We start from the raw sequence: 57,671 nt of genomic DNA, 5'->3' as shown, positions 1-57,671 counted from the left end.
GATGTCGTAATGGGTGGTTAAGTGATTCATCACCTTAGCCGTTTCTCCTGGGAAGTGAATGATTAAAGGGACTTGTGTTTGATATTTAGAAAAGTTCCCATTGTGCCCCCAGTAATTTTTATGATTCTCATTAAACTCTTGACCATGATCTCCCGTAATGATAACAATGGTGTTTTCGAGAAGGTTATTCTCTTTGATAATATCAAATACCCCTTTTATTAGATGATCGACATAATGGACACTATTTTTGTATAGATTAAAGAAAGGTATTGGATCCAGATTGTTTGATAATAATTCATATTTTGGATACTCCCACTCTGGTTGAAAAGGTCCTTTGTAATCCTTTGGGTGGTTGATTGCATGAGCCGAATCGTAGAATACAAAACTAAAGAACGGAGAGGTCGTATCTTTTCTTGTTTTTATATATTGAATGAAATTCTTTGTAATATTCGCATCCTTGACATTCGGATTTTCTCCTTGGGTCGATAGGTTTGGATCTTTGAGTGAACTAAATACATTTAGATTTAAAGATGGATTTCTTAGCGTTGCACTGGGGAATAGTTGAATGTCATAATTATGTTTCTTTAGGACATCGAATAGCACTGGAGCTGTTTGATTAGCAATCATGTCTTCCCAGTATAGAGCAGGAATACCATAGAAAAAACTAAATACACCGCCTTTGGTCATATTACTACCGCTAAAATGCTTCAGGAATAATTGATTCTCTTTAGCAAAAGAGTTTATATTGGGCGTGATCTGAGGTGTCATACATTGATAATTCCAGGCATCAATCATCAGTACAAGTATGTTCATCTTAGACGACTGGGTTGTCAACTTCTGTTTTGGGTAGTTTAAACTTTTGTTCTCCTGAATAGTGATTTTTGGACTGGTGTTAATTGTCGTCTCATCCACAATGTACTTATAGATAAAAGACTTTGCCGTGAGAGGAAAAGATAATGGATAAACAACTTTAAGTTTTAATACAGGTCGGAACACAACAGCATCTGAATAGGCATATATTCCATTGTATAATAGGCATATCAGTAATCCACTAAGTGTTATCGTTTTTACCTTTCTGATACTAAATATATGTAACCATTTTTTTGATAAGAACACAAAAAGTGATTCTAGAGCTATGATGAGGGATATGGATAGAAGCCCTAAAAGATATGTATTAGTCCCAATTTGAAATATGTCTCCTGCCCCTTCACCGAGTATAAGTCCGATGATAAAGTTATTAATATGAAACCGATATAGTTGGAAAACAAATGTATCTACAATAAGCAGTGTGGTTAAGGACGAAAAAAGTATTATAAGTATACTGTTTAGTAGTTTGGGAAGTTTGTAGAGTAGGCTTAAAGGGATGTAGACAATGGTATATAGTAGGAGTATTATCCCAAAATAATGACCAATGGTTGATATGATTAAATAGATTGAAGTTGAGAGACTCGAAATGTCAGTATTTATTAGATATCTTGTAGATATCAATAGACATAGAATTGAGTTTAAAAGAAAGAAAATAAATCCTCTTTTAAGGGTTGATTTCCAGCTCATTTTAGTTTATACCTTTGTTTTAGTTTTTAATAAATATTATACGCCATAATTTGCCTTCTGGGTAATTGTGATTGGACCGTATATGGTTCAAATTATATTCTAGTCTTAAGTTATTGTGTGAATTTCAATTATGAGTAGAAGGTTGTTTATATAATATTGGTGTAAATGTACTTTATTTTTCATAATAATAAACTTGCTGCCTAATAATATCATGCCAAACAGTTTTGAATATGTGATAAAATGGTAGGAAATTAGATTTCTGAAAGGTGGATTGGTAGTTTTATTGTTTTATTAGTATCTTATTGTTATATTTATTATGTGTTATTTTTAAATAAACCGAGATCTAACTATGAAGAATTATCTTAAAACTTATGTTTTATTCTTACTCTTAATGTGCCAGCTGTTACCCTCTTATGCTGCATCTAATTGTAAAATATCAGGGAAAGTCGTTTTTAAAAATCAACCTGTGCTGTATGCTACTGTGGCAGTTTATAGTGCACAAAAGGAGTCCCTGATTGGAGGAACTATTACGGATAATGAAGGGGCCTTTGAGCTCAATGCACCAAGAGAAAATTCTTATGTTCTGGTGGTTAGTGCTATTGGGTTTGAGACACAAGAGATCTCATTGTCAGGAGATCGACAAGCAATATATCAAACGGTAGAGATGAGACAGTCTGTTACCGAGCTTAATGAGGTGAAGGTGGAGGGGGCTGCCATTATAAATAAGATTGATCGAGATGTGGTTTTGGTCACCAAAGAGATGCAAAAGAGATCTCCTTCTACCATTTGGTTGTTGAGAGATACTCCTGGGGTGGAAGTGGATGATCTAAAAAACAGTATTGAAGTGGATGGAGATAATAATGTATTGCTTCTTGTGGATGGAGTAAAGAAACCTTCTCAATATATTAAGAACCTGAATTCACAACGTATCGAGAAGATGGAGATCTTGCGTGATGTAAATGGACGTTATGCGATGGAAGGCTATTCGGCAGTAATAAATGTAATCACTCGTAAGAACTATCAAGGTTTCGCAGTCTATTTGAATGATACGGAGATGTTTCAGACGGAGGTGAATAGAGGTGAAAATATTGATTATAATACACGTCAGAAAGTAAATTTAGATTATAGCTGTAATCAGTGGCAATGGTATGGTACTTTTCAGCATCATCAAGCGAGATATTATTCTCAGACTGATGATCAGATCGTAATGGACAATCAAAATATTATGATGCGTAACGTGGCTGGTCGCGAATATAATATCTCGGGGTTAAGTAAGGATCTTGATCTTCAGGTAGGAACGGACTTTCAATTGCACAAAAATCATAAGATTGGGGTTCAATATGGCTATAGGACATTGCCCGATGAGAAGAATGATTACGATAAAGAGTTTGTTCGTGAAGTTTATTCTATCGATAGCCCAACAAATCCGGTGCAATACTATAACTACCTGAATAAAAACAGTCGTTCTTCAGAGGTGAGTTCTGGACAACTGACTTATCATGGTAAGTTATCCGATAAAACAACATTACAAATAGAAACATATTACAATCAGAGTAACGACAAAGAGAGAGATCGTTTATGGACAAGAGTAAATCCATTGAGTCAAAACTATAAACAAAATGGTAAATACCTGAAAAGTGTGGTTTCTATCTCTAGGTCTATTGGGGATAAACATACCTTGGGGCTAGACTATAGTTATATTTGGAGACATAATAGAGATACGGTATACTCTAGAGGTCTAGTAGGTTCTTCACTACTGGTGGAGCCACCACAAGCTTATGAGAGGACAGATCGTTTTCAAAGACTCAATGGTTATTTTAATTCCACGTTATCTAAAAAAATTACTGCAAGTTTAGGGCTTGGAACACAATGGGATAAACTAGGAGTTGCAGATAGTTATCAAATGCAGATGCTCTATTTTGGTAAGATCATGTATAAGCCGAATAGAGGGATGAGCTTTACGTTGTCTTATAAATCTGAAAGTGAGAATCCATATCGTACTCAAACAAGAGATTATATCACTAATATTAATGAATATGATGTGACGAAAGGGAATCCTAAGTTAGCCTCTTATGTTTCTCAAAAAGCTTCGCTTTCCATGACTTTCTTTAAGAATAAACTGCGTGTGACTCCTTACTACTCATGGTCTAATAATCAAATTACTTCATGGGGTTTAGGTGTTCAAAACATAGAAGGAGAACGTCGATATGTGTATAGTTTTATTAATGCGGATCAATTTACAGATATGGGGGTTGATTTCTATACAAAGATAAAGTTGAGTAAGAGTTTTGGAATTAAGGTCACAGGAAGTTACAAGAATATGGAGATGACTTATCAAGATATTTCGAATAGGGAAAATCAGTTACTCGTGCGTGCTTCACTAGACTATAATCTCTTTACCAAGGGGTGGTATGCAAGTCTTGCTTATCGTAACCAACTGTATCATACTCCTACTTTAATGGGGTATACCACGGAGGGTAATGATAACCTATCTGTTTCGGTGATGAAGAGCATGATGAAGCGTAAACTAAATGTATTTGTATATTATAGCTTGCCTTTTGCTCCGAATAACTTCTCGTTCTCTTTTGATGAGTCATGGAGTGATGATCGAGGAAGTAATGTCTATAAGAAGGTTTCACAGTATGATCTAAGTCACTTAAAAGGGATGTTGATGATTAGTTTGACCTATAATTTCCGTAAAGGGAGACAGAATAAGAAAATAGAGAAAGGGGATTTGTATGAAAAGAGAGGCGTGGAGAAGCCTATCGGTCTTTAGTTTCCTTAATTTTAGACCATCATGATATAAATGGTTTTGGTGTTTACAGCAATAGAGCATCTCTTTATAATGATTGGAGATGCTCTTTTGTTTAAATGAAGGGGTTATAATTCCCTATTTTCTTCTCTACCATCAGAGTACGTCGCAAATCGTTTTTTGTCTCTTCCGTGTGTCATCTCAGAACTAGGCCAAGGCCATCCTCCATATTGTGTCTCTTTATATTCTCTAAAAGCATCTTGAATCTCTTGTTCGGTATTCATCACAAAAGGACCGTATTGAGCGACAGGTTCACCTATTGGGTTCCCTTCAAGTAGTAGCATACTTACTTTCGTATCTTCGGTTTTTAAATTCTATATGAGCATCGGGCACCAGTTGAGCATATTGTGAATTTGATATGATATCATTGTTATCTACAGTCACATTTTTACCTCGGTAGAGATATATTCTTCGGCTTGTTCCTTCGTCCGTCTTAGGGAGAGTCCATGATGTATCTTTATCCATATGGATTAGAAGAATTCGCACTTTATTTTTGGGGTCTGCTGCCCATGAATTCGGAGTGGGATCAATTGCTACTATACCATCGTATTCACCCGCAATAACTTTAACCGTCACAGTTCTGTCATCGTCATATCTTTTTGTCTCAATAGGGATGTCTTCTCTCCACAACATTTTATAGTCAGGATCTACATTTTTTGAAGAGGCAGGAAGGTTGAGCCATATTTGAAAGGACTCTTTTCGGTTTCGTCTATCCATATTCATTAGTGCTCCCATCTCAGAGTGCTGTACGCCAGAACCTGCAGTCATCCATTGGACATCTCCTGCACCAAATCTACCACCATTACCAAGAGAGTCTGAGTGGTCAAGATATCCCTCTTCAATAATTGAAATTGTTTCGAATCCTTTGTGTGGATGATGCGGGAATCCCGGGATATGACTGCCATGGTACATATTCCATCCATCAATATCTGCAAAATCCTCTCCAATTCTTCTGCCTTCTAATGATGCTTTGGGACTAAAGTCATAATTTCCTGCCGGGTAATTGTTCACGTGATACATGCAAAAAAGATATGGATCTTCTGTTTGCCATGGTAATGTTAGTGCCTCTTTTTTTATGATATTTGAACTCATGATATATCCCTTCTTGATGTTAATTTAAGCTTTATAAAATCTTATCGGTACTAGAGGCGTAACGATTATGTAGACTATTTGAACTCCTCTTTTCCATCCTTATACACTGCAAATCTCAGCTGCTCCTTTGGATGAATGACTTCATCATTATCCCATATCCATCCACCAAATTCAGTCTCATTGTACTCCTCAAAGGTTTGACGAATTTCAGCCTCACTATTCATTACAAATGGTCCATATTTAGCTACAGGTTCTTTGATAGAAACCCCCTGTAATAAGAGGAGGTGACACATACTATCTCCAGCTTTTATTTTTATATCATGTTCTCGATGTAGACAGAGACAGCAATGTTCGTTGATTACATCTCTATGGATAAACATTTGATCACCTCGATAAAAATAGAGATTAGAAAATTGATCCATATTTTCCATTCTTGGTATTGTGACTTCTGCATAAGGTTCAATTACAATGTCTAATATGGATACTTCATTCTTTGGGTCAGCTGCCCATGAATCGGGTGGAGGGGCTAAACCTTCTTCCCCTTCATATTTTCCAGCTACCACACGTACAAATGCTCTTTCTCCCTCCTTGTTACCTGTTATAACTTTAGGAATGTCCTCTTTCCACATCATCTTATAGTATGGAGGTACATTTTTTCTATTCGCAGGTAGGTTTAACCATATTTGAAAAAGTTCCAATTTGTTCTCTTTATCGTGATGAATTAAAGGGAACATCTCACAATGTTGAACACCTGCTCCTGCTGTCATCCATTGTACATCCCCAGTAGAGTATCTACCATATGCCCCCATAGAGTCACTATGGTCGACATAACCATCTAGTACAATTGTAATGGTTTCGAATCCTTTGTGTGGGTGCCTTGGGAATCCAGGTGTATGTACTCCATGATACATTCTGAAACCATCTATAGTTTGGAAGTCATTACCTCGAGTGTGTCCTCTTAAATATTTTGGATCAACACCTAGTTTGCTGTTTCCTGGGGGAAAGTGGTCAAGATGGTGTACACACAATAAAAATGGATCAGATGTTTGCCAAGGGAATCCTAATGGTTCTTTGCATATTATAACTCGATCTTTCATAATACTTTAGCTATTATTTCTTTGAGGAACAATGATGATGTACTTTTGGTTCATATTTGAAAATATAGCGAGGTTATTGTTTTCATTTTGAATAAAATATTCATGTATATTTTCATGTAGGTATAGACTATGATTTGACTAACCTGCCTATTGGGACGATAATCGTTTTTTTATTAAAATATATATCGATCACCATATTATCAGTAGTTGTTTTCTTATTGCAGTATTTATGCTCCATTCGATGGGAGTGTTTTTAGTATATAAATTTTATAAATAGATGGTAGTAGATGTTATCTTATAGATAGTTAGCATAAGATGTGTAAACATATATTTACAATAAAGTCGTTGATTTGTAATTATTGTAGTTGTCAATTATTGTTTTTTAACTATGTTTGCTGTCTAAATATTATGTTTATCACAACCCTTTAATTAACATTTTATGAGTAAATTCTACTGTTTGACCCTTTTAATGATGGTGTTCAGCCTCTATGTAAATGGTCAAAATCGATTCCTTCCGTTTTCGAAGGATCAAAGAGAGGCTGAAGTCTCTAAAGAGTCTCTTGTTCCACGCAAAGAGATGAAAGATTTAGGTGATGGCTCCATTGAGGTGACTTACTATTTTCAAGGAGCAGAGGTTATCGATAAAGAATCACAAGATGACCGATATAATTTTTTACAGATTGAAGGATTTGGACAGCTTGGTCAAGTTGGTGCACCTGCTTTACCAATGAGAAACGATCAGTTCGTTTTATCAAAAGGAACGACTCCTCAGTTGAGGCTAGTGGATGCTACTTATGTAGATTATCCTGATTTTATGGTTCATCCAGCCTTAGAACCTGCGAGAGATACACAAGGAGCACCTGATCCTGTATTTCAAAAAGATGAGAATATTTATAACAAAGATGCATTCTTTCCTGAAGAGCAAGTGAAGATCTCGATGAATCAGGTGATGAGAGATATTCGCATCTCAGCTGTTCGTATTTGTCCAGTTCAATTTAACCCTGTTCAAAGAACCCTTAGGGTATATTCTAAACTTGTTTACCGTTTTTATAAAGGAGAAGGAAATACAGAATCTACTTTAGGTCAACGAACCTTGGATGTATTGAAGTCAGAAGTAATGAATCCATCTCAACTTACAGAAAGTGCTGGTTCGTTAACAGATGAAGTGGATCCAGAAGCAAAAGATTATATTATTATTACGCATGAAGACTTTAATGAAGCAGCAAATAAGTTGGCTGCATGGAAAGGAAGTCTAGGGTATAAAGTGGATGTTGTTTCACAAGATAATTGGACTTCAGATGAAGTTAGAGAGGCAATAGCTGAGCGTTATCGTACATGGAATCCTAAACCTAAGTATTATGTGATCATAGGAGATGTCGAATTTGTTCCATCTATGCCTTTTACCGCACTAAATGCAGGAGAGGAATTTTTTAGTGATCTATATTATGCGTGTATGGATGGTGCAGATGATTTTACTCCAGATATGGCGAGAGGTCGACTTTCTGTAGAGAATGTAGAACAGGCAAATACTGTGGTTGATAAGATCATCAAATATGAGAAGAACCCTGTTGAGGATGCTGATTTTTATCAAAATGGGGTAAATTGTGCACAATTCCAAGATGTACAAGCTGGAAATCCAAGAGATGGATTTGCTGCTCGCCGTTTTTGTCATACTAGTGAGGATATTAGAGACTATATTACTGGACAAGGTTATAATGTAGATCGTATCTACTATTCAGATCCGCGTAATAATCCAACAAATTTTAATAATGGTTACTACTCTAATGGAGAAGCTATAGCCCCAGAATTATTAAGAGCGAATGGTTTTCAATGGGATGGTGATGCTGATGATATTGCACGAGAGATAAATGAAGGTAAATTCTATGTGTTTCATAGGGACCATGGTTATGCAGGAGGATCAGGATGGGCACATCCAGGTTTCGTAACAAATCAAATGGATCGTCTGCATAATGGAGATAAGTTACCTGTTGTCTTTTCAATCAATTGCCACACAGGAGAGTTTTCATTAGATGAATGTTTCGCAGAGAAATTTCTACGTCTAGAGGATGCAGGTGCAGTAGCTGTTTTTGCTGCCTCATATTATTCTCTTTCAGGACCTAATGATGGATTGTCTGCAGGTTTAGTGGAAGCTATATGGCCTAATCCTGGAATGCTTCCATCTTTTGGTGCTGGAAGTCGTGCAGTGAATGCTCCAGCCCAAGGGTTTGCTGAAGCTACAACCACTTTGGGAGATGTGCTAAATTTAGGTCTTCTAAGAATGAATCAAACTTGGGCACCGAACGATAGGTATCTTCTTTATACTTACCGTTTATTCCATCTCTTTGGAGACCCTGCGATGAAAATGTGGACCCAACAGCCAACAGTAATTGAAGCTCAAATGCCTGCAGATATCTCTACTGGTGATAATACTATTCAAGTAAATGGTGTTAGTGAAGAGGGGGCCTTAGTGACGATTACCGTTGATGGAGTATTGGTTGCAAAAAGTACGATTGTAGGAGGTCGTGCAACATTAAATTTCGATCCTATTGAAAGTAAAAAAGAGGCGGTTGTAACTATTAGTAATACCAATTGTCGTCCTACTTATAAGACATACTCTCTTGAGAGGGTTGCACCTAAAGCTTGTTTTTCTATCAAAGAGACAAACCCAATTAAAGGGTCAAGTGCGACGGTTCACTTTATTTCTGAATGCACAGGGAAGTTATCTGGTTACATATGGGATTTCGGAAGTACTAATATTGAAATGCTTGAAGGTACAACAAATACTTCTGAGAATCCAGTAGTTAGGTACATTACTCCAGGAAATTATAGTGTCTCTCTTGTGGCATCAAACGACTATGGAAGTCATCGATGTGTGATTGAAAATGCTGTTGAGTTTGTTGAAGGATTACCTAAGGCTTCATGTCAAAACAATACAATCTATTTAGATGATACATATGATTTTGGTATTTATAATGTAGAGATTGGAGATTTATCCATTAGCTCAAGTGGCAGTTTTGGTGATAATGGATATTTAGACCAAACGGATAAGGGTGTTTTTAAAGTGTCAGATGCTACGGTGGATGTGTCCATCACATTTGGTACTAAAATGTATCAGAATGTAGGTGTCTTTATAGATAAAAATAATGATGGAAACTTGTCTGATGATGAGTTGGTTGCAGTTTCTAATGATGTCATCGGAACTCGAGTATTATCATTTAACGTGGATGATACATATGAGAAAGAGGCCAAGGTAAGAATGCGTGTTGTAACGGATTACAGTCGGTATGATATTACTACAGCTTGCCAAGAGTTACACTACGGTCAAGCTGAAGATTATTCGATCATATTTACCTCAAGTAAACCATCTATAAAACCTTCTATTAAGTTCTCTTCAGTTCCTACGGTGAAGGATAATGAAGTGGTCGTTTATTTAGAAGCGAGTGATGTGAATACTACAGCGATATTAGAACAAGGTGTTGTTCTCTCAGAGGTCTCAAACCCTACTATTTCTGATGTGAAATATACTGTAGAGAATCCAGCAAGTTTGACATCTTCGATTAATATAACAGGTCTTAAGTATAGTACTACTTACTATGCTAAGGCATATATTAAGGATAAATCAGATGTTGTATACAGTGATGAGTTTGTCTTTATCACAGGAGAAAAAAGTTTATTGCCAGCAATCTCTTGTACCAATAAAACAACCAATCAGGTTGGTGATTATGGGTTTGGTATTTATCAGGTTAAGATTGGAGATAAGCAGATTAATTCTGAAGGAAGTTTTGTTGATAAAGGATATGTTGATCAAACGGATAAAGGGATTTTTGAGATAAATAGTTCATCTGTTGATTGTGATGTTACAGTTGGAACAGGCTATAGTGAAAATATTGCAATATTTATCGATAAGAATAATGATGGGATTTTATCAGAACATGAGTTGGTTGTAGCCTTTGATAATACCAAAGGGGAAAATACATTGACTTTTACTGTGGATGATAGTTATCTGCTGAATACCATTCTAAGAATGCGTGTTATGTCTGATTATAGTCGTGATAAGATTACGTCACCTTGTCAAGATTTAGGTTATGGGCAAGCAGAGGATTTTGCTGTAAGATTTACTAGTGTTAGTCCTACTGTTAAGACATTATCTGATCCTATTGTTTATAATGATTATGTTGAAGTTGGGATAGAGGTAAGTGGAGTGAAAGTATCTAATATCATAGAACAAGGTGTTGTCGTTTCAAATGATGAAGCCCCAACAGTCGATGATCTTAAATATGAAGCTTCGAAGCCATATGATCTTAACTGTAAAGTGTCATTAAGAGATCTAGAGTCAAACACTTCCTACCATGCCAGAGCTTTTGTGATAAATGGATCCGGTGTGACTTATGGAAATGATATTACATTTAAGACAAAAGCGAAGATTCAGACAGCAATAGCTTCGTGTACGAACTCATTGAATTACACTACAAATGACTATGATTTTGGAATTTACAATGTACAATTTGATGGTAAGCAGATAACTTCAGAAGGAAGTTATGAAGAAGGTGGTTATATCGACCATTCTTTAAAGGCTATTTGGGATGTAAATCGTTCTAATGTTGAGCTGAATATTACTGTTGGTAGTAGTTATAGTGAAAATGTTGCTATCTATATTGATAAAGATAATAATGGAGAACTAACTGCAGAGGAGTTGGTTACAAAAGCGGATAATATTACAGGAATGAATCTCTTATCTTTTGATGTTTCTGATGACTTTGTACGTAATCATCCATTGAGAATGAGAATCATCTCAGAATATAGTCGATATGAGATTACCTCACCTTGTCAGGAACTTAACTATGGTCAAGCGGAAGATTTTAGTGTAATGTTCACCTCCAATATTGTAGAGGTGAAGATATTAACAGCACCTAAAGTTTATCAAGATCATGTAGAAGTAGATATGCATGTTAATGGCATCACTTCTAACCAAATTATAGAGCAAGGCGTTGTTATTTCAGATTTCCCATTGCCTACGTTAGTAAATAGTACATATAATGCACCGAAGCCCTATATGTCAAACTCTAAAGTGATATTAAATGGATTGAAATACCAAACTTTATTTTATGCTAGGGCATTTGTGAAAACTCCTTATGGTGTAACTTATGGAGAGCAGATAACTTTTACTACAAAAAAACAGCAAAAGCTTGCCCCTGTTTCTCATGCGATTGATTTCCAAGCTACCTCTGTTGGAGAGAGTGTTATATCATTAAATTGGGAGAAAGATCAATATGAAACTCCTGATGGGTTTATGATTCAATGGGCTAGATCATCAGAAGCCTTGACTCAACCTGTAAATGGTGTTCAATATAGTGATAATGTTCGATATGTATCTGATATGCAGCGAACTATTGAAATAGAAGGCTTGGATGCAGGGACAATGTATAGTTTTAGAATCTTTGCATTTAATAATAGAGGTGAAGAAGTTGCTTATTACACTGGTGGAACCATACCAGAGGTGACGGCTAGAACTCAGATTGCTGCTGCCTATAATGAAATAAAAGGACGTGGTATTCAGGCAGTGAAAAGGGTTATTTTTAATACTATTGATAATGGAGATGTTAGAGCGGAAGGCTATAATGACTTTACATCAATGAGTACTGCAATTCAGAAGAATAATACCTATGCTTTACAAGTTCGAGTTAATAATCCATATGGTGAGACATTCTGGACGTATGCATGGTTTGATTGGAATAATAATGGTGTTTTTGAGGACAGTGAAAAGTATCATATTGGTTCTGTGTCGAGTGAAGATAAACTATTAAGTCATAATATCAAAGTTCCAAGTGGGGCTCATTCAGGAAGTTGTAGATTACGTATTGTATATGCATGGGATACTAATGAGGTCAATCCTTCGGGAGAACGATTTAACTATTTCCAGGCCGATGATTATACAATGACCGTTGGTGCGATGAATGACAATCAGGATATTGATGTCGACATAATGGATGCAAATTTGACCTCTAGTAATAATGTTAGGATTTTCCCTAACCCAGTTGTTTCAAAGATGCATATTGTTTTACCATCTATGCCAAAGAAACCGATCAAAGTCAATATTATTGATGTTTCTGGGCAAGTTGTCGCACATGCTTATCTTGATCGTATGGACAATATCGTTTCAATAAATATCTCAAGTGGTATCTACTTTGTTCGAATACCTCTACAAGATAAAATGATATTGAAAAAGATCGTGGTTAAATAATGCTTTCATAAATTGTTAGCTTTTTAACAAAATGTTTCGAATCAAAATAACAGGAGTCTACATCGTTTTGTAGGCTCCTGTTTTTGGTGTGCCATGCATGTAAATTAACTAATCGGTGCAAGTCCGTAGTGGAGGTTTGTAGAGCCAACCACCTAGCAGAAGGCAAGGGTGCTTATCGTGAGGTATAACCTGAAGGAAGCCGTATGCAAAACTCTGATCCGAGGTATACGAATCTCATTAGGCGGTATATAACTGGATAAGCTTGCCAAACAAAGTGAAGTCCGAATTCTACACGGAGTTTATACCGTAGATGTGGCGGATAGATGGAGTGAAAGTTAATTTCCTTACCATGGGAGGTCTCACAGATGGATACAGTGTATTTTTTTTCCTGTCCATTCACAAAAAGTTAACTGTGAGAAGTCAGCCGAGGTCATAGTACTGTATCCACTTTACAGGAAGGACTGAATCTTAAATTGTTCATAATACAGACTGTTACCTAATGAAGGGATCAATGCAGAAAATATCGGAAGATAGCTACTTGAGTGAAGGTAGAGCGGAACTCGATAATAACTCAAGAGCGCACACTTTCAATGGGATAACTGAAGCCATTATGAAAACGACCATTACAACAGATAATTTATTAGAACGAGTCCTAGAATCAGATAACCTAAATAAGGCTTATTTACAGGTTTATCGAAATAAAGGGAGTCATGGAGTTGATGAGATGCAGGTGGAATCCTTAAAAGATTATCTCAGATTTCATCGAAAAGTTTTAATAACAGAACTACGAAAAGGTAAGTGTTAACCCGATGGCGAATTATCATTATTTCATGCGGCATATTTGATCGGAGTTTTGAAGAGCAAAGCGTATGAATATGCTAATACGAGGAAAAAGTATTGGCGCATTTCATTTCAAAGAGTCCAATTCTACAAACGACTATAACGAATAAGAATTTGGAGAAGGCAGGCTATATTACGCTAAGTGATTATTATCAGAAAGTAAAGTCGTGATTTAGGGAGTCGCCGTATACGAGACCCGTACGTACGGTGGTGTGGGAGGTGTACTGGAAGATTAAATATCTTCCAGCCATCTACCCGATTGAAAGAGGTGTAGACGTGTCTCAAAAAATATAGAGTCAAATGATACTCCACTAACATATGTATTACCGTTTAAAGAAAGTTTAATTGTTGCGCAAGTCAAATGTTGTGATGTAAAACATATCTTATTATATCTAAATATTTATTTATGTTTAATATCATTGTACTTTAATTAATTTAAATAATTAACTAACGAAACAATTAGATGAAAGTATTTAAACACGTAAAATTAATGTTAGTTTTAGGGGGAATTATCTTATTTAATTCATGTTCTGATAATTTAAATGAAGCCAGTTTGCATGAGTTGTCTACCATGTCTTCAGTTGTAAGCCCTGTCATTGATGTCTCAACAGTGGCCGAAGTGAATAATGCTGTAATGACACTTTCTTCAGGGCAGACTCTTTCATTGGCTCCAGGTGAGTATAAAGACCTACAACTTGTTGTGACAAATTCAGGAACAGCAGATAATCCAATCGTAATTAAGTCTTCGTTAATAGGGCAGGCTGCTATTACAGGAAACTGTAAAGTAGAGTTGAAAGGAGAACATATTATTTTAGAAGGTTTTCTTTTTAGAGATGGTGCTCGTCTGAATGGTGAGTGGTCGTCTCACGGTCCTGGGCTAATTGCAATTTATGGTAGTCACAATAGAGTTACACAATGTGTAATCGATAATTTTAACGATGTAACCTCAGCTTACCTTACAACGTCATTAGCAGCAGATGGATCTGTTCCACAGTATTGTCGTATTGACCACTGTTCGTTTATGAACAAAACAACTAATGATCAGGTTGTAAATCTTAACAACACAGCCAAGAAGAGTACTGTCGGTGATCCAGGAATCCCAATGTATCATAGGTTAGATCACTGTTACTTCTATAATCCGTTTAAGAAGAGTGGAAATGCTGGTGGGGGAGTCCGTATTGGCTATTGGAGAAAAGATTATGGTCGTTGCCTTGTGGATTCAAACTTATTTGTTGCACAAAATTCAGAACCTGAAATCATCACTAGTAAGTCAATGGAGAATGTGATTTATGGAAACACTTTTAATAACTGTGAAGGAACAATGAACTTCCGTCATGGGGACCACCAAGTGATGATTCATAACTTCTTTATTAGTTATGACAGCTCAAAAGATTGTGGAGGTGCATTTATTTGGGGTAGTGGACATCTTATTGCAGGTAACTATTTTCAATTAGCTAAGACGATGAAGTCAAGAGGTTATGCAGCATTGTATCTAAATTCAGGAGCAAAAGCTTCTGAGCATGCTTTAGCTTATGATATGACTATTGCAAATAATTATTTTGCAAATAACAATGGCTATGCAGTCGAACTACAGGGGCTAAAAGATCGTCGTGTGCTATGGTGTGCGGATAATGGGTTAACCTATGAAGATCCATATGACCTAAGGTTTACAGGGAATGTTTTTGCGAATAAAAGCTTTAGCTATGATTTCTTCCATACGGATACTTCTACAGGAAGTATTGGAACTTTTAATAACGATCGTTTTACTGGAGCTAACTTAGGAATAACTGAAAGAACAGGTATGGATCAAACACCGTTTACAGTAGCGAAAGATCCTACCACTGGATATTATTCACTTCCTACTGGATATGCTCCTTCTACTGTATCCTACCCGAATATTACAGGTATTGATCTAGATTTATCACTACTTGCTTCTCAAGGAATCGTGAGTCGTCCTGTAAAACAATCTGATACAGGTGCATCATGGTATAGTAAGTAAAATATACTATAAAATTGAATCATAATTTCAGTACTCATATGCCTTTTGCATCTTTAGATCATAAGCATATGAGTATTTTATTTATTATCACTTCCATAATCGTATTTAAAGTATCATGTTTTTGCTTTTTATGTATTGGTATAGAAGTCCCCACACCTATCGTTTTTTTATTCTCTTTTCAATAATGTAATTTCTTGTGATTTTAAGTTAGTTAGAGTGTTGCTTGTTGTTTTGTTTTATACTTTTATACTCAGCAATTGGTTCTTTCTATTTGTGATTATATGAATTGCAAAGAATAATTGCGAAATAAACTAAACACACATATGGATATAATTATATCCGAATTTTAAAATTAAGTTGATATGATGAGATTAAGTTATTTAATTCTGCTGACATTAACGATTGCAATGTTCTCTTCTTGTAATACAAAAACTTCGTCAGAGGATCATTCATTTAAGGTAATGACATGGAACATATGGCACGGTGGGGTTCATGGGACTAAATTGAATAAATTTAAAAAAGACCGATCTAATACGATCAATATTCAGAAAGTTTTAGAACAAAATGAAGCTGATGTGCTCTTTATGCAAGAGACATATTGTTGTGGAATGGAGATTGCTAAAAAAGCTGGTTATGTCTACTCTTCAAGAGGAAATAGTAATCTATCAATCCATTCTAAATTTCCTATTGTAGAAGAGGTAAAGTATCTAAAAGGCAGAAACTCTCAAGGTGTGGTGGTGAAGATTCAAGGCAAGAGGGTATTATGTGTTAACATTTGGCTTAATTGGCTTCCCGATTATCTGACTTATGTTGATACACTTAGTGTTGACTCTATTATTGCTGGAGAGCATAGTACAAGAGCAAAAGAGATGAGCGATATTCTTGCACGAATTGATAGTGTTAATATGAGATTAAAACTTCCTGTTGTAATGGGAGGTGATTTTAACTCTAGCTCCCATCTTGATTGGAATGAAAAAAACAAACAGTGGCATTTTAATAAGATATTAAAATGGCCTACAAGTATCATGACAATGGAAAAAGGATTCAAGGACTCATATCGTACGATATATCCTACTCCAAATGTTAAAGAGGAAATTACTTGGGGATTTCATGGTGAAGCTGGGTATGTAATGTCTGATAGGATTGACTTTATCTATTACACTCCTTCAATGCTTGATGTTCTATCATCAATGATTGTTAAAGATGATCCAAAGGGAGCTTTTTTTAGTTCAGATCATCGTGCCATCTTATCCTCTTTTAGATTTAAATAATGTAACAGACTGACTGAGACTGGTGTAACGTATATGTTTCTCTTCTGGGAGTAGTGTGTGCGGTTAAAAATAGAAGAAGGAGAGAATAGGATCAGATCCTTTCTTTCCTTCTTCTATTTTATGTTTGGCCAACACTATTAAACCAAGTAAAAACAAAACAAACTTTTAGTTCTTTTGTTAAGGTAAGATTCTATTGTACAAAATAATTATCTAGTTTTTTTAATCAAGGAAAAGGAATCTACTATCTTTGTCTAAATGGAGAGATGATTTCTCATTAAAATAGCAAGTTATGGAAAAACCATTAATACTGATCACGAATGATGATGGGGTGGATGCCAAGGGGATCCAATGCCTTACGAATTTTGTTCAAGACTTAGCGGATGTCATCGTGGTGGCACCAAATGGTCCTCGAAGTGGACAATCTTCTGCTATTACTGTGGATCGACCTTTACGTTTGCGAGTGGAGGCAGAAGAAGAAGGATTAACGGTCTATAGTTGTTCAGGAACACCTGTTGATTGTGTGAAGTTGGCACTAAATAAGGTGATGGATCGTTATCCCGATTTAGTATTGAGTGGCATCAATCATGGGCTTAATACATCGGTCTCTGTGATCTACTCTGGAACGATGGGTGGAGCGATGGAAGGAGCTATTCATGGTATCCCTTCGATTGGCTTTTCTTTAGATAATTATAGTAAAGATGCAGATTTTGAGTTGATGCGTCCAGTCGTTCGTACTATGGTTAACAATGTTCTTTCGCAAGGACTTCCTGCAGGTGTTTGTTTAAATGTAAATGCACCAAATGGAGAGATAAAAGGTATTGAAGTGTGCCGACAAGCTAGGGGGAAATGGAGTGAGGAGTTCGAAACGAGAGTTGATCCTCATAATCGAGAATACTACTGGTTGTCTGGCTATTTTGATAATGCAGAAGTGCATGCACAAGATACTGATGAACATTTGATTAAAAGAGGCTATGTATCTGTTGTTCCTACTTCAGTAGATACAACAGATTATACGATGCTTGATGAGTTGAAAAATTGGAATTTATAATGAATAGAATAAGCAATAAAAAAGTGCAACAAGAGACGTTCATAAACTCTATATCTACAGGGTTTATTACAGGATTGCTAGTGCCCGCAATCTTCTTCTTTATGACCTATTTCACAAAATATTCAGAGATTGCATTTCCTGAATATATTAAAATAGCGATGGAAAAAGGTGCGATGGTGTATCTATTGTCTATCTCTGCATTTCCCAATTTGATTATTTTCTTTCTAGCGAACCAGTTCAATAAGAATCTATTTCAACAAGGATTGGTGCGTGTGAGTATTGTTTGGATTGTAATCATATTTGCATTAAAAGGGTATTTCTGGATGACCTTGTAATAATTAAATTAGAATAAAACATGAAATACTTTATTATTGCAGGAGAAGCTTCAGGAGACCTTCATGGTGCAAATCTTATGCGTGGAATTAAAGCATCTGATGCACAAGCATCCTTTCGGTTTTTTGGTGGTGAAGAGATGTCGGCTGTATCTGATGGATTGATCAAGCACTATAAGAAGATGGCCTTTATGGGTTTTAAGAGTGTATTGATGAACCTTGGAGAGATCAAACGTAACTTTAAATTGGCCGAGGCTGAGATACAATCATTTGATCCTGATGTGGTGATATTTATTGATTATCCTGGGTTTAATTTGCGGGTGGCAAAAATAGCGAAGTCATTAGGTTATAAGACTTTTTATTATATCTCTCCTAAGATATGGGCTTGGAAAGAGGGGCGTGTAAAACAGATTAAACAGCATGTGGATAAGATGTTTACAATTTTGCCTTTTGAAACAGAATTCTATAAAAAGCATAACTATCCTGTAACTTTTGTTGGTAATCCAACGGTGGATGAACTTCTATATCAGAAACAGTGGGATCGAACTACAGCTTCTTTTTGTAAGGATAATGGGTTAGATGATCGACCTATTATAGCACTTCTTGCAGGAAGTCGAAAACAAGAGATTCAACGTTTGCTTCCAATTATGGCTAAAGTGTCTGATCATTTTAAAGCATTTCAATTTGTTGTAGGTGGCGCACCATCTATATCAAAAGAGCTTTATGATCAATGTAGAGACGGGGCAGATATTACAGTGGTTTATGGTCAGACACACGAGCTTTTGAAACATGCACATTCCGCAGTGGTAGCTTCCGGTACAGCAGCTTTAGAAGCGGGTGTGATTGGTACACCACAGGTGGTCTGTTATAAAGTGGAATGGGGACGATTTGCTTCACTATTGCGTAAATTGTTTTTAAAAATACCATATTTTTCTTTGGTCAACCTTATCCTAGGACGCGAGGCTGTGAAAGAGATCTTTCAAGAAAAATGTACGGTTGATAATGTACGTAAGGAACTGGAACTATTAATTTATGATAAAAAATATCGTAACAATATAGAAGAGAGTTATCAAGAGATGTTGAATATGTTAGATGGAGAGAATGCGGGAGAAAGAGCCGCAAAAGCCATTATTAAAAATCTATCATAAAAAAGGAGAAAGGACCCTATGTTGCCAATTTTTCGTCGAGAGATACAATCATTTTTTAGCTCTTTATCGGGCTATCTAGTGATCTCAATTTTTCTTTTTGCCACTTCTATCCTTTTATGGGTTTTTCCGTCGGAGTATAATCTGTTGTCCACAGGATATGCTAATTTGGATGGGCTATTTGATTTAGGTCCTTGGGTGTTACTCTTTTTAGCACCAGCGATTACCATGAAGATGTTTGCAGAAGAGCGAAGGCAGAGAACATTGGAATTGTTGTTAACACGTCCAGTATCACGATTTCAAGTGGTATTAGGTAAATTTCTTGCTGCGTGCTTTTTGGTTTTCCTTGCAATGGTTCCTACGTTAATCTACTACTTTACGGTGTATTATTTAGGAGATCCTATTGGTTGCATTGATAGTGGGGCTGTTGGGGGATCGTATTTAGGGATGTTTCTTTTGGCAACAGTCTATTTAGCTGTCGGGATCTTTTGTTCTGTTATCACCGAAAGTCAAGTGATCTCTTTTCTTTTGGCAGTGGTCATCAATATGTTTTTATATAATGCTTTCGGGGTTGGATCACAACTTTATCCGATGAGTCAATTTTGGGGTGGTGTAGCATCGCTTGGTTTAGATGAACACTATCACTCTATTGCAAGAGGTGTTGTTTTAGCCAAGGACATTATATATTTCTTAGTCATGGTGGCTTTCTTCATTTGTGCTGCTACGATGAGTTTATCATGGAATGCTATTCATAGGGATCAGAAGCGCAAAAGCATTGTATTAAACACTGTTTTTACTGCACTATTATTGTGGGGAGGTACTTTTGTTGATTTTCAATTGGATCTCACTGAAGAAGGTCGATATTCATTATCTGATGTGTCAGAAGAAGTTATTTCTGATGTTGATTTTCCCATTCAAGTAGATCTATATTTAGCAGGAGAGATGCCTGCAAAGTTTCGTGTGTTTCAAGAGAATATTACACAGAAAATAAGTGTTTTAGATTCTTATAGCTCATCTCCTATTCATTATGATCTAATTGATCCCTATAAAGAAGTGGATCCCAATAAGAGGCAAAAATATTTCACTTATCTATCTCAGAAAGGCCTTACTCCTACTGATATAAGAATAAAGAAGTCTGAAGGAACAACAACACAACTTCTTTTTCCTGCAATGGTTGTTAAGGGAAATGGGAAGGAGATTGTTGTTAATCTTTTGAAACGGAATAGCCTATTCTCGTCAGATCAAAATCTGAATAATTCTACGGAATTGTTGGAGTATGAAATGGTTCGTGCGATCTATAAATTGAAGCAGAAGAGACGAGATCGTATTGCTTTCTTGACTGATGGAAACCCATTAGATCCTAAAGAGACTTTTATTCTTCGTAAAGAGCTTTCCGAAGATTTTGATTTTGTCGATTTATCAGCAGAGGGATTACGAGCACAACAGAGCGATATAGCTGCCGTTATCATAGCTGATCCGAAAAAAGATTTGAGTGAGAGGACTAAATTTATTGTGGATCAATATGTAATGAATGGAGGACGTTTGGCTGTATTTATTGATCCTATATCGGTGAGTTTAGATAGTCTAGAACATGGCATGACTACGATTGCGATTGGGCGTGAGTTCAGTTTAAGAGACCAACTTTTTCAGTATGGAGTTCGAATAAACTCTGATCTCGTGCAAGATGTCGATTGTATGCGACTTCCTGTGAATACCGCATTACCTGGTCAGAAGCCTAAATATACCCCTGCACCGTGGTACTTCTCTCCACTGTTAATGCCAAATCAGAGCCATCCAATTGGAAAAGGTTTAGACCGTGTGAAGAGTGATTTTGTGAGTTCAATTACACCAACCAAGAGGCATGAAGGGGTCTCAATCACTCCTGTATTAACGACATCACCCTATGCCCTTTTAACTAATACTCCATTGGAAATATCTTTGGCGCTAATCAATCAAGCTCCAAAGCGTGAGCTGTTTAACAAGAGCCGCGTTCCAGTAGGTGTGGTGATGGAAGGGAGTTTTCATTCCTCGTTTGAACATCGTATGCCAAAAGCGTTTGGTTTTGATTCATCCACTAAAGTGAAGGGTAGAAGCGAGAAGACTAAAATGCTTGTTGTGGCTGATGGTCGTATTTTATCGAATGAAGTGAAGGTGGTTAAAGGCAGACCACGATATGCGCCTATGGGATATGATCGTTTCTCTAAACAGACATTTGGTAATAAAGAGTTTGTTACAAATGCTTTGAGGTATTTGACTGATAGGGCTGGGATCTCATCGTTGTCAGGACGTGTTTTAAAGATGAGACTCTTGGACAAGGTCAAGCTACAATCACATCGCTTTATGATACAGTTTTTAAATGTGCTTCTTCCACAACTGTTTTTAATTATAGTAGGAACAGCTTTTTATTTTGTGCGAAGATCTAGATACCGTTGATATGAGCGATGGGACTGTGAGATAAAAAGATGGTCGGATTAAAACTTTTATTCTTTACTTTCTTTCTTCATTACGATTAGAGAATAATGTGACGAGAACAAAAATATTCGATCAATTCGAACTTATTTAGGGATAAGTTTGTATATTCGTACAGAGTAGATTGTTTTTTATTTATGATATAAAGAATCTGCTAAGCATTTGATTCTTAAAAAATAATCAACATCGAGGATGCCTTTGTGGTAGATCGATAGGGAGTAGATAATGATTAAAAAGAGATAATATGAAGTTTGTTGTTTCAAGTACGGAACTATTGAAGCATTTAAATGCGATAAGTAAAGTGATTAGTAATAAAAACACTTTGCCTATTTTGGATAATTTCTTATTCCATTTATCCGAGAACAAAATTACGATTACTGCTTCGGATCTAGAAACAACTTTGATCAGTTCTGTAATTCCGGAACGTGTCGAAGGGGAAGGGTACATTGCGATTCCTTCAAAGATCTTGACAGATACGTTAAAAGAGTTTGCGGAGCAGCCTTTGACTTTTCAAGTGGATTTAGAAACTTGTGCTATTGAGATTCTTTCAGAGACTGGAAAATTCTCTATCGTAGGGCAAGATGGACAAGATTATCCTGAGTTGCCACAGTTGCAAGAGTCGCAGCGTTTAGTTCAGATCGGACATGATGTATTGCTTCAAGGTATCGAAAAAACGATCTATGCTACGGCTGATGATGAGTTAAGACCTGTGATGAATGGTATTTTTGTGGAATTTTCAACAAACAATGTAAACTTTGTTGCTACAGATGCACACAAATTGGTACGTTATCAACGTAAAGATATTTCATGTGATTTTGAAGCATCGTTTGTTCTTCCGAAGAAACCTGCCTCTTTATTGAAAGCGATTCTTCCTAAAGAGGAGTTCGATGTGACCATGAAATTTGATGATTATAATGCCGTTTTCGCAATGACCGACTACTATATGGTTTGTCGTTTGGTTGAGGGTAAGTATCCTCCATATAATTCAGTTATACCAAAGAACAATCCTAATATTGTTACTGTGGACCGCCTTGATTTTTACAACACATTGAAGCGTGTTTCTGTATTTGCAAACCAAGCTAGTAACTTAGTGAAGTTGGATATACGTAAATCAGAGATGGTCATTTCAGCACAAGATGTGGATTATGCTATTTCAGGAGTGGAGCGTGTTGCTTGTAACAATGAAGGGGCAGAGATTGAGATCGGATTCAAGTCTACCTTCTTGTTAGAGATATTGAATAATATCAATGCACCAGAGATACGTTTAGAATTGTGTGATCCTTCTCGTGCAGGACTTATTCTACCTAGTGCGGATGAGTTTGAGCATGAAAATATATTGACATTATTGATGCCAATGATGGTGGGTGTTTAACACTATCATTGCAGAAACAAATAATAATTCGAACTAATGGAGACAAAGCTCACTATTAGTTCGTTTTTGTATGTAAGCCCAATTTATTTGAAGTGGTGTTATAAATGAATATTCTTCCATATTATTCCAATATAAGTATCGTATGAATTTAAATTTAAAGAATCCTATTGTCTTTCTTGATTTGGAGACTACAGGTATAGATATAGTAAATGATCGCATTATTGAGTTTGCTTTTTTGAAGATCCATGTGGATGGACGAGAAGAGGAGTTTGAGATGCGTATTAACCCAGAGATGAAAATCTCTAAAGAAGCAATTAGAGTACATCATATCACTGATGAAGATGTCGCAAATTGCCCTACTTTCAAAGAGAAAGCAAAAGATATTGCACGTTTTATCGAGGGATGTGATCTGGCTGGTTTTAATTCAAACCGTTTTGATATCCCACTACTTTCAGAAGAGTTCCTACGAGCGGGAGTGGACATTGATATGAGAAAACGTAAGTTTGTTGATGTACAAACTATTTTCCATAAAATGGAAAAGCGTACTCTTGCTGCGGCATATAAGATGTATTGCAATGAGAGTTTGGAAAATGCTCATGCTGCCATGGCTGATACTCGTGCTACTTTTGAAGTACTGAAAGCACAACTTGATCGTTATGAGGAGACTGAAGTCGAAGAAAATGGTAAGAGTTTTGTACCTGTAAAGAATGATATTAAGGCATTGTCAGAGTTCTCTTGTTATGATCGCAATGTAGACTTTGCAGGTCGTATTGTTTACAATGAAGATGATGTGCCAGTATTTAATTTTGGAAAGAATAAAGGTCGTCCAGTAACAGAGGTGTTAGAAGAGCAACCTGGCTACTATGGCTGGATGATTGGTGGTGATTTTCCTCTATACACCAAGAAGGTGTTGACACAGATTCGTTTGGGTGAAAAAATGAAGAAATAGTGAGATGAAGATAATTTGTATTGGAAGAAATTATGCGAAACATATTGCAGAGTTAAAGAATGACGTTCCTCAAGAACCAGTATTCTTTTTAAAACCTGATTCTGCAATTTTACAAAAAAATAAGCCATTCTACATTCCAGATTTTACGAATGAAGTTCACTATGAAGTGGAGGTTCTTTTTCGTATAGGTAGGCTAGGGAAGAATATTTCCACCAAATTTGCTCCACGCTATTATGCTGAGGTTGGTTTGGGAATTGACTTTACTGCAAGAGATATACAACAAGATCTGAAGCAAAAAGGTTTGCCATGGGAGAAGGCCAAAGCATTTGATTCTTCGGCAGTATTAGGAGCATTCCTGCCAATAGAACAGTTTGAAGATATAAATAGTATTCCTTTCTCACTGTATAAAAATGGAGAGGTTGTACAAGAAGGTAATACTAAGGATATGATATTTAATATCGATCAGTTAGTGGCACATACCTCAAAGTATATGACATTAAAAATTGGTGATATTATCTTTTCTGGAACTCCAGAAGGAGTTGGAAAAGTAGAGATCGGAGATCGTTTACAAGGATATATTGGTGAACAGATAATGTTCGATTTTATGGTCAAGTAGATCATCTCATGATTCATTTTTTTTAAAAAAGGACTAGTACTCATTGTGCTAGTCCTTTTTTATTATAACAAATCAGATATTGTAGATGTAAAATATTATTTATTCTGCACATAGAGTGCATGGTTATATATTTTCTTTGTGAAACTATCATCTATGGTGTAGAGAATGTTGATAGCTGTAAAATGTTTTTGTCACAAATAATTGTTGAAGATTATTATAATTGAGTAATTTTAACAACTCATTGTTATGTTGATTAGTGTTAAGTCTTCTCGAGACGAGAGGTTTGATCTGAATGTAATCAATATAGTGTGTGTGTTTATAAATAAACTATAAGTATCTACTATGAAAAATCGATTTTCAGTGAACCGAATACTGATGTGTTTGGCTTTGGTTGTATCTTTATTTGCTACTTCTTGTTCTACGGGTCCAAACCCTACGGATGTAATCCCTTCTACAGCCGCATTTGTTGCATCCGTTGATATTACTTCATTGGCTAGAAAAGGAGAACTTCAAGATTTGAAGTCAATGAACTGTTATAAGATGATTGAATCTGGTGTAGAGCAACAACCAGAGGAGGTTAGAGAGTTCCTTAACCTTATTTTGAAAGACCCTACTGTCACAGGTATATCATTCAAAGATAATATCTATGGATATATGGTGAATAAAGATGTTGATGCACAATATTTTAATGTGGCCATGGTGCTTGGTGATGCAGAGAAGTTTACTCAGTTTATGTCGAAGACGATTGAGATGGAAGGTGCAACTTTTCAGATGGAGACTGAGGGGGGCTTTAAAAGAATTAAACTTAGGCATAATGGTGTATTAATATGGGATAACCAATATTTGGTTCTTTCGATAGCATCTAACTATCCATCAAGAAAAGGTTTATTGGAAAGTGCAACAGCATTATTCTCTTTACAGCAGACAGAACGTATTACTGCTCTTGAAAGTTATAATACTTTATCAGGAGATGATAAAGATATGAATTATTGGATGTCTGCTGATCTACTAATTGATTATGTTGCATCAAATAATAGAATGATGTCTCCAATGATGGAACCCTTCAAAGGTTGTGCCGGAATGGTTCATGTTGACTTTAAAGATGGAGAGATCGTCTCAGATTCAAAGGTTTACCTTACTGAGGCAGTAAAAGAGAAATATGTCTCTTCTAAGAAGATGAAATTCAACACGGAACTTTACGATTATTTTCCAAAGAATAATGTAGCAATTATAGCAAGTGCTATTGACAAGGATATGATTAAGAAGCGTCTTGAAGAAGAGAAAGACGTTGATCAGATGGATAAAATGTTCCAAAAACAGGCTGGAGTAGATATTCAGACTGCTTTAGCTACACTTGGAAATTCAATGATGATCTCTTTCTCTGATTTGCAGATCACAGAAGGAAGATATGGTAGATCAAACTATATTCCAGAGCTTAATTTGGCTGTGGCATTAAATAAAGATCAAGAGAATAAATGGATTCTTGATCTTTTGGCAAAAGCAACTCGTTATGATCAAGATGGGTATTTTGTATTAAAAGTTACAAATGATATTAATGCATATTTTGCTATTACAGATGAACTGTTTTATGTGACAAATAATCAAAAGAATGTGCGTACAACTGTAGGTTTATCGACACCTGAAGAGACTTTCGCTTCTTCTGAAATAGCATCTCGTTTTGAGGATACTATGGCATTTATATATTTGGACCTAGAGTATGACCACCTTCCTAAGTCTATTAAAAAGATGGCTTTAGAAGCTTTTACTACATCACAAATGTCTTTCGTGGATGGTGAGTATGCATTATTAGAAGATATGCAAATGAGATCAACATCACCTACTACTGGGAGTTATACCATTCATTTCAAAAATAAAGAGGAGAATAGCTTCAAACAAATTATTAATTTAGTCGACAATAATTTTGTTAACTTTATGAGATGATTATAACGTTAGATCAAGTAAAACCCATATATATGTCAGAACAGGAGATCTCCTGTTCTGACATTTATATGAATAGACATTTAGTTTTCAATACGGAAGAGAAGGTGCTAATTAAGGCACAGTCTGGAAGAGGTAAGAGTTCATTACTGAATTTCATATATGGAATAAAAAGTAGTTTTGACGGAGAGATAATGGTCAATGGTCATAGTGTTCGGAAAGAGGTGCAAAGCAATTATATATCTTATGTATTTCAAGACTTAAAGCTCTTTGAAGCATTAACTGTTAAGGAGAATATTTTACTTAAGAATGACCTCACAAAACATAAGAGAGATGCAGAGATAGAGCAGATGTTATCTCAATTAGGACTGTCTGAGAAGAGAGATGAACCTGTAAAACATCTCTCTATTGGACAACAACAACGTGTTGCTATCATTCGTGCCTTATGTCAACCATTTCAGTTTCTCTTTTTGGATGAGCCTTTCAGTCACTTAGATCAACATAATGTGAAGGTTGCGGTAGACTTAATAAACAGAGAGTTGACATCACAAAAGGCAGGACTTCTTTTAACGACACTTGATCCATGTGATGCGTTTGAATATGATAAGACACTACAATTGTAAGATATGCTAAAGAAACTTCAACGAAAGACCCTATCCGTTGCTCAATTAGTGTGGTATAGTTTGACACTATTGGTGGGAGCCACTTTGACATTACTTATCTTCCAATTGTCAATAGATATCGGGCCTATATTCAAACAAGAAGCTGGAGTATTGTCTAAGCAAGCTGTTGTGATTAGTAAGAAGATATCTCTATTTCAAACTTTGGATAAAGATCGTATCTATTTTAGCCCTGAAGAGGTGCAATCGATAAGCCAAGAGTCGTTTGTGAAGAGTGTTGCTCGTTTTCGTAGTGCTTCATTCAAGGTAAGAGGGTATACTGACGCTTCGGCCAATATCCCTGCTTTTTATACCGAGCTGTTTTTTGAGAGTGTACCGGATTCTTGTTTGGACATACACGTAGAAGAGTGGAAAAGCTCCAAACGAACAGATTTTATTCCTGTGATTATTCCTGAATCTTATATCAAACTCTATAACTTTGGTTTTGCCGAAAGTCAAGGTTTACCTGTATTATCTAAAGGGATGATTTCACAATTCCCCTTTCATATCACCGTATCTGGTAATGGTATACAGCACACTTATGATAGTCGTATTGTGGGCTTTTCAAATAAAATTAATTCGATCTTGGTTCCTGATCATTTCCTAAAGAAGGCGAATGAGATATATGGCAAAACAGTTGCTACAAGAGTAAGTAGACTATTGGTAACTTTTCATGACCCTTCGGATAGTGCCATATTGGCCTACTTTAATGATAAGAGTTACTCAATTAATCAAGAAGGTCTACGCGCAGGTAAATGGAAGTTGATGATAACTATTGCCTTAGGAATCATGATGTCTATAGGGGTAATTATTACAGCGATGTCTCTCTTCTTAATACTGTTAAGTGTCCATTTGATCATCCAGAAGAATAGAACATTGATACTTAACTTATTTAGTATTGGATATAGGCAAGAGCATATCGCACGATTCTATCGCTGGACGATCTCTTTGATCACCACTATTACACTACTACTATCTTGGGGAATATCTGTCTATGTAAGGGGAGTATATGTTGATCGTTTTGCAACATATTTCAGGATAGAGAATAGTGTCTCTCATCTCTGGGTTCTTGTCTTAATATTATGGGGGATAGTTCTGTTGATTTACAACTTATTATTGACAAGACAGATTAAAGGTGTATTGAAATCATTATAGCGTAGGAGATATCTTTTTTCTGTCTACAGATGAGTTTTTAGTCGTTTTAAGCCATTAATTCCCGATTCACGTAGTAGTTGTTGTTTGAGTGGAGAATATGCCCTTAAAAGAGATGTATGAACGAAAGATATATGTAAAGCAAAACGTGGATCACTGTTAACAGAATCCACGTTTGATTTGATATCACCTCTGCTTTGTGATAATGCAGTGATCACCTCATTTTCGTTATATCATATGTGATTGAAAAGAGGCTTGTTTGGATGATACTTCTACATCCTTACACTATATCTTTACGATAACAACGCTTTCTTTTGTGTTGTTCATGTGGGTAATTCTTCCAGTTAGAGATGGCTTTATGATTGGTCTCTAGCATACCCGTTGTTTCGATGAATTCAACGCCTTGTTTTACCATCTCATTTTGAAGTTCTCCAAAAAGAGGTGCAATGGCACCACTTGCTTGATATTTAGGATGAAGACCTGTTAATAGCACATCGCATACCTTAGGGTTCTTCATCGCTTTCATCATATGATAAAATCCGAAAGGGAAGAGTTTTCCATTGGCCTTCTGCATCGCTTCCGAAAGAGAAGGTAGCCCGATAGTAAAACCTACGACCTCTTTGTCTTTATCCACCATGATCTTTACAAATCGAGGATTGAGGAATGTCAAATACTTCTTTATATAGTAGTCCGAGGCTTCTTGATCAAGAGTAACAACAGAGAAGAGGTCTTTAAAAGCTTCATTAAGGATCTCAAATATCTTTTGACCATATGCTATTAGGTCTTTGTTATTATCGAAATGCAGAACCTCAAATCCGTTTCTTTTTTTAACTAACTCCATCACTCGAAGGGCTTTTTCCGGAAGTACCATCCCTTCAATAGCTAGACGGAATTCTACCCAATCCATCTCTTTGGTAAAGCCCATACGATCCATATGCTCTTGATAGTATGGCAAGTGGTATTCAGATCCGATAGATGGTAGATGATCAAAACCCTCAATAAGCATTCCTTGATGGTCTAGATTAGAGAAGCCTAGTGGTCCTTGTACTTCCACCATTCCTTGCTCTTTTAGCCACTTAGTCGCTGTTTCAAAAAGCAAATCTACCACTTCATTGTTATTGATAAACTCAGCGCGAGTGAATCGACCAATCTTTTTACCAATTTTATCAATATACTTGTGATGGACAATAGCTCCAATACGTCCTACGCATTCTTCGCCTTTAAAAACAGTCCAAAATTTTACACTACATTGTTTTACAAGAGGATTATGTTCCGCTTGAAGTGATTGTAGCTCTTCGCTTTTAATAGGCGGGACCCAATAAGGTGAATCTTTGTACAATGTGAATGGAAGTTGCACAAAACGCTTATAGTCCTTTTTTGTTGTTACTTCTCTTATTTCTAAACTCATATCTTACTTCGCTTTCTTATCTTACAAAGATTGGTTAAGAAAGGCTATATGACAAATAATTGGAGTAATTTTATTTCATTATATCTAAAAAATTAAATGTTTTTGACAAAACAGAATCTACTATTCTTTTGTTAGTTAATTACACAATATTTATCTAATCTGTTGAAGAAAGGGGGAAGAAGATGTTACTTGTTAAGCTTATGTTTGTACTATTATGTTGGTTGGGCTTCCCTATTTTGTTGCGTTCTCAGATTCGAATTGTTGCCAATGGAGGGGCTAGTTATTACAAGCCAAGTAACACTGTTGTAGCAGTTAGATTGGCTTGGGAATATTATGCGGATGGAATTATGGTGGACGTTTTCAAGAGTAAAGATCAACAGTGGTTTGCTTTTCGTCCTGAAGGGATCGGTGAGTATACTACTAAAATGTATGACTTAAGATCAATGAAGTCCAAAAAAATCACCTCTCTTTCACTAAGAAGTAAGTTCTCGAATACCGGATTGAGCTACCATATCTCAAAGCTAGAGGATGTAATAAGTATTTTGCCCCAAGGAAAATATTTTATACTCTCTTTAGATGATAAAATAACGGACCTACGATCTTTGATGCACCATTTGATGGAACATCGTAATGCTTTTTATTTTAGATTTGTAGCATCGGATTGGAGTACTTTAGAGTACCTAACCAAACATATCAATGTGGATCATATCTATTGTCGTTGGAATGGAAAAGATGCTCTAGGGATCACCATGGAGAAGATGATAGAGCTAGGAATTTATTCTCTTGTGATCGATAAGACGCAGATGAATCCACAGGTGATGGCATGGGCAAATAAGTGGAATATAAAACTACATCTATCTTTATCAGAACATGATAATGGGGTAGAGGTAATAAGAGATTACCCTAATGTGAAATCTTTATTTACAACTCGACCGAGATGGGTAAGAAGTTCACTACTACCCAAGAATGATAGAAATAGACTCAAAATGCAAACGTTTGGCCTAATGGAGTAGTACCATCTCAATATTTATTTGAAAATTCACCCGTAGATTAGTCTACTTAATAGATGGAATAAAGCGGAATATGATCTGTTTCATATTCCGCTTTAAGCTTCTATTCTTTGGTATAATTATTTATGTCTCGATCTCAGTTCACGAACTAAATCTTCGATACGATACCCTTTATAAGTCAATAGAACGATTAAGTGATATAGCAGGTCAGCTCCTTCATATAAGAAGTTCTCATTATCATTAGCCATTGCACCAATTACAGTCTCCACTGCCTCTTCTCCAACTTTCTGAGTAATCTTACGAATACCTTTATTAAAGAGGTGAGTAGTATAACTTCCCTCTGGCATCTCCTCTTTTCGTTGATCGATGAAATCTTGCAATTCACTTAAGAATAGAATGTCATTCGGAGTGTTGCTCTCTCCCCAACAAGTGTCCGTTCCTTTATGGCATGTAGGGCCTTGTGGTGTGGCATAAATCAGTAGCGTATCTTGGTCACAGTCCAGAAGAATACGTTCTACCAGTAAGAAATTAGAAGAGGTCTCCCCTTTTTGCCATAACCTGTTCTTGGTGCGACTATAAAAAGTAACTCTCTTCTCTTCTTTTGTCTTTTCGTATGCCTCTTGGTTCATATACCCCAACATCAACACTTTGTTGGTCTTGGCATCTTGTATAATTGCGGGAACAAGTCCATTGCCCATTTTATTGAAATCGATTTGCATGGTGTCTATATTATATGGTTCTTACCGGTACACTGTTTTGTCTTAGATAGCTTTTCAAATCAGGAATAGCGACCTCTTTATAATGAAATATGCTCGCAGCCAATGCCGCATCTGCTTTGCCCTCTACAAAGGTGTCTACAAAATCTTTTTGACAGCCTGCTCCTCCAGATGCAATCACTGGAATGGTTAGGGTCTCATGAAGGTGCCGTAGAGCTTGGTTTGCAAAGCCTGATTTGGTCCCATCGTGGTCCATCGAAGTAAATAGAATCTCTCCAGCACCTCTCTCTTCCGCCTCTTTGGCCCATGTGAAAAGCTCTTTATCCGTATCGACTCTCCCTCCTGCACTTTTAACTGCCCACTGCCCATTCTCTTGACGTGCATCGATGGCGACGACAACAAACTGACTTCCAAAACGTGTGGACAATTGATTGATCAGATCAGGGTTCTTTATCGCTGAGGAGTTAATAGAGACCTTATCTGCACCATGTGCTAGAAGTATTGCCGCATCTTCAACCGTACTTATTCCACCACCTATGGTAAAAGGTATATTGATCTCCGAAGCAATACGTTTGACTAAATCTTTTGTTGTCTTACGTGCCTCCTGTGTCGCAGTAATATCAAGTAAAACCAATTCATCAGCACCCTCTTCGGAGTACCATTTGGCCAATTCCACTGGATCACCAACGGCTTTTATTCCTTCAAAGTGTATACCTTTAACAGTTTGACCATCTTTAATATCTAAACAAGGAATAATTCTTTTTGCTAACATAAGGATTACTGTTTAGAGGTGATAAACTGTTCTAATGTTTTTAGTGAGATATGCCCTTCATATATGGCTTTACCAACAATAACAGCATCGATATTATCCTCATTAAGTGTAAGAATATCTTGCATGTTTGAGATGCCTCCACTCGCCACAATAAACAGTTCTGGAAACCTATCTTTTATCTCTCGATAAAGATCAAACGAAGGCCCTTGTAACATTCCATCTTTCTCGATATCTGTACTGATAGCTTTGGTTATCCCTCGTTCCATCCAGGTCTCTATAAAGTCAAGGATATCCAATTCTGAAGATTCCTTCCAACCCATAGTCGATATTTTACGATCTCTTGCATCAGCCCCTAGAATCATCCTTTCGGAACCATATTTCTCTATCCACGAAGCAAAAAGTGTTGGATTTTGTACCGCAATACTTCCTCCTGTAATCATCTGTGCACCTGATTCGAATGCGATATGTATATCTTCTTGACTTTTAATGCCGCCACCGAAATCGAGAATCAAATTGGTCTTGGCTGCGATACGCTCTAAAGTCTTGTAGTTTACTATATGACTCTTCTTGGCCCCTTCTAGGTCCACCAAGTGAAGGCGTCCTATGCCATGGTCCTCAAATTGTTGGGCTTGTGCTAATGGATCTTTATGGTATATCTTCTGTGTCGCATAGTCCCCCTTACTCAGGCGAACACACTGTCCCTCTATAATATCTATGGCAGGTATGATTTCGATCATAACGTTTGGTTTAGGAATTGATTCAACATTTTAGATCCAATCTCTCCACTCTTTTCTGGATGAAATTGCATGGCCCAGAAATTGTCTCTCTTCATCATGGCACTAAAGTCATTGGCATAGTGACATGATGCAAAGGTGTTTTGACAGATCTCTGCATAATAAGAGTGAACAAAGTAGAGATATGACTCCTCAAACTGGTTTCTCCAATCTCCTTGATCTGAAAAATTCAGTTGATTCCATCCCATATGAGGCACTTTAGTCTCTCTATCCTGCGGGATAAACTTCTTTACTTGGGCATCGAAAATACCTAATCCTTCAATATCTCCCTCTTCGCTATGTTGGCACATCAACTGTAGTCCTAAACATATTCCTAAGACCGGTTGTTGAAGTTCTGTGATGATCTTATCTAATTGGTGCTCTTTAAGGTAGTTCATCGCGCTCTTGGCCTGACCTACACCAGGAAAGATAACACGATCGGCAGAGCAAATCTGTTCGTAATGGTCTGTAACAACTGTTTCCGCACCAAGACGCTTCAGCGTCTCTTGCACAGAAAAGATATTACCACCATTATATTTTATAATGGCTATTTTCATAAAAAAAAGTACTGGTATACTGGATACAATTAATTAATCACGACAAAGAAGGTAATCGATTACTTTCTTCATGTTCTCAAACTCTTCAGGCTTATATAAGCGGGTCAAGAAGGCAATACGCCCATCTTTATCAATAACTACATTACGTGTCACCCCTGCTCTCTTCACTGCAAATAGTCCAAATACATCTGCGTTAGGATCTAATGCAAGAGGATACGTAATTTTGATGTCCTCTTCGAATTTCTTTACTTTCTCTAAAGGCTCATCTCTATCAACTCCCATCAAAAAGAAGTCTGTGTTGTTCTTATGTTTCTGCCAAATCTCTTGTTCGATATGAGGCATCTCTCTCCTACAAACTGGACACCAGCTTGCTGTAAACTGAAGCATGACTACTTTTCCTTTCAGGTCACTTAACGACACTTTATTTCCGTTGGTTAATTCCACCGTAAAGTCTGGTGCTTTGTCACCCACCTGAAGAAGATAGCCATACTCCTCAGGCATCTCGTTCTGTTTAATCGAATCGATGATGTCTTCTGCGGAAATGCAGATTTCAGTATTGTGTTTGTTTTTTTTACTTGTACAAGCAAAACCGATAAAAACGATTGCAAGTAGAAGTAAGATGTTAAATTTTCCCATATAAGTAAAGTGTTGATACTTAGATAATAATGTGAATTGTCCTTTATGAAAAAACAACAGTCCTGTTGTTGTATACCAGTACTTTATGCTGAATATGTTTGTATACCGCCTGTGAAAGTACTATTTTTTCTAGATCTCTACCTTTAAGGACAAGATTTTGTACGGTATCTTTATGACTTATTTTAGCAACATCTTGAGCTATAATAGGTCCAGCATCAAGTTCTGTAGTGACATAATGGCTTGTTGCACCAATAATCTTTACCCCTCTTTTATGTGCTGCATGATAAGGCTTTGCTCCTGCAAATGCTGGTAAAAAAGAGTGGTGAATATTAATTACCTTATTCGGAAAATGTGAGATGAAATCTTCACTAATAATCTGCATGTATCGCGCCAAGACGACAAAGTCAATATTGTGCTTTTTTAATATTTGGATCTCTTTCTTTTCCTCTTCAGCTTTGGTCTTCGATGTAATAGGATGATAATAGAACGGAATACCAAACTTCTTCGCGATAGGTTCTAATGTTTGATGGTTTGAGATAATACATGGAATCTCGACATCCCATTCGCCATCTGCATATCTTGCTAAGATATCAAATAGGCAGTGCGACATTTTAGAAACAAAAAGTGCCATTCGTGGTCTCTTATCTGAAAAATGAATCTCATAGTTGAGCTTATACTTCTTCGCGAAAAGCGTATTAAAGTATTCATCAATCTTATCTGTCGGAATCGTAAAATTAGTAAGATCCCACTCTAGACGCATATAGAACAGTTTCTCTTCTCTATCCACATGTTGATCTAGATAGAGTATATTTCCTTTGTTATCATTTACAAACTCGGTGACTCTAGCAAGTATTCCTGACTGATCTGGACAGTGTAAAAGTAGTATGGCGCTTTGTGAACTCATGGTTATAATGTCTCTTTGGTACTAGGTATAGTGAAAACGGTTTTATCTTGTTTGGTAGCCATTTTAATTGCTTTGGCAAAACCTTTAAAGATTCCTTCAATTTTATGATGCTCATTATCGCCTTCTGCTTTTATGTTGAGGTTACATTTGGCAGCATCACTGAATGATTTAAAGAAATGAAAGAACATCTCCGTTGGCATGTCTCCAACATACTCTCGACGGAATGATGCATCCCATAGAATCCAAGGTCTTCCCCCAAAATCAATGGCTACCTGTGCTAGACAATCATCCATAGGTAGAAGGAAACCATATCTTTCAATTCCTTTCTTATCTCCTAATCCTTGAAGAAATGCTTCTCCAAGAGCCAGTCCAACATCTTCAATAGTATGATGTTCATCTACCTCAAGATCTCCATTCACTTGAATATCTAACTTGCAGTTTCCGTGACGATCAATCTGCTCTAGCATATGATCGAAGAACTTCAAACCAGTATGGATTTCTCCTTTTTCGGTACTATCTAAGACAAGATCTATTTTTATATCAGTCTCTGCTGTAGTGCGCTCTATGGTCACTCTTCGCTTTGGAAAAAGAATGGTGTCTGCAATACTATCCCACGACCTTGATTGTGCGATACATCTCTCTTTGTGTTCTTCTGGCAATGTCTCCTCGCTATAGAATATGGCTTTACAACCAAGATTCTTTGCCAACACAATATCCGAAACTCTGTCTCCGATAACAATAGAGTTTTCAAGATCATAGCTCCCATCTAAATATTGCGTAAGCATTCCTGTTCTAGGCTTTCTAGTAACGGCATTCTCATGCTCAAATGTACGGTCAATATGGGTGTTTAAAAACGATATTCCCTCATTTGATAATGTTTGGACCATTCGGTTATGTGGTCCCCAAAAGGTCTCCTCTGGAAATGAATCTGTTCCAAGACCATCCTGGTTGGTGACCATAACCAAGAGGTACTCTTTCGAATCTACAATACGTTTCAGTGCACCAAATACATGGGCCTCAAACTGAAGTTTCTCAAATGAGTCAATTTGTTGATCTTCGATAGGTTCATCAATCATCGTCCCATCGCGGTCAATAATGAGTAATTTAGGTTTCTGTTGTTTCAAAATAGTAATGGTGTTAGTCTAGTATGGCTAATAATTGTTCTATGAATTTCTTGTTCTCTTCAGGCGTTCCTATCGTCACCCTTAAGCAGTCATCACACAGTATTACTTTCGATCGATTACGAACTACAGTGCCTTCATCTAACAACTGAAGATAACAACGACTTGCTTCTTTGATCTTCACTAAGATAAAGTTCGCTTCTGTAGGATAGACTCTCTCCACATGGGGAATAGAGCGAAGTCGTTCACTCATCTTGTCTCTCTCCTTTACAATCTCAGCTATCTGTAGATTCACAGTGTCTGCCTGATGAATCAAAGTATCGAGTGCTTTCTGTTGGGTCAATACATTGACATTATAGGGGTACTTGACCTTATTAAAGAGTGCAATGATATTCTCAGCAGCCATAGCCATTCCCAATCTAATCCCTGCAAGTCCCCATGCTTTACTAAAGGTTTGCAAAACCACTAGGTTTGGGTAGTGGTTAATTTCATTGGTAAATGATGGGGTCGTGGCAAAATCAATATATGCTTCATCCACTACCACGATCCCATTAAAGGAGCGACACAAAGTAATGATGTCCTCTCTATTCAAGGTGTTCCCTGTCGGGTTGTTAGGAGAACAAAGAAATATCAGTTTTGTATTCTCATCCCATAAGTTCTGAATCTGAGGTACATCAATTTGAAAATCAGCAGTAAGTACCGCCTCTCTTCTTTCGATATCATTGACCTTTCCACAAACATCATACATACCATAGCTAGGAGAGATCGAGATATAGTTGTCTCTCCCTGGTCTACAGAAAATACGATATAATAGATCAATAGCCTCGTCACTACCATTACCAAGGAATATCTGGTGGCTATCCACCCCCTTTATTCGACCAATATGACTCTTTAGCTCCGCTTGATAAGGATCGGGATAACGATTTAAACCATTATCATATGGGTTTTCATTGGCATCCAAATAGATGGAGGCCACCCCTTCAAACTCATCTCTAGCACACTGATAAGGTGCTAGGGACAAGATATTGGGACGTATAATGTCGTTCAGATTAAATTTCATTACTGCTCAATTGTTTAAGTCGTACAGTTACTGCATTCTTGTGTGCATCTAAAGATTCGGCCGCAGCCATCACCTCAATAGTATTGCCGATAGATTGTAATCCTACGGCACTAATCTCTTGATAGGTAATCTTTTTGGTGAAGGCATCTAGGTTCACACCACTATAAGAACGTGCCCACCCATTGGTTGGAAGGGTATGGTTGGTGCCTGATGCATAATCTCCTGCACTCTCTGGTGTATAGTGCCCCATAAATACAGATCCGGCATGACGTATTTGGGTTGCAATATCACTAGGGTTCTCTGTGGCAATAATTAAATGTTCGGCAGCATACTGATTGGCTATATCCACCATCTTATCCTGACCATCAACATATATCATTACACTGTTAGTTAATGCGTCGTTGGCTAGTGCTTTTCTTCCTAAGGCTTCAAGTTGTTTGTTCACCTCCTCCTCTACGGCATCCAATAACGGCTCGTGGTCCGTAACTAAAATTACTTGACTGTCCGAACCATGTTCTGCCTGCGATAAAAGATCGGCCGCCACAAAGGCGGGATATGCACTCTTGTCTGCCATGACCATCACTTCAGAAGGACCTGCAGGCATATCGATGGCACACTTATCCATTCCAACAAGCTGTTTGGCTGCAGTGACATATTGATTGCCTGGTCCAAATATCTTGTCAACAGAAGGAATGGATTCCGTTCCGTATGCCATGGCAATAATTGCTTGTACTCCTCCTACTGTAACAATTTTAGTGATTCCTGCTACTTGTGCTGCATAGGCAATGGCTGGTGCAATTTTCCCTTCTTGGTTTGGAGGAGTACAGAGTACAATCTCTTTACATCCAGCAATCTGGGCAGGTAATCCTAGCATCAACACGGTAGAGAATAGTGGTGCAGTTCCCCCTGGAATATAGAGCCCCACTTTCTCAATGGCCTTTTGCTCTTGCCAACACACTACACCTGGTGCTGTTTCAATTTTCTTTACTTCGATTCTTTGACTCTCATGAAAACGGCTTATATTTTTTGCAGCAGACTGGATAGCCTCCTTCAATTCGGGCGAAACAGTGGCTGCAAAAGCTTCTATTTCGTCCTTTTCCATGACTAGGTTTCGGATATTTACTCTATCATATCGAGCTGTATAGTCGATTAGAGCAATGTCTCCTCGAAAGAGAATGTCTTTACGCATCTTTGTTACCAGATCCTTAAGGTTATTGGACTGCAACTCTGGACGTGTTAAACACTCTGTGATCTCTTGGGGTCTCGGGTTAATAAGTCGTCTCATCTAATAGTTTTGGTATTATTATAAAATCATCTTCTCGATTGGAAGCATTAATATACTTTCAGCTCCTAGGTCTTTCAACTCTTTGATGATACTCCAAAATTGAGGTTCATCAATGACAGAATGTAGAGAGCTCCAACCAGCATTAGCCAATGGAATGATTGTTGGGGACTTCATCCCAGGAAGCAGTGATTTGATCTCTTCTAATCGCTCATTTGGAGCATTCAGCATAATATACTTCTTGCCTTTCGCTGTCTCAACAGTATCTAATCTAAATAGAATGTCTTGTAGAATATAAAGCTTCTCATTGGTCAACTCTCTGTTGGTAATAAGAAGTGCTTCAGACTTTGTTACAATCTCTATCTCTTTCAGGTTGTTAGATATAAGGGTTGACCCTGAACTTACGATATCAAATATTGCATCTGCAAGTCCGATACTAGGTGCTACTTCAACAGACCCACTAATTTCGTGTATCGATGCTGTAACATTATTTTCATCAAGAAACTGTTCTAGAACTCTCGGGTAAGAGGTGGCGATCGTCTTATTGTTAAACCATTGTGGTCCAGTATAACTCTCTGTTTTAGGTATTGCAAGAGATAATCTACATTTACTAAACCCTAATCGTTTGGCAATATTTACAGACTCTCTTTTTTCTAGTACTTCGTTCTCTCCAACAATACCGATATCTGCAATTCCATCTGCAACAGTCTTTGGAATATCGTCATCACGAAGAAATAGAACCTCTACAGGGAAATTTGTTGCTTTCGAGATAAGCTTTCTCTTTCCTTGAGTCAATTGAATTCCAATATCTGCCAATAGATCTATAGAGTCTTGATTTAATCGTCCTTTGGTTTGAATCGCAATACGTAAGGTTTTCATGATATAAAGATTTTGAGTAAAAAAAAACGAGCTTACCATTATAATACGGTAAGCTCGTTAATATGTTTAGATAAATTTTAAACACAACAATTACGGCCTACCTTTTGGTAAGAAATGATGATGGCCATAATGATGATTCAAAAAATTCATTCTTCTTTCTATTTGTAATTATCTGATGCAATATTAGTAAAAAAAATGCTCAAACAAAGCTTTTTGCTTTTAAATTAATGTTAAGACCTGCTTTCTGTTGAAATATCACCTCTTTTTGTGTGATTATATCTTAACAACAGTAAGTCAAAAGATGAGGTCAAAGGAAACTATTACTTAGAGAAATCTCCTGTTGCAAATTGTTGGGCATTGAAGTAGCTTGTTCTGTTCTTACCAAAACCAACGCCAACTTCTGTCCACGATTTTTTAAGTAGGTTTTTACGATGACCTACCCCTGCAACTCCTCTATCTATAACATACAGAATTACATATCTAATAGCTGCTTCTTTGGCATCTTGTTCAATATTATAATATGGATAACTTCCATATGCAACATTCTCGCCACAACCCATCCACTGATATCCAAAGTTATGAAGACGATCACCTAAGCCGCCACCAAAAGTGTGACCTATCTTATTCTTCTTAGCCATAACATCAGCATAATTCTCTGCTGAAGAGACCAGTTTGCTGTTCAGTTTTAGTGTTTTAACAGGAGCTGTACCAATCAACTCTTTATACGCACCATTGTCTTCACCTTTGTTATAATAAGGCTTTAAGCGCTTCTCTGCATAACCTTTGGGGTTCGAACGTAGGAAATTTATCTCTTTCAACATCTCTGTTTGTGCTTTCGAATCAACAGAAGATGCTGGCGTTGTTTGCCCTTTATCATTAGAACTGGGTGGCGTTTGGATTTTTTCCTTTGGTTCAGGTGTCGATAAATCCTTGTCTTTCGAACATGATACTGTCACCAAAGTGACAGTAATCAGTAACAGTAAAGCTAACTTTTTCATTACATTATGTTTTTATTTTGCCAACAAGATACCATAATAAAATCTACCTTTATAACAACTCTTTGTATAGTATGACATCCCTGCGTATTTCCATGATGGGTCTAATAACGCTTTAAGATTATGTTTGTCTGTGTCATAAAGGTCATTACAGTATGAAGTAACGATTTGTTTAGCTAAAGTGTTAATATCTTTTAAACGTGGGTTACATTCATCTTTATTCGTTCTATAAAGAAGCTCTGTAGCTGCCTTGGCATCAACCATTCCTCCTTTTACAGCTCTTTGTAAAGGGGTTGTTCCATCATATTCATGGCCCCATTTAGATTCATAACATAATACCGAAATATACTGTTTCTCCCCTTTACAAAGCTCTTCGCTAAGTACAAATTTAGGTAAAGGTTTGGTTGCCTGTAACAACTTCGTCACATCATTGCTTGCTTTACGATTATGAAATTTATAATTGACTGGATCTGCTCTGAATACATTGAATTCTTTTAGTATTGCTTTAGATACAGCATTCTCAACCATCACACAGCTACCTGATGCCGTTGGACATTTGGTGTTCTGTTGTGGTTCTAGGTTCCCAATGTCATCTTTACTTTTTGAACATGAAGAGACTAGCACTAGGCAGAAGACTGCTAGTGTCATTAAAAAGTTGTTTGTTTTCATCTGTGTCGCTTGGTTATTTAATATAATGTTGTGCAATTTTAATATATTTAAACTAAATAGAAATACTATTATAATATTTTTTTATTTTTAAAGTCTAATTTAGATAAGGACCATGGATCGGATGTTATACGTTATTATCTATGAGTCTTTCCCTTATGTGTTATTTAAATAGTATGATTTATAAATTGAAATTCTTATCCATTGTATGCTTAATACAATGGTTCTTATTTTGTCCTGTTCAAGCACAAGTACACGTAAATGGACGTATCATAGATGAAAATGGCAAGCAGTTACCTTCTGTTCAAGTATCAGGCTACGGAAAGGACTCCACTTGGCTTGCTGCAGTTGTAACCGACACCACTGGATGCTTCTCGTTGGATAGTAAAGCCTTAAGTTATCTGCAGTTTGCATTCATGGGCTACGAAAAACGAATTATATCGATCAAAAAAGGGGCGAATATTGGGGACATCATCCTTCGTAAACAAGACATTGAAATCGATGCAGTGACCATCTCTGCAACTAAAAATAAGGTAGAAGGAAACAAGCAGACGATTTTATTCTCAAAGCAAGAAAAGATCGATTATCCTTCCGCAAAATCTCTTATTGGTTCAAATGTACTCTTCCAAGAGCAACGACTCTCTCGTGGTATCAAAGCAGTCGATGGACGTAATGTAATTTTCCTACAAAATGGGATAGAAGTGTCCTCCGAGCAGTTACAATCGATCTCTTCTACAAACATTCGGAAGATTGTATACTACGATCAGCCTCCTGCTAGGTATGCCAACAAGAAAGAGTGTGTGGTCGTAGATATCATCATGGCGCGTCCAAATAAAAAAAAGGTGACACTATTTGGCGATTTCTTCGATGATTATAAAACCACTTATGGAAAGAATAGTGTTGGAGTACAATACGAAGACTCTATATATACTTTCAACATCCGTTACCACAAGGATTATCAGGATTTTGAAGATATCGAAAACAACGAACGATACGAATTGAATAACAGTATTTACGATTACTCTTCGGCTTGGGGCTTATACAATAGCAAAGATGAAAATCTATCTGCGGATATCCAGCGAGATGGAGCAAAATCGAAACTTCAATGGAACATCTCTTTAAAAAAGAGTGAGGAGAAGGAACATAAATTTGAAGAAGGAGATGAGACGCTAAACCCCAATATCATGTACAGATCTTATCGTCTGAATAGTGAAAGTAAAGGGGCTGCGACACGACTATATTATAGCTATGATATTTCGTCCCAAACGAAAGTAGGAGCCAATCTGCAGTATAGTTACACCGAGGATAGTTATACCTCATTTAACCAAAATCCAATGTTTTATGACGTTGTTATTGGCCCTACGACCACCGAAGGTAATAATCATCTTCATCGTTATCAAGGAGAGCTTTTTTTCAACACCAAACTAGGGAGTATTTCTTGGCATAGTGGGGTGAAGCTAGATCATAAGCTACTCGAAGAGGGAAGAGACAAAGTCCAACAGCTTAACTATGACAACACCTATCTATACACTTCTCTCTCTGGAAAAGCAGGGAGTAAGTTATCCTACTATTGGAGTGGAGGGATGGAATATATTTCTAGCCAATGGAGTGATAAGAGGGTCGAAGACAAACGTTCTACTCTATACAATACAGACTTAGTTCTAACCCTTCCATTAAACTCCAAGAATACGCTAAGAGGATACACCGGAATTGTCAACAATGCACCATCTGTGTCGAATATGACAAATAATCCAGTGGAGATTGTTTCCGACTATCGATCTGTTGGAAATCCTGATATGGAGGCTTACTACATCGGTGTGATGAGTTTAAAGCATATTTACGCATTAAAGAGGTTTTATGTCTCAACCAAGGTGCAATATCAATATTTCGACAAACCATTTCGAACAAGCTATTATAAAGAGGGAGGGACGGTGTTTAAGAGTCCTCTGCAACAAACTTACATAAAAGATCTATCGTTAAGTTGTGCCTTCCAATTGGAACTTTCGCCACTATTTACTTTCGGTGGATATATCAGCTGGGTGGACAACCAGTTAAAAATGAGAAATGGACGAACCAAGTCGCTTCAAGGCTCTTTTACGAGACTCTATATCAAAGGAAAATACCACCGATGGTTTTGGTTCGTAGAAGATAGAGAGCCATATAAAAACCTAAAAGGAGAGAACCTCGAGAATTATGGTCGCAACTTCTTTGCCGAGGCAGGCTACCGATTGAAAGGCATAAAACTATCTCTTTGGGTATTCCATCAACCAGAAAATAGAAATATAGAGGTGGACAGCCCTGTGATAAAAATCAAAGAAAACAACTACTGTAACGATGCAAAGTGTATTTTGGGAGCCAATCTTAGTTATCGTATCTCCTTTGGTGAAGACAGTTATCGAAGAAAGAAACGTACCTCTATTCAGTTTAAAAACAACTCATCCACACTATCGGAAGACAGTAACGCAAAGAGACCCTGACACCACATCTTGCCATCGAAAGAGATACCTTTATTCTAAATGGAATGGGAATGTGGTCGTGTAAGACGGTGTAAATTAAACTCTGGCTGGAATGGTATTTCACGATGGATTTAAAGGTAGTTCATTCGCCCCTCCTTCGTGTTTCCTTCGTACCACCTTCGACTATTGGTCACATATTAGATATAGATTGGTCATATATTGGTTACTATTTCTCCACAAAAATGTGGAGGAAGGATGAGGAGTATGTGACCAATATGTGACCGATATATGAACAATAGTCGAAGGAGATACGAAGGTGGTACGAAGGAAACACGGAGAAGGGTCGAAGGATAGTGGGAGAATTTGTGTTCATTTTGTTATGGGGTGAGCGAATAGGTATTGTAAGGGCCTACCAAATATATTTGTTTAGACAGGGTGAATCGTCGTAACATAGGGTATGTAAAAAAGAAGACGGTATGGGTTGTTTCTTTACTACGTATAGGCAATATGGGATGTCAGCTATAAAAAGAGTAGTCATAAAAGTTGAATTTTATATTTTGTGTAATTATATTTACAGTAATTAACAATAAAACCTAATGTTGTATATATTAGAGTGGTACTCGTCTTAAGTATTCTAAATAAGAGTCTATCATCCTGGTTTTTTATGTCCCTTATAAAAAAACAGAGCAGGCTTATGGATATGATTACGATTAAGGCTTAACGAGTAGTCAGACCAGTCTTGTTTATACTTATAAATTCCTAAAATGACCATGAAAAAAAGAATGGCTCTATTGGTGTGTCTATTGTCACCATTGATGTACTGTAATGCCCAAAGCCGGATTACGGGAGATGTAAAAAGTAATAACGATAGTGTCGTGAACTATTTTAATGTGGCTCTATTGAATCCGAATGATTCGATCGTAATAAAGGGTGGTGCCTTTTTAGATGGACACTTTGAACTGCCTGATGTTAGAAATGGAAAATATCTTCTAGCGACCTCTTCCTTAGGTTACCAAACCAACTATAAAGTGATTGAATTGGATAATGATCATAACTTATTAGATATCTCTATTTTACTAAACCAACTACAGCTCGATGAAGTGAAGGTAAGGGGGCGTATTCCCAAGGTTATTAATAAAAGTGATCGTTACGTGGTAGAGGTAGAAAATACTGCCATTAGTGATGCGGGCAATGCAGTGCAAGCCCTGAGTCGTACGCCTTATGTTTTAGTGGACCCAATGACCAAGAAGGTCTCGGTGGCAGGTCGAGGCTCTACATTAATATTAATCAATAATCGTAAAATAACTAGCGATCAAGAGTTGTCTATTCTGAGTTCACAAAACATCAAGCAGATTGAGGTGATAGAGAATCCTTCGGCAAAATATGATGCAGAAGGGCAGAGTGTGATTAACATCGTAACGATCAAACCAAAGGAGAGGGGGATAAGCGCGAGTCTACGAACTCTATATACGAAAGGCAGGCATCAAAGTGGGCAGTTAAATGGAGATATAACGTATGTCACAAACAAAGTGGTGATGTTTGCTAGATATGGTTATACGAACCAAAAAGATGAAGGTTTCAATAGCTCACACAATCGTTTCCAAAAAGAGGGGTATTATTTTGAGTCTATGGATCGAGAATTTGAAAACCTATTTCATACGAAAGGGAGTGATTATGCGGTGGGGATGAACTTTATGCCAGCATCTCATCATTCTATAGCATTAAAGTATGAAGGCTATGATAATAGCACTGCTGGTTTTACCCATAAAGAGACAGATGTGTTGAAGAATGGAACCCATTTAGCTCCACTAACAAATCTCAATGATGAGACTCAGACGTATCAGAGGAATGGAATTAATTTTAATTATCAGTTTGAAAATAAGGGATATGAGATCTCATGGATCTCGGATTATTATAAGGCCGATCATTCTCGTGACAATATGTTGAATGAATTTTATATCGAGCCTGAAGGTGGACAAAAGATGAAAAGCAATGCTCATTTTTTATATGATATATTCTCTTCTCAGTTGGATGTAAAAATACCACTGATCAAAGAGAGAATAGATATGGAGTTGGGATCGAGGTATTCCATGGTAAAGAATGATAACAAAAATCACTTCTATCATCAAGAAAGCAATCAATGGATTGCTAATAATAAGTTTACAAGTGAAGTGGAGTTGGATGAACAGGTCACTGCACTATATGGGATTCTTTCATATAAATTAGGGAAAAAGATTCATATGTCTGCCGGAGGCCGATACGAAAAGGTGAAAACCAAGAGGTCTTGGAACAATGAGGGGCAGCCTGAGTTGATCATGGAAGATTGGTTTCCGAGTGCCAATATTAGTTATGTGCCTTCGAAAAACTACTCTCTTAGATTGTCTTATTCGGAACGCATCAAACGCCCCTCTTATAGGCAGTTAAACAACCGTGTGCAGTATTTAAACCATTATGAGACCCGACAAGGTAATCCATTATTGAAGCCCACGGAATATAAAACACTCTCTCTATCTACTAAATTGAATAAGTTCAATGTCTCTTTTACGGCTTCTTACCGTCAGAATCCGAGTGATTTGATGTATATTAACGATCCTGTTCAGATCGAATATACTGTTTGTAAATATATTAATATGGAGGATCGATGTAAGTATTCAATGAATCTGAGTCGTTCGTTTCAATACAAGTTTTGGAGTATGCGCCCTTTTCTTTCGTTATCCTACATGGAGCGTATCTTGATCGAAGATGGGGTGAAATATACCAATAATACACCTGGGGTCTATTTCAAATGGACCAATCAGTTTGATCTAACCAAGACGACCTCCTTAGATGCAGATCTCCTTTATAGTAAGGCTACCCATAGTTATAAAACATTTAGTGATTACTATCGTTTCAACTTATCGTTGAGGCAGAAGATGTGGCAAGATAAATTAACACTTCAAGTGGCCTATCAGTATATTCCTACCAAGTGGAATCAACTATTAGATTATAGTTATAAGTTGATTGACTTTACTTGGGATGGAGACGATCGGAATATGTTGACCGTTAGTTTACGCTATAATCTTTCTACCACTAAGAAGCGTTTTAAGTCAAAAAGTTCGAACGCCACCGAGCTACGACGCCTTTAATTTGTGATGTTTATAAAGGTGTGAGTATATCTCTTTAGAGAGAGGAAAGGTGCTAATTTCATTAAATAGAATGATATTATGTAGTTAAAAGCGGTTACATCCTTAGGGGTTAAATATTCCATCCCTATACTAAACTTACCCTTAACTTACCTTTGAGTTACCCTTTCCTTACCTCTACAATATAATTTGGTAAGGAAAGGGTAACTCATCTGTATCGAAATAATAAGCTAAGAACAGTGTATGGTAGTTTTTGCCAATTGATTGGCATGCCTTGCGTGTTGGAGATGATGGACTATGTATCCCTCTCGTGCCAATGAATTGGCACAAACTATGACATATTGGATCTATTTTGTACGACGTTGGTATGTGGAAGTTTGTGCCAATTCATTGGCACGCCTTGCGCGTTGGTTTGTTGATGTATTAACTCGGTTTATGTATCCCTCTCGTGCCAATAAATTGGCACAAACTAAGCAGTATTTGATGTAGAATGGATGCACTGATTTAAAAGAAGCCCAAAGGCACGAAGTTTTGTATATGCTGCAACAATCCCTGAAAGGGAAACCGAACATAGCCCAATGGTGGAAACCATATGTTGCGCAGTAGCGCATCATACAGGTTGGAGCCTTGGGTAATAAAATAAAAACTACAACCAAGGGCTGAAGGCCTGGCCCAGATATATGTTAAAGCTAAGTATCATTAGCCACGGATTTGGTTGTGGTGTAAGGAAAATAGAACCGCGAAGCCGCAAAGACACGAAGGGTTGCAGCGCGAGGGGTGGCACAAAGATTAGACAGATAAAACGGATTTTTTTATTTCGTTGGATTGCATAGTTTGTGCCAATTTATTGACACGCCTTGCGCGTTGATGAAATGGGTCAGGCTTTCAGCCCTTAGGGGTTGGAGGTGGGTTGTACCCAAGGCTCATTCTTATGTAGCGCTACCGCGCAACCTATTCATTTCACCATTGGGCTAGGTTCGGTCACCCCGTTCGGGGCTTGGTTCAAATAATGGTAATTTACTTTTACGAGAAATTAATGACTATCAATTTGCTATTTACAATCCCTCACGTGCCAATGAATTGGCACAAACTATGACATATTGGATCTATTTTGTACGACGTTGGTATGTGGAAGTTTGTGCCAATTTATAGGCATGCCTTACGCCTTGGTTTGTTGATGTATTAACTCGGCTTATGTATCCCTCACGTGCCAATAAATTGGCACAAACTATGACATATTGGATCTATTTTGTACGACGTTGGTATGTGGAAGTTTGTGCCAATTTATTGGCACGCCTTGCGCGTTGGTTTGTTGATGTATTAACTCGATTTATGTATCCCTCTCGTGCCAATAAATTGGCACAAACTAAGCAGTATTGGATGTAGAATGGATGAACACTGATTTAAAAGAAGCCCAAAGGCACGAAGTTTTGTATATGCTGCAACAATCCCTGAAAGGGAAACCGAACGTAGCCCAATGGTGGAAACCATATGTTGCGCAGTAGCGCATCATACAGGTTGGAGCCTTGGGTAATAAAATAAAAACTACAACCAAGGGCTGAAGGCCTGGCCCAGATATATGTTAAAGAAAAGTATCATTAGCCACGGATTTGGTTGTGGTGTAAGGAGAATTGAACCGCGAAGCCGCAAAGACACGAAGGGTTGGAGCACAAGGGGTGACACACAGATTAGACAGATGAAACGGATTTTTTTATTTCGTTGGATTGCATAGTTTGTGCCAATTTATAGGCATGCCTTGCGCGTTGATGAAATGGGTCAGGCTTTCAGCCCTTAGGGGTTGGAGGTGGGTTGTACCCAAGGCTCATTCTTATGTAGCGCTACCGCGCAACATATTCATTTCACCATTGGGCTAGGTTCGGTCACCCCGTTCGGGGCTTGGTTCAAATAATGGTAATTTACTTTTACGAGAAATTAATGACTATCAATTTGCTATTTACAATCCCTCACGTGCCAATGAATTGGCACAAACTATGTCGTATTGGATGTATTTTGTACGACGTTGGTATGTGGAAGTTTGTGCCAATTTATTGGCACGCCTTGCGCGTTGGTTTGTTGATGTATTAACTCGGCTTATGTATCCCTCACGTGCCAATAAATTGGCACAAACTAAGCAGTATTGGATGTAGAATGGATGAACACTGATTTAAAAGAAGCCCAAAGGCACGAAGTTTTGTATATGCTGCAACAATCCCTGAAAGGGAAACCGAACATAGCCCAATGGTGGAAACCATATGTTGCGCAGTAGCGCATCATACAGGTTGGAGCCTTGGGTAATAAAATAAAAACTACAACCAAGGGCTGAAGGCCTGGCCCAGATATACGTTAAAGAAAAGTATAATTAGCCACGGATTTGGTTGTGGTGTAAGGAGAATTGAACCGCGAAGCCGCAAAGACACGAAGGGTTGGAGCGCAAGGGGTGGCACACAGATTAGACAGATGAAACGGATTTTTTTATTTCGTTGGATTGCATAGTTTGTGCCAATTTATAGGCTCCTTAGGTGCCATAGTACAGGTTGACTTCTGTTGTATTAATCATTACTTTGAAACTAAAAGGGGTGATATATTCAAAACATCGTTTTTTTCTGGAGTATCTTATTTTAGCACCCAAACACTCTAGCTCTTGTACGTATTTATAAAATGTACTTCTTGTGAGGCCAATTTGGTTTGAGATCTACTCTACACTTCCTTTGTGGTGGTATAAGATGGCATGATGAACTTGAGAAAGTGTTTCCATACGTTTTATATAATTCATAATGGGTAGGTGTTGTTATATTACAATATGCTTACAAGTATATAAATTATGTTTCGAATGGTAAACGAATGTTGTAGTCTTACTGTCTAGAAATATCTTTGAAGGGATTTGTTTTTATAAGATAAAAGTGGATAGAGCAATACCCTCATACCTCTAAAAAGTATACATATAGAGGTGTGAGGATATTATTGTTGTTATTTATCGTAGACTATTTCTTTAGCATAGCATAGTCAGGGTAGTGATACATTCCTTTAGCTAATGTAGCCACCCTCCATAAATACATTCCCTTTTTATCTGTAGGAGTAAGATAAACCTTGGCCTTAGCCCCCACAGTATAACGACCTTCTATTTGGATGACAAGAGTATCTCCTTTCACTTTACCTTTTACTGTGATATCCTTCTTATTGAAAGAAGCATCTTTGCATTCTCCATTGAAGACACTTGCATAATGACATCCTTCGAAAGTAGTGTCCGAAGTTTTCTTTAGGTCTAGGGTGAACTTATCGGTTCCATCTTCAGACTTCCATGTGTAGTGTCCCGCAAAATCTTGTGCATAGCCAAAGTGAGCCATAAGCATTACGATAAATAAAGCAGCATTTTTCAACATAGGTTTAAGTTTTAAATGATTATCACTTAAAGTTATAATATTGTTTTAAATATCAGTATGACTTAGGGCTACCTGTTTTTTATTCAAATGGTATTTCATAAAGTATATAATAACTTTATGAGAACTGCTACATTTAACCAGAGGTAAGGTTAAATGTAGCAGTTTCATGGATCGGACTTAGGACTTTCCTATATTATTTATATACCCCTAGCACTTCACTCTAGGCTAGAAAATGTAGTCCTTTTTGTACATGTGGTAATAACACGGGGTAAACAAAGAATTATACTATTTATGTCTATCACTTTACTAGTAAGGGTGTTGTAAGTGTCGTTAGAGTAGATGTTTTCATTGAATATTGATAGCCGAGCAGATGTTTATAAAGAGACTGCAGTCTCTTTGTTGATATAGATGATTAGGACTAATTGTTAATCATTTGGATCAATTTATCTAATACAGCATCTTTCCCAGTGGTATAGTCTTATTAAGGATGTACTCTAAAGTGTGGGTCAACTTCTTGGTACTCATGAAACACTTCTCTTAGCAATAAAACTAGGCTATCTGTTGGTAGTTCTACTTCATTTGGAACATGCTTTTTGATACGCGCATAAAAAAGAGAATCATCAGGTGTGTTGTAGTTGTTGTATTTTTTAATTTGGTTATGTACCTTAATAACCTTCTCGGCATCAATTTTATGTTTCTTGTCTAAAAACGATTGTGCATAGATTGGTGCGGATACTGCCACCAAAAGAATAAATAGAATGTTTCTCATACTTAGATTGTTTACTTTTTTACTACCCTATCTAGTCATTGATGATAATGGTAAGGTAGGGTAGGGTAGCTCTATTTTAGAATGTCAACAAAACTAATACGCTTCCGTCTATTTTTTTGAAATGGAGTATCTGTCCTTTAATCGTAATTTTTATAAATATTAAAAGATCACTTATTATGATTGAAAATAAGTGATCTGATCTTTATTAAAGTTTAATACATTAATTCTGTAATTGTTTTACAAAAGCATCTAGAACAGGGTCTTGGGATTTGATATAAGCTGTAGCATCAGGGGCTAAAGGTATATCAGGATAGAGATATCCATCATTGCTTTTTGTGTATTCACTATATTTGACGGTGGATAGGATAAACATGCTTTTGGAAAGAAGTATAGGGACTATTTCACCATATTTCAGAACATTGTGTACTGATTTCTCTCCAACAATAGTTCCAATATTATTGTATTGGACTAAGTTCGCAAAACTGGCTGCAGATGAATGGGTGTCTTTGTCAATAAAAACATAAAGATCTAGGTCTAGAAATAATTTTTTCTTTAAAGGAAACGTATGGCGACAGTTTTCACCCTCTAAAGGAATATTTTGGGTAATTTGTTCTGGTTTAAAATTATATTCGGATGTAAATTTTGAAGCCCGTACATATGCTGATTTGAGACCATAGATGGAATCTTTGTCACAAAAAATAGATAGAAAACTATCGATATAATCACCACTTCCTCCTGGATTGCCTCTTAGGTCAATTATAATTTTATCCCCTCCGTTTTTCTTTACCTTCTTACAGAATCGATTTAGATCTTTAAAAATGTATTTATTGTTCGTAAACGTTCTTATTTTACAGTATCCTATTCCGTCTTCTTTCATATATTCTCCACTGAAATACCTATATCCAGATCTGTTTTTCTTTAGTGGTATAGCATCTACTTTGACTTCTATATCCTTATTATTCCTATGGAGTGTGATGTTATACTGATTATAACAGAGAAAATCATTTAATAGAGTTAATCGCTCAGGATCAACGTGACGTTGAATTAAATCGCTTGAAATCAAACTTTCTATTGGAATATTATTGATCGATTTAATAATATCGCCACGCTTAATTTCATCACAGTATGATTTTTTTACAATAACCGTGTCATGGATATTTATTCCAACAAAAGGAGGAATTGGCATTTCCTTGATCTTAATCTTATTGGTTTCAATACTTTCTGTTTCCCCCTTCTCATTTGTAATTTTAAGCCTTTGATATAATCTCGGGCTAATGCTGAAGTGAGAGTCTTCATAGGACAAGGGTTCAAAAATAGAGCTAAGGTATCGACTAAATTCAAGATAGTTGAGACTGTCCTTAGGAAGTTCAAGATTTTCAATGAAAGTGTTAAGTGGGAGATTGCCAATACTATCAAAACTATACGGATGAACCTTCTTGATAGTATCAATTATAGACCTGATTTTCTCTTTGGTCACAACAAGTTTGGTATTGTTGACTATCGTATTCATATACGCATCTCTGTCAAAGCCTTTTTGTGCATAAGAAGTTAAAGTTATTAGGGAAATAACCAAAAGTGTAGAAATTCGATTCATTATGAGTAACTTTTTAAATTAATAGTGTAAAAGTATGTTTATATGTTAATAAATGTTGTTATAAAACAACTAAGACACTGTTAATGTATTCCTATCAATCGTTTTGTTTTAAGAGTATAGCTATGGAAAAGCACTTGGAGTAAGACGATTACTAATATGTTATGACAATAGTGTGCTGAAGGCGCTACAGTTACCAGTCTAGTGCGAAGCGCTGGGGATAGATCGTAAAGAGACTAAGGGGCTGAAAGTCCGTCCGATCCCATCATATAATATTTGAAGTTAGTATGTGGTGGTTTGTGCCAATTCATAGGCACGCCATACGTGTTGATGATGATGGATCGGGTATATATGTTTATCGAAGGGTTTCTCTAAAAAGAGAACCCTTCTAACATCTTGATATAGTACTCAATGCCATTTAGTATTTCGTCTTTGTAGATAAATTCATTGGCAGTATGTGATCGTGCGGAATCTCCTGGTCCTAGCTTGATAGATGGACAAGACATTAAGGCTTGATCTGACATGGTAGGGGAGCCGTAGGCTGTACTTCCTAAGGCGATACATCTTTTTACCATGGGGTGGTCTAGAGGGATGTTGGAGGCATTGAGGCGTGTGGAACGAGGACGGAGCTTGGCATCCAATGTGTTTTGTAGTATCTCCAAGATCTCTTTATTGGCATAAAGGCCGTTGGAGCGGATGTCGATAACAAAAGTACATCTATCAGGGACCACATTGTGTTGTGTGCCTGCATTGACCATGGTGACCGTGGCTTTGACAGGTCCGAGGACGTCGGATTCTTTGTCGAAGACAAACTTCTCGATGCGATCTATATCTTTGATGGCTTTGTATATGGCATTGTCTCCTTCGTCTCTGGCAGCGTGACCAGCTACTCCTTCGACGGTGGCATCGATGACCATCAATCCTTTTTCGGCTACAGCAATATCTAATTGTGTAGGTTCGCCTACGATGGCTAAATCAATGTTTCCTAGTTTGGGCAGAAGGAACTCTACACCGTTCTTACCAGAGATCTCCTCTTCCGCAGTAGCACTCCAAATCAGGTTATAGGTGCGGTCAGATAGTTGTGATAGATATCGAAAAGCTGCGAGTTGTGATACAACAGATGCTCCAGCGTCGTTACTTCCCAAACCGATGATTTTGTCTTCTACCTCTTCCCCTCCAAAAGGGTCCATGGTATAGTCCTTGGAAGGTTGGACGGTATCGATATGCGAGTTAAAAAGAATGGTAGGTTTGTTGTCGTCCCAATGAGGATCTTTCGACCAAAGGTTATTCTTCTTTCTCTCGTGTGCTATACCCCACGACGTCAGCTGGTCGGAAATCAATGTAGATACTTGATCCTCTTCTTTACTGAAAGAGGGGGTTTGTATCATCGATTTAAGTAGAAGTAAAGCATCTTCTTTAATTAGAGACAAGAAAGAGTTGGGCGTCATAACACTACAGATTTAGATGGTAAATAATATATCTCCTTCTATCTAGTCGTAGTCTTTCATTAACACTATTGTCAAGCGTTGATGAAAGACCACTACTAGATAGGATAGTTCTTTAATCATGCAGATGTGTTCCTCTGTCTAGATGGTTAATATTATCCACATGGCCAATATAGACACGTCTTACCCCTTGAGCAATTGCATCAAAGCAGTTGGTCAATTTAGGGATCATGCCGCTATGTATGGCTCCACTTGTCTTTAATATTTCAAAATCACGGGTTGTCATAGAGGTGATGACACTGTGGTCATCATTTGCATCTTTGAGTACCCCATTCTTTTCGAATCCATAATAGAGATCTACATCACATTCTGCTGAGAGTCCCACTGCTAATGATGCAGCAATGGTATCTGCATTGGTGTTTAATAGGTTTCCTTTAAGGTCATGGGTTAATGGTGCTACCACAGGTGTGATTCCTTGCGATATAAGCGCCATTAGAGCATCCGTATTGATGCGATCTATATCTCCTACAAAACCATAATCTACGTCCTTTACAGGCCTTTTATGAGCCTCAATAAGATTCATGTCGGCTCCTGTAAGTCCCAATGCATTCAGCTTTTTGCACTGTAATTTGGCAACAATATTTTTATTTACCAAACCTCCGTATACCATAGTGACAATTTCTAACATGTTTTCATCTGTCACCCTTCTTCCATCCACCATCTTGGTGGGTATCTGTAGACGTTCGGCCATGGCAGTAGCACTACGTCCACCACCATGTACGAGTATCTTTGCCCCTTCTATATGTACAAAGTTATTTAGAAAAGCTTCTAGTGAGTCTGGGGACTCCACCACTGCCCCTCCAACCTTAATGATCGTAACTTTTTTCATTGTATTCTGTCTATTGGTCTTCAAGAATCATCTTAATCACAGCTTGTGCCGACACCTCTCTATTGGCTGCTTGGTCAATGACAATAGCGTTTTCACTATCAATCACACTGTCGGAGACAATCATATTACGACGTACAGGAAGACAGTGCATAAACTTGGCATCGTTGGTCAAAGCCATCTTCTCTTGGTCGACACACCATGAACGGTCTTTCGATAGTACCTGTCCATAGTCGTGATAAGCAGACCAGTTCTTTGCATAGATAAAGTCGGCTCCTTCGAAGGCCTTTTTTTGGTCATATTCTACGGTCACGCCTTCCATAAAACTATCTGCTAACTCGTAGCCTTTAGGGTGGGTTACCACCAGTTCATAGTCGGTCTCTTTCATCCACTCTACAAAAGAGTTGGCTACCGCTTGTGGCAATGCACGGGGATGTGGTGCCCATGTAAGTACGACCTTAGGCCTATCTACTTTCTTATGCTCCTCGATAGTGATAAGGTCGGCATAGCTCTGAAGCGGGTGACGTGTTGCAGCCTCCATACTCACTACAGGAACTCCAGCATAATCGATAAACTGCTGGATGATCTTCTCTTGGTAATCAGAACTCTTATCCTCTAGAGATGCAAACGCCCTTACACCAATCAGATCACAATAGGAGCCAATCACAGGAATTGCTTCTCGTAAGTGTTCTGGTTTATCACCATCCATCACCACCCCTAGTTCTGATTCTAGTTTCCAACCATCTTGGTTTACATTAAGAACCATGGTGTTCATCCCAAGATTCATGGCTGCTTTCTGGGTACTCAGTCGAGTTCGAAGGCTAGAGTTAAAGAATATCAAGATCATGGTCTTGTTGTCTCCTAACTCTTTGAATCCATAAGGATTTTCTTTTACTTCTTTTGCTACCTGCAGCGCTTCTTCTATACTTGGAATGTCCTTTACAGAGGTGAAGTTTTTCATTGTGGTGAATGGTTTATGAATTAATATTCAATTTAGTGACGAGTGACTTTGTCATGGCTGTTACACGTTTTTTTGTCTTCTCGGTATTGGTGCCTTGAAAGAGGCTATCTAGGGTTTCGATAAAACAGTGTTCCCACTGTTCAAACATCGATAAGGTTAATGGTATTTTATCTATCACATGGTGGTGATGACCGATGATATCCCCTCTATAGCTACCAGAGCGTAATACGAGAGATCCCCAAAAATGTACCATGATAGGGATATGTTCTTCCCAATCGATCTTCATCACCTTGTTATATAGATGATCCATCACTGGATTCTTACATAGTTCATCGTAGAATGTTTTTACCAATAGGGTAATGTCGTCAAGGTTTTCAATGTCTCTATTCATGGCACTCATCGTTTGGTGTTAATTAGATCGAATCTGACCATCCCCTTTTATGATCCACTTATAACTTGTGATCTCTTCTAAAGCCATAGGGCCTCTTGCATGTAGTTTCTGTGTGCTGATTCCAATTTCAGCACCTAAACCAAACTGTGCCCCATCGGTAAATGCAGTAGATACATTTTCGTATACGGCAGCGGCATCTACGGTGCGACAGAAGATCTCACAATTCCGAACATTATCTGATACGATGGCTTCGGAGTGTCTTGAGCTAAATTGGTCGATATGATCTAATGCCTCTTCTAATGATGCTACTGTTTTGATAGACATCTGAAGGCTTAGATATTCGGTTCCAAAATCTTTCTCTGTGGCTTTTTGTAAAAGAGAGGATGGGTAACAAGAAACAAGTTTGTTGTAGCTCTCTTCATCGGCATGGATAATCACCTCCAATTTAGCTAACTCAGAAGTTAGTTCTTGCAAATCGTCTAAGCGCGAATGGTGAAGAATCAAACAGTCTAATGCATTACAAACGCTCACTCTTCGTGTTTTGGCATTGGTAATGATATTTCTGCCTTTCTCTACATCTCCATATTTATCAAAATAGGTGTGACATATTCCTGCCCCTGTTTCGATAACAGGAACGGTTGCATTGGTTCTTACGAATTCAATCAACTGTTGGCTACCTCTAGGAATGATAAGGTCCACATAACGAACTGCATGAAGAAGTTCGTTTACTTCTGATCTATCGGTTGATAGAAGAGATGCAAACTGTGGATCTAGCCCATAGTGAGATAGTGCTTTATGGATCAATGTGACCAAATATTCATTGGAATAGTAAGCATCTGATCCCCCTTTAAGGATACAGCAGTTTCCTGACTTTAGACAGAGAGAGAATACATCAATGGTTACATTAGGGCGAGCTTCATAGATCACTCCGATCACCCCAAAAGGAACACGCACTTTTTCTATCGACATACCATTAGGTCGAGTGATAGATTGTAGGGTCTTTCCCAGTGGTGATGGGAGAGAGGCTACGTTACGAAGATCCGACGCAATACCACTTATTCGTTCTTTTGTTAACAGCAGACGATCAAATTTAGGGTCCTCAGACTCCATACGATCCGTGTCTTTTTCATTGGCATGTAGAATCTCACCAGAGTGTTTCTCTAATAAGTTGGCCAAATGATTCAGAACTTGATTGATCTTTTCTGCTTCGACAAATGCTAACGATTTAGAAGCTTTGCGTGTGTTATGTAATATATTATTGAGTTTCATGTTACATTCAAATTTAAAGATTTAGAGACAGATAAT

At 37.3% G+C, this 57,671-nt stretch carries 46 protein-coding genes (2 of these 46 cut by a window edge); 20 read left to right on the top strand and 26 right to left on the bottom strand.

Features of this window, described 5'->3' with window-relative positions:
- A protein-coding gene (locus tag K5X82_08615; protein QZT38944.1) for a sulfatase-like hydrolase/transferase crosses the window boundary here: on the bottom strand, positions 1-1,554 show its 5' portion. The gene continues 273 nt to the left of window position 1, outside the view; only the first 1,554 of its 1,827 coding nucleotides appear in the window; the start codon lies at positions 1,552-1,554; its stop codon lies off the left edge, out of view.
- Between the two features lie 349 nt (positions 1,555-1,903).
- On the opposite strand from K5X82_08615, the gene K5X82_08610 reads away from it, so the two are divergent.
- A complete protein-coding gene (locus tag K5X82_08610) occupies positions 1,904-4,330 on the top strand; it encodes an outer membrane beta-barrel protein (GenBank protein QZT38943.1) in 2,427 nt (808 codons plus the stop codon).
- A gap of 104 nt (positions 4,331-4,434) precedes the next feature.
- On the opposite strand, the gene K5X82_08605 is transcribed toward K5X82_08610, so the two are convergent.
- The 3 genes from K5X82_08605 to K5X82_08595 form a co-directional block, all read right to left on the bottom strand.
- On the bottom strand, positions 4,435-4,650 hold the full coding sequence (locus tag K5X82_08605) for a hypothetical protein (GenBank protein ID QZT38942.1): 216 nt from the start codon (positions 4,648-4,650) through the stop codon (positions 4,435-4,437).
- Complete coding sequence (locus K5X82_08600) at positions 4,637-5,386, bottom strand: pirin family protein (protein ID QZT39105.1); 750 nt, start codon at positions 5,384-5,386, stop codon at positions 4,637-4,639. Before K5X82_08600 ends, K5X82_08605 begins: the two co-directional genes overlap by 14 nt.
- 146 nt (positions 5,387-5,532) lie before the next feature.
- Positions 5,533-6,555, bottom strand: a complete 1,023-nt coding sequence (locus K5X82_08595; protein QZT38941.1) for a pirin family protein — start codon at positions 6,553-6,555, stop codon at positions 5,533-5,535.
- Between the two features lie 439 nt (positions 6,556-6,994).
- Between K5X82_08595 and K5X82_08590 the strand changes: the two genes are divergently transcribed.
- From K5X82_08590 to K5X82_08525, 14 genes are all read left to right on the top strand, one after another.
- Positions 6,995-12,796 (top strand): T9SS type A sorting domain-containing protein, encoded by a 5,802-nt coding sequence (locus K5X82_08590; protein ID QZT38940.1) that lies wholly within the window; start codon positions 6,995-6,997, stop codon positions 12,794-12,796.
- A 511-nt stretch (positions 12,797-13,307) separates the two neighbouring features.
- A complete protein-coding gene (locus K5X82_08585) occupies positions 13,308-13,601 on the top strand; it encodes a hypothetical protein (GenBank protein QZT38939.1) in 294 nt (97 codons plus the stop codon).
- A gap of 498 nt (positions 13,602-14,099) precedes the next feature.
- Positions 14,100-15,635, top strand: coding sequence for a hypothetical protein (locus K5X82_08580; protein QZT38938.1), 1,536 nt, complete (start codon positions 14,100-14,102; stop codon positions 15,633-15,635).
- Between the two features lie 362 nt (positions 15,636-15,997).
- Positions 15,998-16,906 carry an endonuclease/exonuclease/phosphatase family protein gene (locus tag K5X82_08575; protein QZT38937.1) on the top strand — a complete coding sequence of 303 codons (909 nt, stop codon included), beginning with the start codon at positions 15,998-16,000 and terminating at the stop codon, positions 16,904-16,906.
- A gap of 289 nt (positions 16,907-17,195) precedes the next feature.
- Entirely contained in the window at positions 17,196-17,954 is a 759-nt protein-coding gene (gene surE / locus K5X82_08570) for a 5'/3'-nucleotidase SurE (GenBank protein QZT38936.1), read from the top strand.
- Entirely contained in the window at positions 17,954-18,289 is a 336-nt protein-coding gene (locus tag K5X82_08565; GenBank protein ID QZT38935.1) for a hypothetical protein, read from the top strand. The genes surE and K5X82_08565 overlap by 1 nt, the downstream gene beginning before the upstream one ends.
- A gap of 20 nt (positions 18,290-18,309) precedes the next feature.
- A complete protein-coding gene (gene lpxB / locus K5X82_08560) occupies positions 18,310-19,434 on the top strand; it encodes a lipid-A-disaccharide synthase (GenBank protein QZT38934.1) in 1,125 nt (374 codons plus the stop codon).
- A gap of 18 nt (positions 19,435-19,452) precedes the next feature.
- Positions 19,453-21,864 carry a gliding motility-associated ABC transporter substrate-binding protein GldG gene (gene gldG / locus K5X82_08555; protein QZT38933.1) on the top strand — a complete coding sequence of 804 codons (2,412 nt, stop codon included), beginning with the start codon at positions 19,453-19,455 and terminating at the stop codon, positions 21,862-21,864.
- 280 nt (positions 21,865-22,144) lie between these two features.
- Positions 22,145-23,272 carry a DNA polymerase III subunit beta gene (dnaN, locus tag K5X82_08550; protein QZT38932.1) on the top strand — a complete coding sequence of 376 codons (1,128 nt, stop codon included), beginning with the start codon at positions 22,145-22,147 and terminating at the stop codon, positions 23,270-23,272.
- Positions 23,273-23,414: 142 nt separating this feature from the next.
- Positions 23,415-24,221, top strand: coding sequence for a 3'-5' exonuclease (locus K5X82_08545; protein ID QZT38931.1), 807 nt, complete (start codon positions 23,415-23,417; stop codon positions 24,219-24,221).
- 4 nt (positions 24,222-24,225) lie between these two features.
- The gene (locus K5X82_08540) at positions 24,226-24,837 is read left to right on the top strand and encodes a fumarylacetoacetate hydrolase family protein (protein QZT38930.1); all 612 of its coding nucleotides are present in this window, start codon (positions 24,226-24,228) and stop codon (positions 24,835-24,837) included.
- A 342-nt stretch (positions 24,838-25,179) separates the two neighbouring features.
- The gene (locus tag K5X82_08535) at positions 25,180-26,778 is read left to right on the top strand and encodes a DUF4836 family protein (protein ID QZT38929.1); all 1,599 of its coding nucleotides are present in this window, start codon (positions 25,180-25,182) and stop codon (positions 26,776-26,778) included.
- Positions 26,775-27,398 carry an ATP-binding cassette domain-containing protein gene (locus tag K5X82_08530; GenBank protein QZT38928.1) on the top strand — a complete coding sequence of 208 codons (624 nt, stop codon included), beginning with the start codon at positions 26,775-26,777 and terminating at the stop codon, positions 27,396-27,398. The genes K5X82_08535 and K5X82_08530 overlap by 4 nt, the downstream gene beginning before the upstream one ends.
- Positions 27,399-27,401: 3 nt before the next feature.
- Positions 27,402-28,589: a hypothetical protein gene (locus tag K5X82_08525; protein ID QZT38927.1), complete on the top strand. Its 1,188-nt coding sequence runs from the start codon at positions 27,402-27,404 to the stop codon at positions 28,587-28,589.
- 277 nt (positions 28,590-28,866) lie between these two features.
- Here K5X82_08525 and K5X82_08520 read toward each other — a convergent pair whose 3' ends face one another.
- Positions 28,867-29,994 carry a hypothetical protein gene (locus K5X82_08520; GenBank protein QZT38926.1) on the bottom strand — a complete coding sequence of 376 codons (1,128 nt, stop codon included), beginning with the start codon at positions 29,992-29,994 and terminating at the stop codon, positions 28,867-28,869.
- A gap of 200 nt (positions 29,995-30,194) precedes the next feature.
- Between K5X82_08520 and K5X82_08515 the strand changes: the two genes are divergently transcribed.
- A complete protein-coding gene (locus K5X82_08515) occupies positions 30,195-31,007 on the top strand; it encodes a hypothetical protein (protein ID QZT38925.1) in 813 nt (270 codons plus the stop codon).
- A 116-nt stretch (positions 31,008-31,123) separates the two neighbouring features.
- Here the strand turns inward: K5X82_08515 and hisIE are convergent, their stop codons facing one another.
- From hisIE to K5X82_08455, 12 genes are all read right to left on the bottom strand, one after another.
- Positions 31,124-31,723, bottom strand: coding sequence for a bifunctional phosphoribosyl-AMP cyclohydrolase/phosphoribosyl-ATP diphosphatase HisIE (hisIE, locus tag K5X82_08510; protein QZT38924.1), 600 nt, complete (start codon positions 31,721-31,723; stop codon positions 31,124-31,126).
- Between the two features lie 10 nt (positions 31,724-31,733).
- Positions 31,734-32,492, bottom strand: coding sequence for an imidazole glycerol phosphate synthase subunit HisF (hisF, locus tag K5X82_08505; protein QZT38923.1), 759 nt, complete (start codon positions 32,490-32,492; stop codon positions 31,734-31,736).
- A gap of 5 nt (positions 32,493-32,497) precedes the next feature.
- Positions 32,498-33,229, bottom strand: coding sequence for a 1-(5-phosphoribosyl)-5-[(5-phosphoribosylamino)methylideneamino]imidazole-4-carboxamide isomerase (hisA, locus tag K5X82_08500; GenBank protein QZT38922.1), 732 nt, complete (start codon positions 33,227-33,229; stop codon positions 32,498-32,500).
- Entirely contained in the window at positions 33,226-33,822 is a 597-nt protein-coding gene (hisH, locus tag K5X82_08495; GenBank protein ID QZT38921.1) for an imidazole glycerol phosphate synthase subunit HisH, read from the bottom strand. The genes hisA and hisH overlap by 4 nt, the downstream gene beginning before the upstream one ends.
- A gap of 33 nt (positions 33,823-33,855) precedes the next feature.
- Positions 33,856-34,323 carry a TlpA family protein disulfide reductase gene (locus K5X82_08490; GenBank protein QZT39104.1) on the bottom strand — a complete coding sequence of 156 codons (468 nt, stop codon included), beginning with the start codon at positions 34,321-34,323 and terminating at the stop codon, positions 33,856-33,858.
- Between the two features lie 178 nt (positions 34,324-34,501).
- Positions 34,502-35,362 (bottom strand): formyltetrahydrofolate deformylase, encoded by an 861-nt coding sequence (gene purU, locus K5X82_08485; GenBank protein ID QZT38920.1) that lies wholly within the window; start codon positions 35,360-35,362, stop codon positions 34,502-34,504.
- 2 nt (positions 35,363-35,364) lie between these two features.
- Positions 35,365-36,489, bottom strand: coding sequence for a bifunctional histidinol-phosphatase/imidazoleglycerol-phosphate dehydratase HisB (gene hisB / locus K5X82_08480; protein QZT39103.1), 1,125 nt, complete (start codon positions 36,487-36,489; stop codon positions 35,365-35,367).
- 10 nt (positions 36,490-36,499) lie between these two features.
- Complete coding sequence (gene hisC / locus K5X82_08475) at positions 36,500-37,543, bottom strand: histidinol-phosphate transaminase (GenBank protein ID QZT38919.1); 1,044 nt, start codon at positions 37,541-37,543, stop codon at positions 36,500-36,502.
- A complete protein-coding gene (gene hisD, locus K5X82_08470) occupies positions 37,533-38,828 on the bottom strand; it encodes a histidinol dehydrogenase (GenBank protein ID QZT38918.1) in 1,296 nt (431 codons plus the stop codon). Before hisD ends, hisC begins: the two co-directional genes overlap by 11 nt.
- 18 nt (positions 38,829-38,846) lie before the next feature.
- The gene (gene hisG / locus K5X82_08465) at positions 38,847-39,704 is read right to left on the bottom strand and encodes an ATP phosphoribosyltransferase (protein ID QZT38917.1); all 858 of its coding nucleotides are present in this window, start codon (positions 39,702-39,704) and stop codon (positions 38,847-38,849) included.
- A gap of 320 nt (positions 39,705-40,024) precedes the next feature.
- Entirely contained in the window at positions 40,025-40,702 is a 678-nt protein-coding gene (locus K5X82_08460; protein ID QZT38916.1) for a CAP domain-containing protein, read from the bottom strand.
- Between the two features lie 12 nt (positions 40,703-40,714).
- Positions 40,715-41,368, bottom strand: a complete 654-nt coding sequence (locus tag K5X82_08455; protein QZT38915.1) for a hypothetical protein — start codon at positions 41,366-41,368, stop codon at positions 40,715-40,717.
- A 173-nt stretch (positions 41,369-41,541) separates the two neighbouring features.
- On the opposite strand from K5X82_08455, the gene K5X82_08450 reads away from it, so the two are divergent.
- The 4 genes from K5X82_08450 (at position 41,542) to K5X82_08435 (ending at position 48,329) form a co-directional block, all read left to right on the top strand.
- Complete coding sequence (locus K5X82_08450; protein ID QZT38914.1) at positions 41,542-43,842, top strand: carboxypeptidase-like regulatory domain-containing protein; 2,301 nt, start codon at positions 41,542-41,544, stop codon at positions 43,840-43,842.
- A 749-nt stretch (positions 43,843-44,591) separates the two neighbouring features.
- Entirely contained in the window at positions 44,592-46,946 is a 2,355-nt protein-coding gene (locus tag K5X82_08445) for a TonB-dependent receptor (GenBank protein ID QZT38913.1), read from the top strand.
- Between the two features lie 330 nt (positions 46,947-47,276).
- On the top strand, positions 47,277-47,432 hold the full coding sequence (locus K5X82_08440; GenBank protein QZT38912.1) for a hypothetical protein: 156 nt from the start codon (positions 47,277-47,279) through the stop codon (positions 47,430-47,432).
- Between the two features lie 741 nt (positions 47,433-48,173).
- Positions 48,174-48,329 carry a hypothetical protein gene (locus tag K5X82_08435; GenBank protein QZT38911.1) on the top strand — a complete coding sequence of 52 codons (156 nt, stop codon included), beginning with the start codon at positions 48,174-48,176 and terminating at the stop codon, positions 48,327-48,329.
- Positions 48,330-49,924: 1,595 nt separating this feature from the next.
- Here K5X82_08435 and K5X82_08430 read toward each other — a convergent pair.
- The 9 genes from K5X82_08430 to proB form a co-directional block, all read right to left on the bottom strand.
- Complete coding sequence (locus K5X82_08430; GenBank protein QZT38910.1) at positions 49,925-50,323, bottom strand: hypothetical protein; 399 nt, start codon at positions 50,321-50,323, stop codon at positions 49,925-49,927.
- A gap of 481 nt (positions 50,324-50,804) precedes the next feature.
- Positions 50,805-51,092 (bottom strand): hypothetical protein, encoded by a 288-nt coding sequence (locus K5X82_08425; protein QZT38909.1) that lies wholly within the window; start codon positions 51,090-51,092, stop codon positions 50,805-50,807.
- Between the two features lie 220 nt (positions 51,093-51,312).
- The gene (locus tag K5X82_08420; GenBank protein QZT38908.1) at positions 51,313-52,686 is read right to left on the bottom strand and encodes a hypothetical protein; all 1,374 of its coding nucleotides are present in this window, start codon (positions 52,684-52,686) and stop codon (positions 51,313-51,315) included.
- Positions 52,687-53,054: 368 nt separating this feature from the next.
- Positions 53,055-54,131 carry a M20 family metallo-hydrolase gene (locus K5X82_08415; protein QZT38907.1) on the bottom strand — a complete coding sequence of 359 codons (1,077 nt, stop codon included), beginning with the start codon at positions 54,129-54,131 and terminating at the stop codon, positions 53,055-53,057.
- Positions 54,132-54,243: 112 nt separating this feature from the next.
- Positions 54,244-55,017 carry an acetylglutamate kinase gene (gene argB, locus K5X82_08410; GenBank protein QZT38906.1) on the bottom strand — a complete coding sequence of 258 codons (774 nt, stop codon included), beginning with the start codon at positions 55,015-55,017 and terminating at the stop codon, positions 54,244-54,246.
- A gap of 10 nt (positions 55,018-55,027) precedes the next feature.
- Positions 55,028-55,975 carry an N-acetylornithine carbamoyltransferase gene (locus tag K5X82_08405; GenBank protein ID QZT38905.1) on the bottom strand — a complete coding sequence of 316 codons (948 nt, stop codon included), beginning with the start codon at positions 55,973-55,975 and terminating at the stop codon, positions 55,028-55,030.
- Positions 55,976-55,988: 13 nt separating this feature from the next.
- Complete coding sequence (locus K5X82_08400) at positions 55,989-56,366, bottom strand: group III truncated hemoglobin (GenBank protein QZT38904.1); 378 nt, start codon at positions 56,364-56,366, stop codon at positions 55,989-55,991.
- An 18-nt stretch (positions 56,367-56,384) separates the two neighbouring features.
- On the bottom strand, positions 56,385-57,635 hold the full coding sequence (locus tag K5X82_08395) for a glutamate-5-semialdehyde dehydrogenase (protein ID QZT38903.1): 1,251 nt from the start codon (positions 57,633-57,635) through the stop codon (positions 56,385-56,387).
- Positions 57,636-57,648: 13 nt separating this feature from the next.
- Positions 57,649-57,671: the end of a glutamate 5-kinase gene (gene proB, locus K5X82_08390; protein ID QZT38902.1), read on the bottom strand. Its footprint extends 1,081 nt past the window's final position; the window shows 23 of its 1,104 coding nt (coding positions 1,082-1,104); its start codon lies beyond the right edge, outside the window — the gene reads right to left on this strand; it ends in the stop codon at positions 57,649-57,651.

Source organism: Prolixibacteraceae bacterium, assembly GCA_019856515.1.
Lineage (GTDB): Bacteria > Bacteroidota > Bacteroidia > Bacteroidales > Prolixibacteraceae > Halosquirtibacter > Halosquirtibacter xylanolyticus.
Note: the sequence above shows the minus strand (reverse complement) of the source record. Positions and strands in the feature narration are given on the sequence as shown.

Coding starts and splice junctions, on each gene's coding strand:
- K5X82_08610 (QZT38943.1), top strand. CDS start 1,904: ATGAAGAATTATCTTAAAACTTATGTTTTATTCTTACTCTTAATGTGC.
- K5X82_08605 (QZT38942.1), bottom strand. CDS start 4,650: ATGCTACTACTTGAAGGGAACCCAATAGGTGAACCTGTCGCTCAATAC.
- K5X82_08600 (QZT39105.1), bottom strand. CDS start 5,386: ATGTATCACGTGAACAATTACCCGGCAGGAAATTATGACTTTAGTCCC.
- K5X82_08595 (QZT38941.1), bottom strand. CDS start 6,555: ATGAAAGATCGAGTTATAATATGCAAAGAACCATTAGGATTCCCTTGG.
- K5X82_08590 (QZT38940.1), top strand. CDS start 6,995: ATGAGTAAATTCTACTGTTTGACCCTTTTAATGATGGTGTTCAGCCTC.
- K5X82_08585 (QZT38939.1), top strand. CDS start 13,308: ATGCAGAAAATATCGGAAGATAGCTACTTGAGTGAAGGTAGAGCGGAA.
- K5X82_08580 (QZT38938.1), top strand. CDS start 14,100: ATGAAAGTATTTAAACACGTAAAATTAATGTTAGTTTTAGGGGGAATT.
- K5X82_08575 (QZT38937.1), top strand. CDS start 15,998: ATGATGAGATTAAGTTATTTAATTCTGCTGACATTAACGATTGCAATG.
- surE (QZT38936.1), top strand. CDS start 17,196: ATGGAAAAACCATTAATACTGATCACGAATGATGATGGGGTGGATGCC.
- K5X82_08565 (QZT38935.1), top strand. CDS start 17,954: ATGAATAGAATAAGCAATAAAAAAGTGCAACAAGAGACGTTCATAAAC.
- lpxB (QZT38934.1), top strand. CDS start 18,310: ATGAAATACTTTATTATTGCAGGAGAAGCTTCAGGAGACCTTCATGGT.
- gldG (QZT38933.1), top strand. CDS start 19,453: ATGTTGCCAATTTTTCGTCGAGAGATACAATCATTTTTTAGCTCTTTA.
- dnaN (QZT38932.1), top strand. CDS start 22,145: ATGAAGTTTGTTGTTTCAAGTACGGAACTATTGAAGCATTTAAATGCG.
- K5X82_08545 (QZT38931.1), top strand. CDS start 23,415: ATGAATTTAAATTTAAAGAATCCTATTGTCTTTCTTGATTTGGAGACT.
- K5X82_08540 (QZT38930.1), top strand. CDS start 24,226: ATGAAGATAATTTGTATTGGAAGAAATTATGCGAAACATATTGCAGAG.
- K5X82_08535 (QZT38929.1), top strand. CDS start 25,180: ATGAAAAATCGATTTTCAGTGAACCGAATACTGATGTGTTTGGCTTTG.
- K5X82_08530 (QZT38928.1), top strand. CDS start 26,775: ATGATTATAACGTTAGATCAAGTAAAACCCATATATATGTCAGAACAG.
- K5X82_08525 (QZT38927.1), top strand. CDS start 27,402: ATGCTAAAGAAACTTCAACGAAAGACCCTATCCGTTGCTCAATTAGTG.
- K5X82_08520 (QZT38926.1), bottom strand. CDS start 29,994: ATGAGTTTAGAAATAAGAGAAGTAACAACAAAAAAGGACTATAAGCGT.
- K5X82_08515 (QZT38925.1), top strand. CDS start 30,195: ATGTTTGTACTATTATGTTGGTTGGGCTTCCCTATTTTGTTGCGTTCT.
- hisIE (QZT38924.1), bottom strand. CDS start 31,723: ATGCAAATCGATTTCAATAAAATGGGCAATGGACTTGTTCCCGCAATT.
- hisF (QZT38923.1), bottom strand. CDS start 32,492: ATGTTAGCAAAAAGAATTATTCCTTGTTTAGATATTAAAGATGGTCAA.
- hisA (QZT38922.1), bottom strand. CDS start 33,229: ATGATCGAAATCATACCTGCCATAGATATTATAGAGGGACAGTGTGTT.
- hisH (QZT38921.1), bottom strand. CDS start 33,822: ATGAAAATAGCCATTATAAAATATAATGGTGGTAATATCTTTTCTGTG.
- K5X82_08490 (QZT39104.1), bottom strand. CDS start 34,323: ATGCCTGAGGAGTATGGCTATCTTCTTCAGGTGGGTGACAAAGCACCA.
- purU (QZT38920.1), bottom strand. CDS start 35,362: ATGAGTTCACAAAGCGCCATACTACTTTTACACTGTCCAGATCAGTCA.
- hisC (QZT38919.1), bottom strand. CDS start 37,543: ATGAAATTTAATCTGAACGACATTATACGTCCCAATATCTTGTCCCTA.
- hisD (QZT38918.1), bottom strand. CDS start 38,828: ATGAGACGACTTATTAACCCGAGACCCCAAGAGATCACAGAGTGTTTA.
- hisG (QZT38917.1), bottom strand. CDS start 39,704: ATGAAAACCTTACGTATTGCGATTCAAACCAAAGGACGATTAAATCAA.
- K5X82_08460 (QZT38916.1), bottom strand. CDS start 40,702: ATGAAAAAGTTAGCTTTACTGTTACTGATTACTGTCACTTTGGTGACA.
- K5X82_08455 (QZT38915.1), bottom strand. CDS start 41,368: ATGAAAACAAACAACTTTTTAATGACACTAGCAGTCTTCTGCCTAGTG.
- K5X82_08450 (QZT38914.1), top strand. CDS start 41,542: ATGATTTATAAATTGAAATTCTTATCCATTGTATGCTTAATACAATGG.
- K5X82_08445 (QZT38913.1), top strand. CDS start 44,592: ATGAAAAAAAGAATGGCTCTATTGGTGTGTCTATTGTCACCATTGATG.
- K5X82_08440 (QZT38912.1), top strand. CDS start 47,277: ATGACATATTGGATCTATTTTGTACGACGTTGGTATGTGGAAGTTTGT.
- K5X82_08435 (QZT38911.1), top strand. CDS start 48,174: ATGACATATTGGATCTATTTTGTACGACGTTGGTATGTGGAAGTTTGT.
- K5X82_08430 (QZT38910.1), bottom strand. CDS start 50,323: ATGTTGAAAAATGCTGCTTTATTTATCGTAATGCTTATGGCTCACTTT.
- K5X82_08425 (QZT38909.1), bottom strand. CDS start 51,092: ATGAGAAACATTCTATTTATTCTTTTGGTGGCAGTATCCGCACCAATC.
- K5X82_08420 (QZT38908.1), bottom strand. CDS start 52,686: ATGAATCGAATTTCTACACTTTTGGTTATTTCCCTAATAACTTTAACT.
- K5X82_08415 (QZT38907.1), bottom strand. CDS start 54,131: ATGACGCCCAACTCTTTCTTGTCTCTAATTAAAGAAGATGCTTTACTT.
- argB (QZT38906.1), bottom strand. CDS start 55,017: ATGAAAAAAGTTACGATCATTAAGGTTGGAGGGGCAGTGGTGGAGTCC.
- K5X82_08405 (QZT38905.1), bottom strand. CDS start 55,975: ATGAAAAACTTCACCTCTGTAAAGGACATTCCAAGTATAGAAGAAGCG.
- K5X82_08400 (QZT38904.1), bottom strand. CDS start 56,366: ATGAATAGAGACATTGAAAACCTTGACGACATTACCCTATTGGTAAAA.
- K5X82_08395 (QZT38903.1), bottom strand. CDS start 57,635: ATGAAACTCAATAATATATTACATAACACACGCAAAGCTTCTAAATCG.